This is a genomic window from Streptomyces sp. NPDC056452 (genome assembly GCF_042796085.1).
Classification (GTDB): Bacteria; Actinomycetota; Actinomycetes; order Streptomycetales; family Streptomycetaceae; genus Streptomyces.
On the sequence record NZ_JBHTRI010000006.1, the window covers coordinates 228,314 to 284,400 of the forward strand.

The window sequence follows — 56,087 nt, forward strand, 5'->3', positions numbered from 1 at the left end:
GCAGAGGGCGGCCTCGGCGAGCATCTTCGCGGTCTCGTCGTAGCCCGGGTCACCGCCCGACACCTCGGTGAAGACCTGGCGGCCGCCGCCCTCCCCGACGAAGCGCACCGTGAACCAGCTGCGGTCCCTGCGCTCCTTGCCGGGGCCGGTGCCGGGTTCGTAACGGTCCATGAGCCAGCTCCGCACGGCGGGGATCTGGGCAGCCGCCGTCAGCACGCCCAGGGCAGCGGTGCCTCCGAGCGCCACCGGCAGGTGCTTCACCGAGGCGAAGTGCCGGTAGCGGAAGTCGGGGCCGTAACGTCCCAGCGCCCGCGCCGACCGCTCCACGACACGAGGGTCCAGGGTCGGAAGCGGCAGTGCCCACGTCCCGGTCGCCGGGCTGAAGTGGGGTGAGCCCTGCGGGGCGCGGGCCCGGCGGCCGACCAGGCGCGGCTCGTGCAGACGGCGTTCCTTCGCGGCCCGGATCATCTGCGGGCCGCGGCCGATCGCGGTGAGCGCCGAGGCGAACGTGCCGCCCGAGAAGACGGCGTTGCTGCGGACGTAGCCGTCGACGGTCAGCGGCACGTCCTCGGGGAGCTGCTGGACGGTGAAGTAGACGCCGAGGTCGTGCGGTATGGAGTCGAAGCCGCAGGCGTGCACGATCCGGGCCCCCGTCTCGCGGGCCCGTGTGTCGTGCTCCAGGAACATCCGGTCGACGAACTCCGCCTCGCCGGTGAGGTCGGCGTAGTCGGTCCCGGCCTCGGCGCAGGCCGCCACCAGCCCCTCGCCGTACCAGACGTACGGGCCCACCGTCGATGCCACCACATGGGCGGACCCGGCGAGTTCGCGCAGCGTGCCGGGATCGCCGGCATCGGCTGTCAGCAGGGGCAGCTCCGCGCAGCGCGGGTTGATCGCCGCGAGGTTCTCGCGCAGCTTTTCGAGCTTGGCCCGGCTGCGGCCCGCCGCCGCCCAGCGGAAGCCGTCCGGCGCGTGCTCCGCCAGATACGCGGCGGTGAGTGTCCCCACAAAGCCGGTGGCGCCGAAAAGGATGACGTCATAGGGGCGTTCTGCCCCGTTCTGCCTGTTCATGAGTGCCTCCGCACGGGCCGGCGCCGATGTAGCAGGCAGAGGGTAGCGGAGGGGTTCGTGGCGCTGTGCAGCCGGGAGGGCCTCGGTGCGAGAGGATCCGGGAGAAGGAACTAAGCGCTTGCTCGGCCAAAAGGGTTGTGCGGAGCGTCGAGCATTCTTAACATCATCGATGTTACATCAGTTGTGTCACACCGCTGGGGGCTTGATGGCAACGACAGGGCAGGGTCCACTGGCCGGAGTGCGTGTCGTCGAACTGGCGGGCATCGGCCCGGGACCGTTCGCCGCGATGCTCCTGGCCGACCTCGGCGCCGATGTGGTGCGCGTCGACCGGCCCGGCGGCGCGGCGCTCGGGATCGATCCCGCGTACGACCTCACCAACCGCAACAAACGCTCGGTCCTCGTCGACCTCAAGGCCGAGGGCGGTGCAGGGCAGGTGCTCGACCTCGTGGAGCGCGCCGACATCCTGATCGAGGGCTACCGCCCCGGCGTCGCCGAACGCCTCGGCGTGGGCCCGGCCGCATGTCTGGACCGCAATCCGCAGCTCGTCTACGGGCGCATGACCGGCTGGGGCCAGGACGGGCCGCTGGCCGAACGGGCCGGCCACGACATCGCCTACATCGCCCTCAGCGGCACCCTCTCCATGATCGGCAGACCCGGGGAGCCGCCCACGGTGCCCGCCAATCTGGTCGGCGACTACGCGGGCGGCTCGCTCTACCTCGTCGTCGGCGTGCTCGCCGCCCTCCAGCACGCCCGCACACCCGGCGGCACCGGCCAGGTGGTGGACGCCGCCATCGTCGACGGTGCCGCCCACCTCGCCACGATGATCCACGGGATGCTGGCGGCCGGCAGCTGGCAGGACCGGCGCGGCTCCAACCTCCTCGACGGCGGCTGCCCCTTCTACGGCTGCTACGAGACGTCCGACGGCGAGTACATGGCGGTCGGACCGCTGGAGCCGCAGTTCTACGAACAGTTCGGCAAGCTGCTCGGGATCGCCGACGAAGCCCCCGACCGCAACGACTTCAGCCGCTGGGCGGACCTGCGCACCCTCGTCGCCGACCGCTTCAGGGCCCGCACCCGCGCCGAGTGGACCGAGATCTTCGAAGGCACCGACGCCTGCGTCGCCCCCGTCCTCTCGCTCCGCGAGGCGCCTCACCACCCGCACCTCGCCGCCCGCTCCACCTACGTCGAGCACGGCGGCCTCACCCAGCCCGCGCCCGCCCCCCGGTTCTCCGCCACCCCCTCCCGCGTCCGCAGCGGGCCCGCCCGGCCCGGCGCGGACACCGAGGACGTGGCCCGCGACTGGGACGTACCGAGCATGCGGACCCTCCCGAAGAAGGACGGCACCGACTGATGGAACTCTCCCTCCCGCTGAACTACGCGGGCGACCCGCGCGCCGCCTGCGACCAGGTCGCGGCACTGGAATCCGCCGGACTCGACGCCGTCTGGGTCGCCGAGGCGTACGGCTTCGACTCGCCCACGATCATGGGATATCTGGCCGCCCGCACCGAGCGCATGAAGATCGGCGCGGCGATCCTCAACGTCTACTCCCGCACCCCCGCCCTCATCGCCCAGACCGGAGCCGGACTCGATGCGGTCTCCGGCGGCCGGGCCCTGCTCGGGCTCGGCGCGTCCGGCCCGCAGGTCGTGGAGGGCTGGCACGGCAAGCCGTACGACAAGCCGCTCGGCCGGACCCGCGAGACCGTCGAGCTCTGCCGGCGGATCTGGCGCCGTGAGGTCATCGACCACCACGGCATCACCGACATGCCGCTGCCGAAGGAGAAGGGCGGCAGGCTCGGCAAGCCGCTGAAGATCCTCACCCGGCCGCTCCGCGAGAACATTCCGCTCTACATCGCCTCCCTCGGCCCCTCCAACGTGGCGCTGACCGCCGAGATCGCCGACGGCTGGCTGCCCACCCTCTACATCCCGGAGAAGGCCCGGCAGGTCTGGGGCGGCGCCCTGGCCGAAGGCACGGCGAAGCGTGATCCGGCGCTCGGTCCGCTGCAGACCGTCGCGGGCGGGCTGCTCGCCATCGGCGACGACGCCGCGGCCCTCAGGGACCTCGCCCGCCCGCAGATCGCGCTGTACGTCGGAGGCATGGGCGCACCCGGCAAGAACTTCTACAACGACCTCGCCGTCGCCTACGGGTACGAGAAGGAAGCCGCCACGATCCAGGAGCTCTACCTCTCGGGGAAGAAGAAGGAGGCCGAGGCCGCGGTCCCGGACGAATTCTGCGAGCTCATGTCGCTCTGCGGGCCCGAGGGGTACGTACGCGACCGCATCGAGGCCTTCCGCGAGGCCGGCGTCACCATGCTCAACGTCACGCCCGTCGGCCCCGAGCCGGCCCGCCTGATCTCCACCGTCAAGAACTGGCTCCAGGGGGCTTGAAGTGCAGCGGCAGATCTTCACCGAAGAGCACGACGCGTTCCGCGAAACCGTCCGCACCTTCCTGGCCAAGGAGGCGCTCCCGCACTACGAGCAGTGGGAGAAGGACGGCATCGTCTCGCGCGAGGCATGGCTCGCGGCCGGCCGGCAGGGGCTGCTCGGCCTCGCCGTACCCGAGGAGTACGGGGGCGGCGGCAACGCCGACTTCCGCTACAGCGCCGTCCTCGCCGAGGAGTTCACCCGGGCCGGCGTCGCGGGGCTGGCGCTCGGCCTGCACAACGACATCATCGGCCCCTACCTCACCGGACTCGGCACCGAGGAGCAGAAGCGTCGCTGGCTGCCCGGCTTCTGCTCCGGCGAGATCATCACCGCCATCGCGATGACCGAACCCGGTGCGGGCTCCGACCTCCAGGGCATCCGCACCACCGCCGAGGACAAGGGCGACCACTGGCTGCTCAACGGCTCGAAGACCTTCATCTCCAACGGCATCCTCGCCGACCTGGTGATCGTCGTCGCCAAGACCTCGCCGGAGGGCGGCGCGAAGGGCCTCTCGCTGCTCGTCGTCGAACGCGGCGCGGAAGGCTTCGAGCGCGGCCGCAACCTCGACAAGATCGGCCAGAAGTCCCAGGACACCGCCGAGCTGTTCTTCAACGACGTGCACGTCCCCAAGGAGAACCTCCTCGGCGAGCTCGACGGCGCCTTCATCCACCTCATGACCAACCTGGCCCAGGAACGGATGGGCATAGCGGTCGCCGGAATCGCCGCGGCCGAATACCTCCTGGAGATCACCACCCAGTACGTCAAGGAGCGCGAAGCCTTCGGGCGGCCGCTCTCCAAGCTCCAGCACATCAGGTTCGAGATCGCCGAGATGGCCACCGAGTGCGCCGTCACCAGGGCCTTCCTCGACCGGTGCATCGTCGACCACTCGGCCGGGACGCTCGACGCCGTACACGCCTCGATGGCCAAGTGGTGGGCCACCGAACTGCAGAAGCGTGTCGCCGACCGCTGTCTCCAACTCCACGGCGGATACGGGTACATGACCGAGTACCGGGTCGCGAAGGCGTTCACCGACGGTCGCATCCAGACCATCTACGGCGGAACGACGGAGATCATGAAGGAGATCATCGGCCGCTCGCTGCTCGGCTGACCCGGCTCCCGCCACCCTGTTGCGCAACCACCCTCGAAAGGCTGCTGTCTTGAGTACCGAAGCGTTCGTCTACGACGCGATCCGCACCCCGCGCGGTCGCGGCAAGGCCAATGGCGCCCTGCACGGAACCAAGCCGATCGACCTCGTCGTCGGCCTCATCCACGAGATCCGGGCCCGCTTCCCGGACCTCGACCCCGCGGCCATCGACGACATCGTCCTCGGCGTGGTCAGCCCGCTCGGCGACCAGGGCTCCGACATCGCCCGTATCGCCGCGATCGCGGCCGGACTCCCGGACTCCGTCGCGGGCGTCCAGGAGAACCGCTTCTGCGCCTCGGGCCTCGAAGCGGTCAACCTCGCTGCCGCGAAGGTCCGTTCGGGCTGGGAGGACCTCGTCCTGGCCGGCGGAGTCGAGTCGATGTCCCGGGTGCCGATGGGCTCCGACGGCGGAGCCTGGGCCATGGACCCGATGACCAGCTTCGAGACCGGCTTCGCCCCGCAGGGCATCGGCGCCGACCTCATCGCCACCATCGAGGGCTTCTCCCGCCGGGACGTCGACGAGTACGCCGCACTCTCCCAGGAGCGCGCCGCCGCGGCCTGGAAGGACGAGCGCTTCGGCCGCTCCGTCGTACCCGTCAGGGACCGCAACGGTCTCCTCGTCCTCGACCACGACGAGCACATGCGGCCCGGCACCACCGCCGACTCGCTCGCCTCCCTCAAGCCGTCCTTCGCCGCGATCGGCGAGATGGGCGGCTTCGACGCCGTCGCCCTGCAGAAGTACCACTGGGTCGAGAAGATCGACCACGTCCACCACGCGGGCAACTCCTCCGGCATTGTGGACGGCGCCGCCCTCGTCGCCATCGGGTCGAAGGAGGTCGGCGAGCGCTACGGCCTCACCCCGCGCGCCCGGATCGTCTCCGCGGCCGTCTCCGGATCCGAGCCCACCATCATGCTGACCGGTCCCGCACCTGCCACCCGCAAGGCGCTGGCCAAGGCCGGGCTCACCATCGACGACATCGACCTCGTCGAGATCAACGAGGCCTTCGCCGGCGTCGTCCTGCGCTTCGTGCGGGACATGGGCCTCTCCCTCGACAAGGTCAACGTCAACGGCGGCGCCATCGCGCTGGGCCACCCGCTCGGCGCGACCGGCGCGATGATCCTCGGCACGCTCATCGACGAACTGGAGCGGCAGGACAAGCGCTACGGCCTCGTCACCCTCTGCGTCGGCGGCGGCATGGGTGTCGCCACCGTCATCGAGCGTCTCTGACCGTCCCCCGGCCACCCCTGCTTACGGAGAAGAACAGACATGACCGAGAGCACGACCATCCGCTGGGAACAGGACGAGACCGGCGTCGTCACCCTCGTACTCGACGACCCCAACCAGTCGGCCAACACGATGAACCGGGCCTTCAGGGACTCCATCGAGGCCGTCGCCGACCGGGCCGAGGCCGAGAAGGACTCCATCCGCGGCATCATCTACGCCTCCGCCAAGAAGACTTTCTTCGCGGGCGGCGACCTCAAGGACATGATCAGGATCGGTCCCGAGAACGCGCAGGACGCGTTCGACGCCGGCACCGCGATCAAGAGGTCCCTGCGCCGCATCGAGACCCTCGGCAAGCCGGTCGTCGCCGCGATCAACGGCGCCGCGCTCGGCGGCGGTTACGAGATCGCCCTCTCCGCCCACCACCGCATCGCCCTGGACGCCCCCGGCTCCCGGATCGGCCTGCCCGAGGTCACCCTCGGCCTGCTGCCCGCGGGCGGCGGCGTCACCCGTACCGTACGGCTGATGGGCATCGCCGACGCGCTGCTCAAGGTCCTCCTCCAGGGCACCCAGTACACCCCGCAGCGGGCCCTGGAGAACGGCCTGGTCCACGAGGTCGCCGCCACCCCCGAGGAGATGCTCGACAAGGCCCGCGCCTTCATCGACGCCCACCCCGAGTCGCAGCAGCCCTGGGACGTCAAGGGCTACCGGATCCCCGGCGGCACCCCGTCCAACCCGAAGTTCGCGGCCAACCTGCCCGCCTTCCCGGCCAACCTGAAGAAGCAGCTCGCGGGCGCCCCCATGCCCGCGCCCCGCAACATCCTGGCCGCGGCGGTCGAGGGTTCGCAGGTCGACTTCGAGACCGCGCTGACCATCGAGGCCCGCTACTTCACCGAGCTGGTCACCGGCCAGGTCTCGAAGAACATGATCCAGGCGTTCTTCTTCGACCTCCAGGCCGTCAACTCCGGTGCCAGCCGCCCCAAGGGCATCGAGGAGCGCCCGATCCGCAAGGTCGCCGTCCTCGGCGCCGGGATGATGGGCGCGGGCATCGCGTACTCCTGCGCCCGCGCGGGCATCGACGTCGTCCTCAAGGACGTCTCCACCGAGGCCGCCGCCAAGGGCAAGGCGTACAGCGAGAAGCTGCTCGCCAAGGCGCTCTCCCGGGGCCGCACGACCGAGGCGAAGCGCGACGAGCTGCTGGCCCGCATCACCCCGACCGGGGACCCGGCCGACCTCGCGGGCTGCGACGCCGTGATCGAGGCCGTCTTCGAGGACACCGCGCTCAAGCACAAGGTGTTCCAGGAGATCCAGGACATCGTCGACCCCGACGCGCTCCTCTGCTCCAACACCTCGACCCTGCCCATCACCGTGCTCGCCGAGGGCGTCAGCAGGCCGGTCGACTTCATCGGACTGCACTTCTTCTCGCCCGTCGACAAGATGCCGCTCGTCGAGATCATCAAGGGCGAGAAGACGGGCGACGAGGCACTGGCCCGTGCCTTCGACCTGGTGCGCCGGATCAAGAAGACGCCGATCGTCGTCAACGACTCGCGCGGCTTCTTCACCTCGCGCGTCATCGGGCACTTCATCAACGAGGGCGTCGCGATGGTCGGCGAGGGCGTCGAGCCCGCGTCCGTCGAGCAGGCGGCGGCCCAGGCCGGCTACCCGGCCAAGGTCCTCTCACTGATGGACGAGCTGACGCTCACCCTGCCCCGCAAGATCCGCAACGAGACCCGGCGCGCCGTCGAGGAGGCGGGCGGCACATGGGCCCCGCACCCCTCGGACGCGGTCATCGACCGGATGGTCGACGAGTTCGAGCGCCCCGGACGCAGCGGCGGCGCGGGCTTCTACGAGTACGACGAGGACGGCAGGCGCGCGCGCCTCTGGCCCGGTCTGCGCGAGCACTTCACCAAGCCGGACACGGACGTCCCGTTCGCCGACATGCAGGAGCGGATGCTCTTCTCCGAGGCTCTGGACAGCGTCCGTTGCCTGGAGGAGAACGTCCTGATCACCGTCGCCGACGCCAACATCGGCTCCATCATGGGCATCGGCTTCCCTGCCTGGACCGGTGGCGTGCTCCAGTACATCAACGGGTACGAGGGCGGCCTGCCCGGCTTCGTGGCGCGTGCCCGGCAGCTCGCCGAGCGCTACGGCGACCGCTTCCTGCCGCCCGCGCTGCTCGTGGAGAAGGCCGAGAAGGGCGAGACCTTCCACGACTGACACCCGGCACGGGCCGCGTTCACTCCGTGGTGAACGCGGCCCGCAGCTCCTCCTTCAACGACCGCTGGAACGCCGTCACCAGGGCCTGCAGGACCATCGGCTGCATATGGGCGGACAGCGACCTCATCGCCTTCAGGTGCTCCGGGTCCTGCTCCCGCTCCCGGTACGGATTCCACACCTCGTCCCGGAACAGCCGTGACAGCTCGTGGGCGGCCGACCGGGTGTGCTCCAGCAGGACCGTGCGCGCGGCCAGGATCGTCTCGTGCGCGATCGGTACGTCCAGCAGCTCCACCCCGAGCCGCAGCAGCCCGACATCCACCCGGCAGGTGTCGTCGTCGGGACCGCCGGGGCGCTCCAGCACACCCATCGCCGCCAGCCGGTCCACGTCCGAGGCACTCAGCGCCCGGCCGGCGCGCCGCTCCAGCTCCGCCCGCGGCATGTCCTCCGCGGAGTCGGGCGCCCAGGAGGCGACCAGGGCCCGGTGGATGGCCAGGTCGTGCGCGCTCAGATCCGGCGGCAGCTGCTCCAGGTACCGCTCGATCGCGGCGAGTGTCATGCCCTGGTGCTGGAGTTCCTCGATCAGGGCGAGCCGTGAGAGATGGCCGGGTCCGTAGTGCCCGACCCTGCGCGGCCCGATCTCCGGGGGCGGCAGCAGCCCCCTGGTGCTGTAGAAACGCACGGTGCGCACGGTGACTCCCGCGCGCGCAGCCAGTTCGTCGACGGTGAGCGTCGGCTCGTCGGTCCCGGTCGCCATGTCTGCTCCTTGTCGCCGGCCGCTGGGCTGCGGTGCCTGCGCACCAATCAGGTGCAACAGTATTGCTGTCTCACCACTGTTGTGAAAGTGTCCGGCACCATCGAAGCACAGTCTCACCCTCCGGTACGGACCGTGCGGTCCGGCCGATGGCGACAGGAGGCGGCCGTGACCACGATCCTGCGACTTCCCACCGAACCCGACCAACTCACCCTCCCGGCCCTGCTGCTGCGCAACGCCGAGGACCACGGCGGGCTTCCCGCCCTGTCCTGGCGCGCCGCGGACGACGAAGCCGGATGGACGACCCTCAGCTGGCAGGAGGTGCGCCGGGAGACCGCGGTGCTCGCCGCCGGTTACGCCGCCCTCGGGGTGGAGCGCGGCGAGCAGGTCCTCATGATGATGGGCAACCGGCCCGAACACTGGCTGAGCGACCTGGCCCTCACCCACCTCGGGGCTGTCCCCGTGACGGTGTACGGCACCGCCGCCCCCGAACAGATCGCCCACATCGCCCGGCACAGCCGTGCCCGGTTCGCGGTCATCGAGGGCGCACGGGAGCGGGAGCGCTGGGAGCCCCTGCTGGCGGACCCCGCGGTACCGCTGGAGAAGCTCGTCGTGGTGGAGCCGGACGGGGCCGGGACGCACCTGGCCTACACGTCCCTGCACGCGACCGGAGCGCGGCTGCACACGACCGACGCCTTCGAGAAGGCCTGGCGGGAGTCGCGCGCCGACGATCCCCTGACGGTCGTCTACACCTCGGGCACCACCGGTGACCCGAAGGCCGTCCCGATCACACACCGCAGTGTCGTGGTCAACGCGCTGGCCCTGGACCGGGTGGTGGAGCTGCCCGACCATGTCGAGCACATCTGCTACCTCCCGTTCGCCCATATCGCGGAGCGGATGCTCGGCATCTACCTGCCGGTCTTCCGGGCCTCGCACGTCCATCTGTGCGCGGACACGGCCGCGGTGGCGGCGACCGCGGGCGCCCTGCGTCCGGCTCAGTTCTTCGGGGTGCCGAGGGTGTGGGAGAAGCTCGCCGCGAGCGTACGGGCCGCCCTGGCCGGACTGCCGGAGGAACGGCGGGCGGTGATCGAGGCCGCGGGCGGGACGGCGCGTGAACACGTCGCGTACCGGGAACGGGGCGAGGAGCCGCCCGCCGGGCTGGAGGCCGCGTACCGACGGGCCAAGGAGGAGGTCCTGGACCCGATCCTCGCCCTCGCGGGCTTCGACCGGCTGGTCTGGACGGCCAGCGCCTCCGCGCCGATGCCGCTGGACGTGGTCCGCTTCTGGGCGGGCTTCGGCATCGTCGTCATGGACGCCTGGGGGCTCACCGAGACCGTCGGGGTGTTCACCACCAACAGCCCTTCGGCCTTCCGGCTCGGATCGGTGGGCCGGCCGCTGGAGGGGCTGGAGCTCCGCATCGCGGACGACGGCGAGATCCTGGTCCGGGGCGGGACCGTGTTCGCGGGCTATCTGCGCGAGGACGGCACGGTGGACGGGGCGCTGGACGCCGACGGATGGTTCCCCACCGGGGACATCGGCCGCATCGACGACGACGGCTACCTGTGGCTCACCGACCGCAAGAAGGAAATGATCATCACCTCGACGGGCAAGAACGTCTCCCCGGCACTCGTCGAGAACACGCTCAAGGAACACCCGCTGATCGGGCAGGCCCTCGTCCACGGCGACGGACGCTCCTACCTGGTGGCCCTGCTCGTCCTCGACCCGGAGATGGCCCCGGCCTGGGCGGCGGCCCGCGGCATCGACGGGAGTCCGGCGGCGTACGCCGACCACCCCGCCGTGCGCGAGGAGATCGCCCGGGCCGTCGAGGCGGCCAACGCCCGGCTGAACCGCACCGAGCAGATCAAGCGCTACCGGCTGCTGTCGCAGGAGTGGAGCCCGGAGACCGGCGAGCTGACCCCCTCGCTCAAACTGCGCCGCCGGGTGATCCGCGAGCAGTACGGCGACGAGCTCGACGCACTGTACGAGGAGGGCAGGAACTGAGCGCTCCGGACGGATTGTCAGTGGTGGCCCGTACGGTGAGGCCATGTCGGGGATCACTTACGTACAGGGCGACGCCACCACGCCTGCGGGCAAGGGCGTCAAGCTGATCGTGCACTGCTGCAACGACCTGGGCGGCTGGGGAAAGGGCTTCGTGCTGGCCCTCTCCCGCCGCTGGCCCGAGCCGGAAGCCGCGTACCGCCGCTGGCACCGTGAGCGCGCGGGCAACGACTTCGGCCTGGGCGCCGTCCAGTTCGTCCAGGTCGGCCCGTACACCTGGGTGGCGAACCTGGTGGGGCAGCGGGGGACACGCACCGGCAGCAAGGGTGTGCCGGTGCGTTACGAGGCGATCGACGCGGGACTGGAGAAGGTCGCCGTCCGGGCCGGCGAGCTGGGGGCCTCGGTCCATATGCCGCGCATCGGCTGCGGGCTGGCGGGCGGCAGATGGACCAGGGTCGAACCCCTCATAGCCGGGCGGCTCGCGGACCGAGGCATCGCCGTGACGGTCTACGACCACGCGTAGCCGGATCTACAGCCCGTAGCTCCTGCCGATGATGTCGCGCTGGATCTCGCTCGTCCCGCCGTACACCGTCGACACGACCGCCGCCCGGAGATGGCGCTGCATGTCGTACTCCGTCGCGTAACCGTAGCCACCCATCATCTGCATGCCCTCCAGCGCCGCGAGCTTCGCGGTCTCGGTCGCCTTGAGCTTCGCCATGGACGCCTCGCGCGGGAACAGCCGCTCCGGCTCGGCGTCGCAGGCCGCCGCCACGTCGAAGACCAGCAACCGCGCGCACTCGATCTCGGTCGCCAGGTCCGCAAGCCGGTGCCGCAGCGCCTGGAAGGAGCCGACCGGGCGGCCGAACTGCTCGCGCCCCCGTACATAGGCGACCGTGTCGTCGAGCACCCGCTCCGCCAGTCCCAGCATGTTCGCCGCGAGGAAGAGCCGTTCCGCGTTGAGGCCCGCCATCAACTGGGACCAGGCCCGGTCGGCCGTGCCGACCACCGCGTCGGCCGGCAGCCGGACATCGGTGAAGTAGACGTCGTTGACCTCACGTCCGCCCATCGTCTCGATGGGCCGGATACCGATCCCCGGGGTGCGGGCCGGCACATGGAACATGGTCAGCCCCGCGTGCTTCGCCCCGGCGCTGTCCGTGCGGGCCACCAGCAGGATGTGCTCGGCCAGATGGGCGTTGGAGATCCAGGTCTTGTGGCCGTTGATCAGCCAGCCGCCCTCCGGGGTCCGTTCGGCCCGGCACCGCAGCGCGGCGACATCGGAGCCGGCATCCGGTTCCGACATCGCGATGGACAGGACCTGCCCGGCCACCGCGCCCCCGAGCGCAGCCTTGCGCTGCTCCTCGCTGCCGAACCGCTCGTACGCCTTGGCCGTGATCACCGAGGTGATGAACCCGCCGGCCGGTACGAGGCCCCGCGCCGTTTCCCGCAGGAAGAGGCAGGCGTCGGTCATCCCGCCGCCCGAGCCCCCGTACGCCTCCGGCAGGCACACGCCGAGCCAGCCGAGCTCCGCCAGCCGGGCGTAGAGCGACGGGGCGTGCGGCCCGCCCGTCTCGGCGGTCAGGGCGTCGCGCTGCTCGCGCGTACCGCACTCGCGCCGGGCGAAGTCCCGCAACGCCGCGACGAAATCCCGCTGTTCGGCGGAGAGGGAGCGGGGGAGGGCATGGTCGATGGACACGGAGTACCTCCTGAAAGGGAGAAAGCTACAAAGAGACGTGCTGGGTATCTGTGTTCAGTCGTCGTTGTGGTTGAGTGGTCACGGTGGAACGGGGAGGGCCCATGTCGGCACGGAGCACGAACGAGGCACTGCTGGCCCGCGCGCTGATCGAGTCGCCGCCGTCGGATGCCCTGAGCGAGCAGATCCTCGACGCGGCACGCGAGCAGTTCATGACCTTCGGGCTGCGCCGCTCGACCGTCGACGACGTGGCCAAGCGGGCCAAGGTCTCGCGGGTGACGGTGTACCGGAGGATCGGCAACAAGGACAGCCTGGTCTCGGCCTGCCTGCTGCGCGAGTACCGCCGCTTCGTCATGGACGTCGACGACGCGGTGGCCGCCCTGCCCACCATGGAGGACCGGCTCGTCGCCGGCTTCGTCGCCGTCCTCCAGCACATTCGCGAACACCCGCTGGTCGGCGGGCTGTTGAAGCTGGAGCCGGAGATCATGCTCCCCTTCCTCACCCTGGAGAGCGGCCCGGCCTTCCTCGCGATGCGCGGATACCTCACCGACCGGCTGCGCCATGCCCAGCGCGCGGAAGGGCGGCCGGAGACGGATCCCACACCGGTGGCCGAGCTCATGGTGCGGATCACCGTCTCCTTCCTCCTCAATCCGGTCAGCTGCTTCGAGCTCGACGACGAGGAACAGGTGCGTGCCTTCGCCCGCCGCTATCTGGTGCCGCTGCTCAGCACCGGGTGACCGCGCTCAGAACCGGGCGTGCAGTCTCCTGCCGAGCTCGACCGCCCGGGCGGCTTTCGCCCGGGGCGTCGCGAACGAGGTCAGGTCCACCGCCGGTGCGAACCGCCGTACGGTGACCGAGTGCGGCGCCGCGAAGGCCCGCAGCCCCTCCTCGCCATGGATCCGTCCGTACCCCGACTCGCCCGCACCGCCGAACGGCAGCGCGGGGATCGCGGCGAAGCCGAGCACCGAATTGACCGACACCGCACCGGAGTCGAGACGCGCGGCCACCGCGAGCCCGGCCGCCCGGGAGCGGGTGAAGACGGCGGCGCCCAGCGAGTACGCCGACGCGTTGGCCCGCTCGACGGCCTCGTCCATGTCGCGCACCGGATTCACCACGACGACCGGGCCGAAGGTCTCCTCCGTCACGGCCGGGGAATCCTCCGGTACGCCGGTCAGCACCACCGGACCCACCGTCCGCGTCACCGGCGCGTCGGGGCCGCCGAGCACGGCCCGGCCCCCGTCCACCAGGGCCTGCTTCACGTGGCGTTCCACCACGCCGAGCTGGGAGGGCAGGGTGAGCGGACCGTACGCCTCGCCGGGAGCCAGCGCCCGCGCCCCGCGCACGATGCGCGCGCACAGTTCCTCGTGCACCGAGGCCACCGCGTACACCCGCTCCACGCCCGCGCAGGTCTGGCCGGCGTTGCCCATCGCGCCCCACACGATCGCATCGGCAGCCGCGTCCAGATCGGCGTCGGCCGCGACCAGTACCGCGTCCTTGCCCCCGCACTCGGCGAGCAGCGGCGTCAGCGTGGCCGCGCAGGCCGCCGCGACCTTGCGGGCGGTGCCGGGCGATCCCGTGAAGGCGATCTTGTCCACACCCGCGGGGCCGTCCGCACCGGCCAGGGCGGCACCGGTGGAAGCCGGGCCGGTGACCGTCCGCAGCAGGTCCGCGTGGTCCGGGACGGCCTCCCCGAAGCTCCGGGCCAGCAGAACCCCTACCCCGGGCGTGAGTTCGGACGGTTTGAAGACCACGGCGTTACCCGCGGCGAGGGCGTAGCCGATCGAGCCCATCGGCGTGTAGAGCGGGTAGTTCCACGGCCCGATCACCCCGATCACCCCCAGCGGGCGGTAGGCCAGCAGTGCCCGCTGATGGACCGACAGCACACCGGACGACACCCGGCGCCGGCCCAGCACCCGGTGGGCGTTGCGTGCCGCCCAGTTCAGGTGGACCAGCGTCAGCAGCACCTCGGCGCGGGCGTCGTGCAGCGGCTTGCCGGTCTCGGAGGCGATCAGTCCGGCGAACTCGTCGGTGCGCCGGGCGAGTGTCCGCTTCCAGCGCAGCAGCGCCGCGCGCCGCTCCCGGGGGCCGAGCGCCGCCCAGCTCCGGCCGGCGCTCCTGGCCCGTGCCACCGCTGCGCGGATGTCGTCGATGCCGTGGACGTGCTGGTCCGTCGGGGTCGTCATGTCTTCTCCATGGGCAGGGGTTCCAGCGGGCGGCTCTGTGCCCAGTGCGGGCCGAGGTCGTCGAGCTGGTATCCGAAGGGGTAACTGCGTGGCCTGGGACGGGAAGGAAGCCAGTGCGGCCGGGCGGGCAGCAGCCGTACCCCGTGAGACCGGGTACGCACCATCCGCGTGGCCGTCGCCCGTAACCAGCGGGGCTGCGCGGGGAAACCGAGCGCCCGCAGCAGCGGCTCGTCCAGCAGGGCGAGCGAGAGTCTGGCGACCAGGGGGCGCAGCGGGCCCGGGTACCAGGCGGCCATGACCCGGAAGGTGGCGTTGGCGACCCGGCGGTTCGCCGGGTCGTACGCGAACATCCGGTCCTCGTAGGAGTCGAGCAGCTTCTCGAAGCCTTCGTAGGTGTCGGGAGCGCCTTCGATGCCCATCATGGCGGCCATCCGCCGCCCTGCTTCCGCCAGCGCCCCCGCCTCCTGCGCGCACAGGGGACGCCACCCGAAGCGGTCGATCCAGCGTTTGGGACCGACGACGGTCGTGGCCAGCACGTAGAGGTAGTCCTCGTTCGGGATCCGGTACTTGCCGTGAATGCGGTTGAGATGCCGGGCGGCGGCGCGGGCGCGCTCGGAGTCGAAGCCTTCGGCCGCCATCTCGTACCCGAACAGGACGGTGTCGTCGTAGCGTTTCTGGCCGTTGCGCTCGAACTCCTGGGTGCGGTCGAGCAGTACGGAGATTCTCGGGACGCCGTAGTCGCGAAGGAAGGCGACGCTGATGCCCTGCCGGTAGTCCCACGGGAATTCGTACTGCGACATCAGCCGGAGTATCTCGGCGCAGTCGCGTGCGGGATCCATCCGGCGGATCTCGCGCAGTCGGCTGTAGCGGCCCATGGCGGGCGACCTCCTCTGTGGGTGGAGCCGGTTCAGGTTGCTGGGAGCCTCAAATCGCTTACCGGGTCGGTCATATGACGGTTCCTCTCGCCCGGAGAGTCAAAGTTACAAATACTATTGACTTGTTTCATGAGGTGCGTCAACACTGCTGACACAGATTCGAAGACCTCACGGCAGCGCACGGTGCCCGGCCGGTCACCCTCGGCGCCCCGCCCGCCGCCCACCGTCCCTCCGGCTCGCCGGGGCGCTCGTGATCGCATACTGGAAGACATACGGCCCGGGCACCGGTCCGAGCACCCGCCGACCCCTGGGAGCCTCCGCATGACCAGCGCAGGAGAGCCCGTCCCGCCCCCGCCGGGCGGTGTGCTGTGGAGCCTCGCCGGCGACATCCGCGGGCTCCTGATGCTGCCCGCCGCCCTCACCCTCCAGGTCGCCCACCCGGCGGTCGGCGCGGGCGTCGACGAGCACTCGGTCTTCCGTACGGACCCCTGGGGACGCGGCGAGCGGTCCCTGCGCTCGCTCCAGCTCTGGGTGTACGGGGGAGAGGCGGCCGCCGAGGAGGGGCGCAGGCTCAGGAAACTGCACCGCACCATCCAGGGCACCGACACCCGCGGCCGCCGCTACCACGCGCTCGCACCCGCGAACTACGCGTGGGTGCATGCCACCGGCTTCCCCGTCTACCAGCACGCGGCGCGCTATCTGGTCCGCCCGCTCACCGAGGCGCAGGAGCGGGCCCTGTACCGCGAGTGGCTCCAGGTCGGCCGGATCCTCGGCATCCATGACCGGGACATGCCGCAGTCGATCGAGGAGTTCTGGCCGTACTACCGCACGATGCTGGCCGAGGAGATCGAGGCGACCACCGTCGTGCGGGAGCTCGTCGCCGTCGACAGCCCCGTACCACCACCCGACCGCGGTCCGTGGGCGGTGCGGCTGGTGGTGGCAGCGGTGTGGCCGGTCCTGCTCCCGCCGCTCGCCCGGTTCCGCAGCTTCATCACCGTGGGGCTGATGCCACCGGACGCCCGTGAGGCCATAGGGCTCGACTGGACCCCGGCCCAGGAGCGGCACCTGCGGCGGCTCTGTGCCGTGGTCCGGCTGGTGGTGCCCTTGCTTCCCGAGCGGCTGCGCTACCTGCCGCGCGCCCGGACCGCGCGTGCCGCCTGGCACGCGGAGCGCAGGGGCAGGGGCCTCAGGCCGAGGCGCGACGGATCAGTTCGGTCGGGGTGATCACGGACGCGGGCCATTCGCCCGTACCGCTGTTCAGCCGCTCCATCAGCAGCCGCACCATCAACCGCCCCATGCCCTCTATGTCCTGACGGACCGTCGTCAGGGCAGGTTCGGTGGTCTCGGCCACCGACTCCATGTCGTCGAAGCCGACGAGGGCCACGTCCTGCGGCACCCGGATCCCCCGCGCGCGGAGCACCCGCAGGGCTCCCGAGGCCATCAGGTCGTTGGAGGCGAAGACGGCATCCAGATCCGGACAGGCCGCCAGCAGTTCCTCCATCGCCCGTGCGCCGCTCTCGGCGGTGAAGTCGCCGTCCGCCACCAGCGACGGATCGGCGTCGGGCAGTACGTCGTGATAGCCGTCGATCCGGTCGAGCGCGGAGGTCTGGTCGCGCGGTCCCGTGATGTGCGCGATCCGGCGCCGTCCGAGCGAGACCAGGTGGCGTACGGCCTCACGGGCGCCGCCCCGGTTGTCGCAGTCGACGTACGGCACGGTCGGCGCTGCGGCATCCGTTCCCGGCGAGGGGCGCTCGGGGCGGCCGCCGTACACCGTCGGCACGCCGAACCTCCGGATGATCGAAGGCAGTTCGTCGTCGGTGTGCAGTGAGAAGGCCAGCGCGCCGTCCACATGGCCACCGGCCAGATAGCGGGTCACGCGGTCGAAGTCACCGCTGCCCTCCACCAGGAGCAGCACCAGCTGGGCGTCGTGCGCGTTCAGTTCGCGGCTGATCCCGCGGATCTGGCGGGAGAAGAACGGGTCGGAGAAGATCCGGACCTCGGGCTCGTCGATGATCACGGCGACCGCACCGTTGCGCCGGGTGACCAGGGTGCGTGCGGCGTGGTTCGGGATGTAGCCGAGCTCGTCGACCGCCTTGCGCACCTGGTCCACCAAGGGCTGCCGCACCCCGGCACCGCCGTTGACGACACGGGACGCCGTCGCCCGGGACACACCGGCGCGGGCCGCCACGGCCTCCAGGGTGGGCCGGGCGTCACGCTGCGGATCGCGGGTCGGATCGGGCAAGGCAAGCTCCTCGTACACGCAGGCCCCGGGCGGGTGAGGGGCCAGAACCGGCGGGCTGGACACGAACGCGGCCACCTTAACCGCACGGCTGTTTCGGCCGGACAGGTGATCGCCCCCTGTTGCGCAGGAGTTGACCGGGGTACCTTCCGCACACGCCGCTACGCGGGCGGGCCCGCTGCGGCCCGGCCCAGCCGGACCCGGGAGGCAGTTGCTCGTGATCCCCCGACTCACCCGTGCACTCCGTCACCGTCGCCTCGCCCGCCGCGTGCTGCGGCGCGACCTGGGTGTGATCGTTGCGGCAGCCGCGCTGGCCGTGCCGTTCGCCACCGCGCCCGCGGAGGCCTCACACCTCGTGCCCCGCACCGGCTTCGAGACCAGCAGGGGTGAGCGGTGGACCGGGCCGGCCGAGGAGCAGTCCTTCCTCGCCGACGTCGACCGGGCGAGCGACCGCGCCTTCGTCGAACGGATCGGCACGACGAAGGAGGGCCGCCCCCTGCGGCTCGTCCACATCGGGGCGCGCACCCCGGCGGCAGGCACCGTACTGCTGATCTGCAGCCAGCACGGCGACGAACCGGCCGGCCGTGAGGCCTGTCTGTCGGCCGTCCGGGATCTCGCCCTGGCCGAGGACCGGGCGACCCGGGCACTCCTGTCCCGTACGCGCGTACTGGTGCTGCCCACCGCCAATCCCGACGGACGCGCGGCGGACACCCGCGGCAACTCCGACGGTGTCGACATCAACCGTGACCACATCGCCCTGCGGACGGCCGAGGGCCGTGCCGTCGCGCGGGTCATCCGTGACCAACGACCCGATGTCATCTACGACTTGCACGAGTACGGAGCCACCCCGCCGTACTACGACAAGGACCTCTTCGTCCTGTGGCCGCGCAATCTCAACACGGCCGGCGGGGTGCACGACGCCGCCCGGAGCCTGTCCGACGAGTACGTCAGGCCCGCCGCCGCGGCAGCGGGCTACAGCACCGGCCTCTACGGGATCTGGACCGACCCGGTCACGGGAGACCCGATCAAGCAGACCGCGGGTGACGGCCAGGAGCGGATCCTGCGCAACACCGCCGGAATCAAGCACGCGGTCGGCCTCCTCATCGAGTCGCGGACCGACGCGCTCACCGAGGCCGAGCGGTCCGACCAGGCACTCAACAAGCGGCGCAGGGTCGAGTCCCAGCAGGCGGCACTCGGTGGCCTGTTCTCGTTCGTCGGGGAGCGCCGGGGCCGTATCACCGCGGTCACCAGCGCGTCCCGCCTGGCCGGGCTCGCCGACCGCGGTCCCGTCCTCCTCGGCGGCGCCGACAACGATCCGGCGGAACCGGGGGAGATCCTCCAGGACCCGCCCTGCGGCTACCGGCTCGACGCGGCCCAGTACGCGGACGTCGGGGACGAACTGGCCCTGCACGGCGTGACGTCCCGCCGCGACGGTGACGGAGCGTACGTATCGCTGCGCCAGCCGGCCCGCAAACTGATCCCGCTCCTGCTGGACGAGCGGGCCACATATCACCTCGTAACGGGTCAAGCCGATACGGCTTGTTGACCCCAGGGATGCACGCTGCGTGTGGTACTGCCTACGGAGAGCGAAACTTCGCACTGCGTGAAAGGTGCCATTTGTGTCACACGACGAGCAGAGAACGGATGGGCGGGGGGAGTACCTGCCGGTCACGGCCGATCTTCCCGCTGAGCAGCACGACGGCCGGCGCCCCACGACCGACAGGGTGGTCTTCGGCGTCACGGCGGTGCTCACCGTAGCCTTCGTGGTCTGGGGCTCGACGGCCACCGACTCGCTGGAGGACGTCTCCAGCAGACTGCTCAACGGACTCATCCACAACGGTGGTTGGGCCTTCATGCTGGCTGCCTCGGGGTTCGTGGTCTTTGCCCTCTGGCTCGCGATCAGCCGCTACGGGAAGATCTCGCTCGGCCAGGAGGGCGAGAAGCCCGAGTTCCGTACGGTCTCCTGGGTCGCGATGATGTTCAGCGCCGGTATGGGAATCGGCCTGATGTTCTACGGGGTGAGTGAGCCATTGGCCCACTTCGTCAATCCGCCACCCGGTACGCGTCCCGCCGACGCCGCCGAGGCGATGCAGACGGCGATGGCCACGACCCTCTTCCACTGGACACTGCACCCCTGGGCGATCTACGCGGTCGTCGGTCTCGCCATCGCCTACAGCACGTACCGGCGGCGCAGGCGGCAGACGATCAGCGCGGTGTTCGAGCCGCTCATCGGGGCCCGGCACGCCCATGGCGGCGGTGGCCGGTTCATCGACATCCTCGCCATCTTCGCGACGCTCTTCGGGTCGGCTGCCTCGCTCGGGCTCGGAACCCTCCAGATCGGCAGCGGTTTCCAGGAGCTCAACTGGATGGAGAAGACCGGCACCGGCCTTCTCGTGGCGATCATCGCCGTCCTGACGGCGGCCTTCGTCGCCTCCGCCGTGTCCGGCGTCGAGAAGGGCATCCAGTGGCTGTCCAACATCAACATGGTGCTGGCCCTGATCCTGGTGGTGTTCGTCTTCATCGCCGGTCCCACCATCATCGTGCTGGACCTCCTGCCCACGTCCCTCGCCGCGTACTTCGGTGACCTCGCCCAGCTCGCCGGGCGCACCGAGGCGACCGGTGAGGGCGAAGTGGCCGACTGGCTCTCGAGCTGGACCGTCTTCTACTGGGCGTGGTGGATCTCGTGGACGCCCTTCGTCGGCATGTTCATCGCGAGGATCAGCCGGGGCCGGACGATCCGTCAGTTCGTCGGCGGCGTCATCCTGGTGCCGAGCACGGTCAGCCTGGTCTGGTTCGCCGTCTTCGGCGGTTCCGCGATCAGGCTGGAGGAGGCCGGGCGGCTCAAGGGCGTCGGGGACACCCCGGAGGCGCAGCTCTTCGGCGTCCTCCAGGAATTCCCGATCCCCACGGTGATGAGCATCCTGGTGATGGTCCTGGTCGGAATCTTCTTCGTCTCCGGTGCGGACGCGGCCTCGATCGTGATGGGCACCCTCTCCCAGAAGGGCGTGCGCGAACCGGCCAAGTGGGTCGTGATCTTCTGGGGCATCGTCACCGGCGCCGTGGCCGCGGTCATGCTGCTCATCGGCAACGGCAAGGGAGACGCCCTGGCGGGCCTGCAGAATCTGACCATCCTGGTGGCCGCGCCCTTCACCATCGTGATGATCGGCATGTGCGTGTCCCTGATGCGGGACCTGCGGGAGGACCCGCAGATCGTCCGCCAGGAGTTCGGCGTGGAGGCCGTCGAGTCCGCGGTGATCGAGGGCCACGCCAAGTACGACGGGGACTTCGAGATCCGGATCGGCCCCGGCTCCGAGGTCATCAGCGACGAACGGCACAAGGACGATCCGTCCGCCTGACCGGCGCTGCGGCTCAGCCCACCAGCTGGGCCGCAGCCCGCGCACAGCCCCAGGCCACCGTCACCCCGGCGCCGCCGTGCCCGTAGTTGTGCACCAGCAGACCGCCTCCGGGCCGCTGTTCGGCCTCGATCCGCACCCCGCCGTCGCGGGCCGGCCGCAGCCCGACCCGGTGCCCCGTGATCCGGGCCCCGGCGATCTCCGGCCGTATCCGCGCGCAGCGTGCCACGATCTCCTCGGCCGTACGGAGGTCGGGCTCCGTGCGCCAGTCGTCCGTCTCGGCGGTCCCGCCCAGCAGCAGTCCGCCCGGCTGGGGGAAGAAGTACGTCGTCGCGCTCGAAGCCGGGTCCGCCCGGGTGAACCACTCGTCGATGCCCGGGTTCTCCACCACCACCAACTGGCCCCGCACCGGCCGCATCCCCGGATCCGGCACCAGGCCGTGGGCGCCCAGGCCGGTGCAGTTGACCACCACGGGGGCCTCGGCGGCGGCCTCGTCGAAGCCACGCACCGTGCGCCGCTCGGTCACCCCTCCGGCCGCGGCCAGCCGCCCCTGCAGCCAGCCCAGGTGGACCGGCATGTCGATCAGGGGCAGTGTCACCCGCAGCCCCTGGCCGACCTCGGACACGTTGCTCAGGCTGCGTGCCCACGGTCCCAGCGCCGCGAGCCGCTCACCTCCGTGCACCCCGGGGACCAGCCTTACGCCGGTCTCGTCCGGTGCGGCGGCCAGTTCCTCGTACACCCGCAGCGACTGCAGCGACCAGTCGCCGACCAGTGCCTCCGGCTCGATCCGGTACGGCCACCACAGGGCGCCGGCCACCGCCGACGTCGTGGCCGAGGACGCGTCCCGTGACCAGAGCCGCACCCGGTGACCGCGTTCCGCAAGCACCACTGCCGTGGTCAGCCCGCTGACTCCGCCGCCCACCACGATCACGTCCGTCACACCGCTCACCCCTGCCACTCCCGCGGCGCCGGGCGGCCGCGCTCCCTGGGCGGACGCTAACGGAATCCCCCGAGCCGTGCTCACATCGGCCTCATGGTGGGAATACTCCCGTCATGTCAGCCCAGTACTCGACGTTCGGCCTTGCGCCGGCGATACGGGCCGGGGGAGTCCTGGCCGACGGTGGCTACCAGGCGCACCGGGATTTCATGGACTTCATCGTCGACGGCCGACCGCTGCTGTTCCAGCTGTCCGACCTCGACGCGGTCTCGCCGCTCGCCTCCGACGTGCCGCCGGCGATATTCGCCACGCATGTACGGCGCCTGCTGCTCGAAGCGGACGCTCCGCTGGCCGACGGCCGCTATGTGATCTACGGCTGCCCCGAGTGCGAGAGCCTCGAGTGCGGGGCGGTCACCGCCGTCATCGAACGGGACGGCACCGATGTCGTGTGGCGGGACTTCGCCTGGCAGACGTACGGGACCGTCGACCTGGAACGCGGCGGATACCACGGGATCGGCCCGTTCCGCTTCGACGGCGAGCAGTACCGCGCCGAGCTCGAACAGCTCCTCCCCGCGGACGACACGACAAACGCGCGGCGGCACGGGCCTGCCGCCCGCCGTCGCGTCCTGCTCATCGGGGCCCGCGTCGCGGTCCTCGCCAAGCTCGCGGCCGCCCTGCGCACCATCGGCATCGGCGCCGACATCGCAAGGGACGCCGCAGGGGTGCCGGCCGCCGAACTGCGCGGGTACGGTGCCGTGGCCTTCGGCCTGGCCGTCACCGACGCGGAGCGCGCCGCGGTGCGCGAGGCCTTCGGCCGGGCGGGCGCGGACGTCGCGTACGTGGACGGGACCGCCCCCGTGATACCGCTCCTCGTCGCCCGGATCGAGAACGCGCTGGACCGTACGCCGCCCGCCGGGAGGCGGCTTCTCGGGCTCACCGTCACGGACGGCACGGCCTGCCTGGAGGTCAGCTCGACCTGCCGGGTGAGCCTGGTCGCGTACCGCCTCGACCTGCTGCACCGCACGCGGACCGACGAGGTCTTCGACGGTGTCCTCGCCGCCGGCGAGCACCGGATCCCCCTGGAGACACGGGTGGTGAAGGGGCACTCCTCCCTCGTGGCACGCAGCGCGGGGAGCGTGCTGATCGCGACCGTCGCCCCCTGAGGCCGTCGCGCCCGCCGCACGGGGGACCGCGCCCGTTGTCCGCCGGGACCGCGCCCGTTGTCCGCCGGGACCGCACCCGGCGGGGTTCGTTAGGATCGGCACCCTGATGACTGCCACTCTCGTCGCCAAGGAACTCGCCGCCGGGCACGGCGACCGCACGCTCTTCGCCGGACTCGACCTCGTCGTCGCGCCCGGCGACGTGATCGGTCTCGTCGGAGCCAACGGCGCCGGAAAATCGTCGCTGCTCCGGCTGCTCGCCGGGCTCGACCGCCCGGAGGAGGGCGAACTGCGCCTCTCCCCGCCCACCGCCACCGTCGGACACCTCCCGCAGGAGCCCGAGCGCCGCGCGGGCGAGTCGGTGCGGGAGTTCCTGGCCCGCCGCACCGGGGTCGCCGAAGCGCAGACGGCGATGGACGCCGCGACCCAGGCCCTCGTGGACGGCGCGCCGGGCGCGGACGACGCGTACTCCGAAACCCTGGAGCGCTGGCTCGCGCTCGGCGGCGCCGACCTCGACGAACGGGCGGAGGAGGTGGCGGCCGACCTCGGACTGAGGATCGGTCTCGACCTTCCGATGACGGCGCTCTCCGGCGGCCAGGCGGCCCGCGCAGGTCTGGCCTCGCTGCTCCTGTCGCGCTACGACGTCTTCCTGCTCGACGAGCCCACCAACGACCTGGACCTCGACGGCCTGGAGAGGCTCGAGCGCTTCGTGTCCGGGCTGCGCGCGGGCACCGTCGTGGTCAGTCACGACCGCGAGTTCCTGATGCGTACGGTGACCAAGGTCCTCGAGCTCGACCTGGCCCAGCAGGAGATCAACCTCTACGGCGGCGGCTACGCCTCCTACCTGGAGGAGCGTGAGCGGGCTCGTTCCCACGCCCGCGAGGAGTTCGAGGAGTACGCGGACAAGCGCTCCGCGCTCGAGGGCCGCGCGCAGATGCAGCGCGGCTGGATGGACAAGGGCGTCAAGAACGCCCGCCGCAAGGCCACCGACAACGACAAGATCGGCCGCAAGTTCCGCAGCGAGGCCAGCGAGAAGCAGGCCGCGAAGGCCCGCCAGACGCAGCGCATGATCGAGCGCCTCGACGTCGTCGACGAGCCGCGCAAGGAGTGGGAGCTGCGGATGGAGATCGCCTCCGCCCCGCGCTCCGGCTCCGTCGTCGCCACCCTCCGCGACGCGACGGTCGTCCTCGGCGACTTCTCCTTCGGTCCGGCCACCCTGCAGATCGACTGGGCGGACCGGGTCGCCATCACCGGGGCCAACGGGGCGGGCAAGTCGACGCTGCTCGCCGCACTGCTCGGCCGGCTCCCGCTCGACTCCGGCCACGCCTCCCTCGGCTCGGGCGTCGTGGTGGGCGAGGTCGACCAGGCGCGCAAGCTGTTCCACGGTACGGAGAGCCTGCTGGACGCCTTCTGCGCGGCCGTCCCCGAGACGGAGCCGGCCGAGGTCCGTACGCTGCTCGCCAAGTTCGGCCTGCGCGCCGACCATGTGCTGCGGCCGGCCACGACGCTCTCCCCGGGCGAACGCACCCGGGCCGCTCTCGCCCTCCTCCAGGGCAGGGGTGTCAACCTGCTGGTCCTGGACGAGCCGACGAACCACCTCGACCTGCCCGCGATCGAGCAGCTGGAGTCGGCGCTCGACGCGTACACCGGGACGCTGCTCCTCGTCACGCACGACCGGCGGATGCTCGAAGCCGTCCACACGACCCGGCGGGTCGAGGTCGCCGACGGCAAGGTCGTCGAGATCAGCTGACAGCGAGGGACCCGCCCCTCCCGGTCGCTGCCGGGAAGAGCGGGTCCGTCATGCCCTCCGTGGAGGGGCCGCCTCAGTCGACGTAAGTGATCTCGGACGAGGAGTAGATGCAGTTCGTGCCATCCGCTCCCGAGCCGATCTCGCTCGGCTCGCCGCTGGTCGTTCCCTTGTACTTGGTGCAGATCTTCATGTCACGGTCGCCGTCGTCGTAGATCGTGACGCCCGAGATCCGTGCCGTGTCACCGTAGTTGGTGTTGATGCCGACCAGGCTGGTGCCCGGAGCCGTCGCCCAGATGTTCTGGAGCTGGATGTGCCGGGCGTTCTGCGTGGAGCAGTTGCCGCAGGAGCGGACCAGCTTGCCGAAGTCGTCGACCTGGAAGTTCTTGACGACCAGCGTGCCGACGCCGTTGTGCTGGAAGACCTTGTCCTCGGCCAGCTTCGCGCCGCCGCCGTCGATCGTGCGGACCGTCGAGGAGGAGCCGCCGCGGAAGGTCGCGGCGTCCTCGCCCACGTCCTCCCACCAGACGTTCTTGATGGTGCAGGTGCCCGCGCAGTGCACACCGTCAGCGGCCGGGGCGCCGAGGATGACGTTCTGCAGGGTGGCACCGTCCGCCAGTGTGATCAGCGGGGGCTGGTCCTCCTCCTGGCCGCCGCTGCCCAGGTCACCACTGCCGTACAGGCGCTTCATCCCACCGTCGTACGTGCCCGTGACCGCGATGGTCGCCGAGACGGCCTGGCTGCCGTTGGCCGTCGGCCACGACGGCGGCGAGTCCGGGTCGGTCGGCGGGTCGGTGGGCGGGTCGGTCGGGTCGGTGGGCGGGTCCGTGGGAACCGTGCCCGAGGCGGTGAAGGTCCAGTTCTTGCTGGTCACCGAGTCGCAGGAGTTCTGCTGGACCAGTGCGCCGGACGCGGTGGAACTGTCCTTCACGTTCAGGCACTTGCCGCCGTTGCTGTTGACCACCCGGTAGGTGCTGCCGCTGACTGCCGTCAGCGTCCAGACCTGGGTCGCCGCACCGCTGCAGCTCTGCTGTTCCACCGCCTTGCCGGCGCTGGTGGAGGCATCCTTCACCCCGGCGCACTGGGAACTGTGCGCGGCGGCCAGCGTGTAGCCGCTGCCGGAAGCGGTCAGCTTCCAGGTCTGGCTGGCGGCCGAGCCGCAGGCAGTCTGGGCGAGCTGCACGCCGGCGGATGTGCTCGACCCGGGCACGCCCAGACACAGTCCGCTGGCAGCGTTCTTCAGTGTGTACGAGCCGGTTGCCGGGGCGGCTGTCGCCGAACCCGTCGCGAACAGCGCGGTGAGGCCTGCGGCGATCACGGAGACGGTGGCGACGAGTGAGGCGGCCGCGCGGCCGCCACGTCTCCTGACGTGCTGATTCTTTGTGCGCACTAGGTATTCCTTTCACCGCCTGCGGCATCGTCCGCAGGCACCTGTCGGTGGTGTGGTGCGGTGGTGAAGGCCGTTCCCGATTCGGAGGTGAATTCAGTACGTGAATCAGGTTCGTGTATGTGAACAGCGGTGACGGTACGTCACCCAATCCGAGCGGTCAAGAAGTCGGTACGAAGGATCAGTCGGCAGGGTGCGCCGGGGCGGCTGTGGAGTCCCGGACGACCAGGGAGGTCGCCAGAGTGGTCTGTGCCGTGGACGGACCGCCGCCCGATGTCTCCACGGTCTGGATGAGCAGATCGACCGCCGTGCGACCCGCCGCGGCCGTGGGCATGGCGACGGTGGTCAGCCGGGGGCGGTTCAGCCGGCCGGCCACGGTGTCGTCCACGCCGATCACGCTGATGTCCCCGGGTACCCGTATGTTCCGGTCGTCGAACCCTTCGATGAGTCCGATGGCGACCAGATCGTTGTAGGCGATCACCCCGGTGGCTCCCGTCCTCAGGACGGCAGGCGTCGCCGCGATACCGCCGTGCTGCGTCGGCCGGTTGGGGCCGAGCACGTCCAGCCTGACCCCCTGGTCCGCGGCCGCCCTGCCCGCGGCCCTGCGCATCTGCGCACTGGTCCACGAGCCACGGGGGCCGCCGACCAGGGCGAGATGCTCGTGGCCCAGCACGGCCAGGTGCTCCACCGCGAGCGTCGCACCGTGCGCCACGTCCATCAGTACGGCGGACAGCCCCGTCACGGACCGGTTGACCAGGACGAACGGCAGTTCCCCGCTCAGTCGGCCGATGACGTCGTTGGCCAGCCTGGGGCTGACCAGGACCACTCCGTCCACCTGGCGGGCCAGGGTCTGGATCAGTTCCTCCTCGGCGGCCACGTCCTCGTCGGTGTCGGCCACGAAGACCTGGTAGCCGCGGACCCTGGCGTACGCCTGGGCGGCCTTGATGAGCGGAGGGTAGAAGGGGTTGGCGATATCGGAGACGATCAGCCCCAGATTCCGGGTGCGCCCCGTGGTCAGGGCGCGTGCGGTCTCGTTGGGCTGGTAGCCCAGTTCCGCGGCGATGGCGAGCACACGGTCCCGGGTCTCCCGCTTGACCAGGTGGGAGGCCGAGAAGGCCCGGGAGACGGTCGAGACATGAACCCCGGCTGCCTGGGCGACGTCACGGATGGTCATGGCCACGGTTGTCTTCCCCTTGCCCGCCCTGCGCCGCCGCCCGCTCTGTTCCTCGCCGCGTGCCGGTCGACACTTCTCCCCAGGATCCTCAGCCTAGTCCGCACGGTCCGGCCCGTGCGGATCAGGGGGCGACCCCGGGAGTTGTGCAACCGGTTGCACAACTGGGCAGCCGTCAGGTGACCGACTCGACCTCGGCGGTGAAGGTCGGACCGGAGCGGGTGGGCGAGCGTGGCGTGCCGGACATGAGCAGTCCTCTCTACGGATGAAGTCGGTGGGGGGCGCGAGGTGGTGGGGCCGGGTGCCTCGCTCCTGCGGTGTGCGGCTCGTGCTGTTCGGAATGCAACCGGTTGCATTCCTGGTTGGCAATCAGCGTGGCGGCGGGTTCTGGACATGTCAATGCTTCGGGCAACACCCGTTCCATGTAACGGTCTTGTTCCCGGCAGGTGGCGGGCCCTTCGGGCGAGGGCAAAGGAAACGGGCGGACAGGAAGAGCTCCTGTCCGCCCGCTCCGTCGCCTCAGCGCTTACGGCCGCCCCGGTCGGGACCCGTCAGCCCTGCACGCCGCAACGCGTCGGCCATCGCGCTGTTGGCCGGCGCGGCTGCCGGGCGAGAGGGAGCGCCCTGGCCGTCGCCCCGCCGGTCACGGCTCTGGCCGCCACTACCCTGACGGCCTCCCTGTGCCTGCCCCTGACCGCTCTGCCCCTGGCCCTGCCGCTGCCCCTGACCGCCCTGCCGCTGGCGCGGGGGCCGCTCGCCGTCGCCCTGCCCGTTCCTCTCGCGCCGCGGGCCCTGCCCACCGCCCTGGGCGTCCGAGGCCTCGTCGTCCAGCCGCAGCGTCAGCGAGATCCGCTTGCGCGGGATGTCGACCTCCATGACCTTCACCTTCACGATGTCGCCCGGCTTGACGACATCCCGCGGGTCCTTGACGAACGTCCGCGACATCGCCGACACATGCACCAGGCCGTCCTGGTGGACGCCGATGTCCACGAACGCACCGAAGGCCGCGACGTTCGTGACGACACCCTCGAGCACCATCCCGGAGGCCAGGTCGCCGATCTTCTCGACGCCCTCCTTGAACGTGGCCGTCTTGAAGGCCGGGCGCGGGTCGCGGCCCGGCTTCTCCAGCTCCTTGAGGATGTCCGTGACCGTCGGCAGGCCGAACTTCTCGTCCACGAAGTCATCGGCCCGCAGCGAGCGCAGGACGCCCGTGTTTCCGATGAGCGAGGCGACGTCCCCGCCCGTCGTCCTCGCCATCGTCCGCACCACGGGGTAGGCCTCCGGGTGCACACTCGACGCGTCCAGGGGGTCGTCGCCCCGGATCCGGAGGAAGCCCGCGCACTGCTCGTACGCCTTCGGGCCCAGCCGTGCCACATCCTTCAGCGCCCGGCGCGACCGGAACGGGCCGTTGGTGTCCCGGTGCGCCACGATGTTCTCGGCGAGCCCGGAGCCGATGCCCGACACCCGCGAGAGCAGCGGCGCCGAGGCGGTGTTGACGTCGACACCGACACCGTTCACACAGTCCTCGACCACCGCGTCCAGCGAGCGCGACAGCTTCACCTCGGACAGGTCGTGCTGGTACTGGCCGACGCCGATCGACTTCGGATCGATCTTCACGAGCTCGGCCAGTGGGTCCTGAAGGCGTCGCGCGATCGAGACCGCGCCGCGCAACGAGACGTCCATGTCCGGGAGTTCCTGCGAAGCGAAGGCCGAGGCCGAGTACACGGACGCGCCCGCCTCGGACACCATGACCTTGGTGAGCTTCAGCTCCGGGTGCTTGTCGCACAGTTCACCGGCGAGCTTGTCGGTCTCGCGGGACGCCGTGCCGTTGCCGATCGCGATCAGATCGACGTCGTGCTCCTTCGCCAGCCGCTCGAGCGTGGCCAGCGACTGGTCCCACTTGTTCGCCGGAACGTGCGGGTAGATGACGTCCGTCGCGACGACCTTGCCGGTGGCGTCCACCACGGCGACCTTCACGCCCGTGCGGAAGCCGGGGTCGAGCCCCAGCGTCGACCGGGTGCCGGCCGGTGCGGCGAGCAGCAGATCGCGCAGGTTCGACGCGAAGACGCGTACCGCCTCGTCCTCCGCCCCCGTACGCAGCCGCAGACGCAGATCGATCCCGAGATGGACGAGGATCCGCGTCCGCCAGGCCCAGCGCACCGTGTCGCCCAGCCACTTGTCACCCGGCCTGCCGCGGTCGGCGACACCGAAACGACGGGCGATCATGTTCTCGTACGTCGACGGGCCCGGCTGCTCGGTGCCCGTGGGCTCCTCGGGCTCGAGGACCAGGTCGAGCACGTCCTCCTTCTCGCCCCGGAGCATCGCGAGGACCCGGTGCGAGGGCAGCGCGGTGAACGGCTCCGCGAAGTCGAAGTAGTCGGCGAACTTCGCACCGGCCTCCTCCTTGCCGTCGCGGACCTTCGCGGCCAGCCGCCCGCGCGACCACATGCGCTCACGCAGCTCACCGGTCAGATCGGCGTCCTCCGAGAACCGCTCGGTCAGGATGGAGCGGGCACCGTCCAGGGCCGCCGCCGGGTCCGCCACGCCCTTGTCCGCGTCGACGAACGCGGCTGCCGCGGCGAGCGGGTCCTTCGACGGGTCACCGAGCAGTCCGTCCGCCAGCGGCTCCAGACCCGCCTCGCGTGCGATCTGGGCCTTCGTCCGGCGTTTCGGCTTGAAGGGCAGATAGATGTCCTCCAGCCGCGCCTTGGTGTCGGCCGCGCGGATCTGCGCCTCCAGGGCGGCGTCGAGCTTGCCCTGCTCGCGTACGGAATCGAGGACCGCCGCACGGCGGTCCTCCAATTCCCGCAGGTACCGCAGTCGTTCCTCGAGCGTGCGCAGCTGCGCATCGTCGAGCATCTCGGTCGCTTCCTTGCGGTAGCGCGCGATGAACGGCACGGTCGACCCGCCGTCGAGCAGCTCGACGGCCGCTTTCACCTGACGCTCACGTACGCCGAGTTCCTCGGCGATCCTGCCTTCGATGGACGTCGTCACGGTTTTCCCGACTCGCCTTCTCGTACTGGCTGTGCTGGCTGTGTGCCACGGAGTGGTCCACATCCGGTGTGGTCACCTTCGCCTGCATTGTGCCGGGTGGCCGGGTGCCGTGTCGCGTGACCTCGTCGGGTGGTGCCGCGGACCGCCCGCTCAGGCGCGCCGGGCCCGGCCGCCGCGCGACGCACCGCCGAAGACCTTGGCCACCAGCCGGAAGGGGAGCGTCACCACGGTGCCCACGGCGGAGCCGATGGTGCGGAAGACGTCTGCGATCGTGCGCATGGTGTTCTCCTTCGTCGGGGTGTCTGTGTGTGCTGTGCGCCTGACCCCGACGACGGCCCGTAAACGTTCCGGGGCTCAGCCCTTTCCGACGAGGTCGTCGGGGAACGCTCCGGCGGCTGCCGCGGCGAACAGGTATCCGCGGCCCAGCTCGGTGAGCCGCTCCACGCCCTCCGCGCCCAGGTGCTCGTACGGTGCGGCGTCCATCCGGTCCGTCGCCTCCTCCAGGCCGGCCCTGAGGGCGGTGCCCGCGTCCGTCAGCTCGCCCGCGTCGTCCAGCAGGCCGCGCCCGCGCAGCCGCTCCACCGCCGCGTCCCAGTCGGCGCGCCGCCAGCCGCGGGTGCCCAGGATCCAGCGGGGCGCCATGCCCTTGCCGGTCGCGGTGTGGCTGACCAGGGCCTCGACCGGGTCGAGACCGGCCGAGAGCAGGGCGGCGAGGTGGGCGTCGCCCCGGTGCTCGCGCAGCAGCGTCGCCGCGTGCCAGAACGCCAGGTGCGGCTCGTCCGGCACCGGCAGGTCGGCGTGCGCGGCGTACAGCGGCCGGGCGTGGCGGGTGCAGGCCTCCGCGGCGCGCAGGGCCAGCCCGGCGGCCTCCGCCATCTCGGGGGAGGCGACGGCCTCCTCGCCGAGCAGCCGGCGCAGCGTCGAGTCGGCGGCGCGCAGCCGCGCGTCGAGCGCCGCCTGGGGCGAGACCACGGACCACACGGCGGGCAGATGGCGGGAGACCAGCTCGTGGTTGAAGTTGTAGAAGGTGGACGTCACCGCTCCGGCCCCGACGGCGCCCAGCGCGGCGCCGCGGGCGGCGAAGTAGGTCGCGCTCGGGTCGTCGATGCCGAGCTTGCCGAACTCCTCGCCCAGGTCGGGGGAGAAGTAGACGCAGGAGTGCAGGGGGTTGACCGAGTTGTGGCAGCGACGCCCGGCGCGGGGCGGAAGAGTACTCATGCCTGCACGTTACCGACTGGTCAGTACGTCGCGAAACCCTGGCGCGGAGGTGATATGGCCCGCGTCCCCGGTATGGCAGGAAAGGTGGGGAACACGTCATTGCGGCCATCGGCCGGGCCGCCCAGGATGGCAGACATGAAGCAGCGATCCGTACTCGTCGTCCTCTTCGAGGACGTGCTGAGCCTCGATGTGAGCGGCCCGATGGAGGTCTTCGCCGGGGCCTCCCGCGCCCCCGGTGTCTCCTACGGGCTGCGCACCGCCTCCCTGACCGGTGCGCCGGTCCGCTGCTCCAACGGCCTCACCCTGGTCCCCGACGGTTCTCTCGCCGAGGCGGACGTGCCCGACGTGCTCCTCGTCCCCGGCGGGTCCGGTACCCGCGCCCCCGACCCGGCGCTGATCGACTGGCTGCGTGAGAACGCCCCGCGCGCCGGGCAGTTGGTCTCCGTCTGTTCCGGGGCCCTGCTGCTCGCGGAGGCGGGGCAGCTCGACGGCCACCGGGTGACCACCCACTGGTCCGTCTGCGAGACCCTCGCCCGTGACCATCCGGCGGTCGAGGTGGACCCGGACCCGATCTTCGTACGCGACGGAAGGCTGGCCACCTCGGCCGGTGTCACCGCCGGCATCGATCTCGCCCTGGCCCTCGTCGAGGAGGACCACGGCCGCGACGTGGCGCTCACGGTGGCCCGCCATCTCGTCGTGTTCCTGCGGCGCCCGGGGAACCAGGCCCAGTTCAGCGCCCAGCTCACCGCCCAGACGGCCGTCCGCGAACCCCTGCGGGCCGTTCAGCACTGGATCACCGAGCACCCGGACGCCGACCTCTGCGTGGAGGCACTGGCGGCCCGGGCCAGGCTCTCGCCCCGCCACTTCGCCCGGGCCTTCCAGGCCGAGACCGGCCTGACACCGGGCCGGTACGTCGAGCGCGTCCGCCTCGAACAGGCCCGCCGGCTCCTGGAGGACACCACCGACGGCGTCGCGGGAATCTCCCGCGCCAGCGGCTACGGCACCCCGGAGGCCATGCGCCGCGCCTTCGTCAAGGCGCTCGGCACGGCGCCCGCCGAATACCGCCGCCGCTTCCACTCCCCGCCCGTGTGCATCAACCCGCCCGCAACGTAAGGAACACCATGCAGATCGCCATCGTGCTCTTCGACCGCTTCACCGCCCTCGACGCCGTGGGCCCCTACGAGATCCTCAGCCGCACTCCCGGCGCCGAGACCGTCCTCGTCGCCGAGCGGGCCGGGGCCGTGCGCAACGACAGCGGGAGCCTCGCGCTCCACGCAGACCGTACGCTCGCCGAAGTCACCGCCCCCGACCTCGTGATCGTGCCCGGCGGTCCCGGGCAGAGCGTCCAGATGGAGAACGAGACCCTGCTCGACTGGCTGCGCGCCGCCGATGCGACCAGCACCTGGACGACCTCGGTGTGTACGGGGTCGCTGCTGCTCGCCGCGGCCGGACTGCTCGACGGCCGTCGCGCCACCTCGCACTGGCTCGCCCTCGACATCCTCAAGGAGTACGGGGCCGAGCCGACCGGCGAGCGCGTCGTATTCGACGGCAAGTACGTCACGGCCGCCGGGGTGTCGTCCGGCATCGACATGGGCCTCACCCTGCTCGGCCGGATCGCCGGGGACGAGCACGCCCAGGCCGTCCAGCTGCTCACCGAGTACGACCCCCAGCCGCCCTACGACGCCGGCTCCCCCGAGAAGGCCCCGGCCGCCCTGGTCGAGGAGTTCCGTAGCAGCAGCCGGTTCAGCCTGCGGTAGAAGAGGCCCGGGCAGGTCCCGTCACCCAGGTGAAGCGGGGCGTACGGCGCTCCATGAAGGCGGCGACACCCTCCGCGGTGTCGCCGCTTCCGCGCGCCTGCTCCGACCAGTACGCGTCCCGGTCCTCGCGGCCGTCGGCGAACTCCTTCGCGGCGGCCTGGGTCAGCTGCGAACGCGACGCCAGGACCTGTGCGAACGACCGCACCCGGGCCTCCAGTCCGCCAGCCGGCAGGACCTCGTCCACCAGCCCCGTGCGCAGGGCCCGTTCCGCGGCGATCAGCTCGCCGGAGAAGAGCAGGAACTTCGCGGCGGCCGGGCCGACCAGCCCGACGAGCCGCCGGGTCGACGACGCGGGGTAGACGATCCCGAGCTTGGCCGGAGTCACGCCGAACGACGCCCCCTCCTCGGCGAACCGCAGGTCACAGGCTGCCGCGAGCTGGCTGCCGCCGCCCACGCAGTATCCGCGCACGGCGGCCAGCGTGGGCCGGGGAAAGGCGGCCAGCGCCTCCTCCGCCCGCACGGCGAGTTCCTGAGCACGGCTGCCCGGCTCCCGGAGCGAGGCGATGTCCGCGCCGGCGCAGAAGGTGTCCCCGGCGCCGGTGAGCACCAGTACCCGCACCGCCGGGTCGGCGGCCAGCCGCTCCAGCAGTCCGGGCAGCGACCGCCACATGTCCGCGGTCATCGCGTTCCGCTTGGCGGAGTTGCTGATGACGACGGTGGCGACGCCGTCCGCGACCGTGTGCTCCAGCCGCGCCTGCTCCCTGGGATCCATGCGCCGGATGCTATCCGTACGGTCCGTACCTATGATCAAGAAGGGGTCGCGAAGCGGGCACGCACCGTGAGGAGCTGTCGATGGCCGGACCCACGACCGAGGGCAAGAAGCTCAACCGGAGTTTCGGCGGGCTCGCCCTGCTGGGGATCCTGCTGGTGGTCGCGGGGCTCGTCGGCCTCGTCTACACCGGCGTGGCCACACTCACCTCGATGATCCTCTTCGGATGGCTGCTGCTGATCGGCGGCCTGGTCGGTCTCCTCCACGCGATCCAGGCCCGCGGCACCCCGTACTTCTGGCTGGGCGTGGTCGTCGCCGCGCTGAACATCGCGGCCGGGGTCGTCGTCATCCGCCACCCGCACGGCACGGCGGAGGCGCTCACCATGTTCGCCGCGCTGCTCTTCCTCACGGGGGGAGTGTTCCGGCTGGTCGGCAGTGTCGTCGTCCGGGGCCCCCAGTTCGGCTGGACACTGCTGCAGGGTGCCTTCGGACTGCTGCTGGGCCTGCTGGTGCTCTTCGACTGGCCGCACAGCAGCCTCTACGTGCTCGGCTGCTTCTTCTCGCTTGCCCTGCTGTTCGACGGGCTGGGGCTCATCTCGATCGGGATCGGCGGCCGACGGATCGTCAGCCTGGTGACGGACCAGATGACGCCCGAAGAAGACGAGAAGTAGTCCAATCACCTGACTCTGTCATACCCACTCGGTCACATTGCTTCTATAAGTGACTACTTGTGGTCAGAAGCTCGGTCCGGACCAAGCTGTTCCCGACACTCATTACTCGATAGTCAGTGACGTGCGAGTCGAGAGCGGGTGCCGGTCTATGGAGAGCCGCGGGAGTGTACCGGCCCATCCGGTGCCGTACGAGGGAGTGTGGCGATTCACCGCCCCCGCCGTCGACGTCTCGGTGCCGCAGGCCCGGCACGCGGTACGGGACCTGCTGAACCGGCAGGGCGTGCCCGTGGAGGACGACGTCCTCCAGGGCCTGCTGCTGATCGTCTCGGAACTGGTCACCAACGCCGTGAAGCACGCCGCACTGCTCTCGCCCGAACTCGCGGTCGAGGTCGCCATCGGGGCGGAATGGATCAGGGTGTCCGTCGAGGACAACCACCCCTACCGCCCTACCGCCCTGGTGACCGACTACGCGCAGACGGGCGGACGTGGACTGCTGCTGGTCCGTGAGGTCACGGCGGAGGCGGGCGGCACCTGCGACGTGGAGCACACGGCGGGTGGCGGGAAGATCATCTGGGCGGCGCTGCCGCTGAGGGCCCAGTTCTGACCGCCCCCGCACCCGCCGGGCGGCGTCTCACCAGCCCGCGGACGGCCCCGTCAGCTCCCTGATCGCGGGCCGCGCGGCGTCCAGCACCGTCATGAACCAGGCCGAGAACGGCGCGGCGGCGTGCCGCTCCGCGAGCTCACCCGCGGTCACGAAGGCCGTCTCGCCGACCTCCTCCGGATCCGGCCGCAGCTGCTCCTGCGCCATCCCGACGAACAGATGGTTGAACTCCTGCTCCACCAGGCCCGAGACGGGGTCCGGATGGTTGTAGCGGACCGTGCCCGCGGCCGCGAGCAGCGAGGGCGAGATCCCGAGCTCCTCGTACGTACGCCGGGCGGCGGCCGCGAAGGGCGCCTCGCCGGGGTACGGATGACCGCAGCAGGTGTTGGACCACACGCCGGGGGAGTGGTACTTGCCGAGCGCACGGCGCTGTAGCAGCAGACGTCCCTGTTCGTCGAAGAGGAACACGGAGAACGCCCGGTGCAGCTGGCCCGGTGCCTGGTGGGCGGCGAGTTTCTCCGCGATGCCGATGGTGGTGCCGTCCTCGTCGACCAGTTCGAGCATGATCGCTTCTGCTGTGCCGTTCGACGAGCTGTGCGCCGCGGTGGCTGGTGTGGTCGGCATACCCATCCTTCGCTTTGGTTCCCGGCCTCGTGCGCCGGACCCCTCGAGTCCGGTCAAGTCTGCCGCACAAAAGCCGCTTGTCCGTACTTCGGGTGCTGGCATGTCCGGCCCGCCGCACCCTGACGGCGCGGCGGACCGGACACCGCGTCAGACCCCGAAGGCGTCCGGATACTGGATGCTGCCCATGGGCACCGGCGCGGAATCGTCGAGCCGCAGAGCCATCAGGGCCTCGTCGGGAACATCGAAAGCGACCCCGATCCCGAACCGCGACGCCGGCACGAAGCCGAACGCCGGGTAGTACCGCGGATGGCCGAGAACCAGCACGAGCGGCTCACCCCGCAGCCGGGCCGCGTCCAGCACGGCACGCACCACCGCACGGCCCGCGCCCCCGCGCTGATGCGAGGGCGAGGTCGCCACCGGCGCCAGCGCCAGCGCCGGCGCGCCCCCGACCCGGCACCGGGTCAGCAGCGCGTACGCGGCGACGGAACCGTCCGGTGCCTCGGCCACGTACGACAGACCGGGCAGCCACGCGCCGGGATCCAGGCGCAGGGCATCGACCAGATCGGCCTCGGCCCGCGTCGGGAACGCCGCCGTGTTGACGGCGTGCACGGCATCGCGGTCCGCGGTGGTCTCCGGACGGGTCCGCCACCGAGGGTCGGCCGGCCGCAGGACATAGCCGGCGTAGCCGTACTCCGTGCCGTGGTCGCGGCGCATCGCCAGCTCCTCGGCGGTGGCCGCGAGAGCCTGCGCCATACCGGGGGCCGAGGGATCGGCGGCCGCCGCCCGTTCCGCCAGGGGGACGTAGTACTCGTCCCAGTCGCTCCCGGGCTGCAGCAGCACCCCGAGCACATGGCAGCCCGCCGCCACGGCGGCAGCCGTGTTGGCGGCGACCGGGCGCAGGGAGCCGTGCCGCTCCCAGAACGCACGGGCTTCGCCGGTCGGTGCGTCCGTGGTCCAGACGCACTCGGTGATCACCATCGAGCCACCGGGAGCGAGCAGGCGCTGCCAGTCACGCAGCGCCGTGTCGAACCCGATGATGTACGCGGAACCCTCGGCCCAGACCAGATCGAAGGCGCCGTCGGCGAACCCGCCGAGGTCCGCCATGTCGGCCCTGACGATGTGGATCCGGTCGCCGAGGCCACGCGCCTCGGCCGCCTCGCGCAGTTCGTCGAGGAACGGCTGGTGCAGATCGACCGCGGTCACCTCGGCACCCGCCTCGGCGGCGAGCAGGAGGGCGGCCCTGCCGGGACCGCAGCCCAGGTCCAGGACGCGCGGGCGGTCCGGCTGCGGGCCCGCGAGGGCGAGCAGCCGCCGGGTGGTCGCGTCGGAGCCCGGACTCTGCCGGGGAAGGCGGTGGTGCAGTGCGAAGAAAGCGTTGATTGTGTGGTCGGTCAACGTGGGAAACCCTTGGGTGAGAGGGCTCCGGCCGACGCGGCGACGTGGAGACAGCCGAGGCGCTAGCCGAGAACCCGGGAGATGAGGAAGGACCGATTGCTGCGCGGGGCAGCCGTCGTCGCGACAGTCATCAACCTCAGCTCCTTCTCTCCCACAGGCTTCGCACTCGAGGGACTCGAAGCACTCGAACGTACGCCGGAGACCCTAACACCCGGTCCCGCTCAGTGGCAGAGCTTCGCCTCGTGCTCCGCATGCCCGCTCGGCTCCAGCTGGAAGGTGCAGTGCTCCACGTCGAAGTGGTGGCCGAGGCAGCCCTGCAGGTCGTGCAGGAGCTTCTCGTGGCCGATCGAGTCCAGCATCTCCTGGTGCACGACCACGTGCGCGGAGAGCACCGGCATCCCCGAGGTGATCGTCCAGGCGTGCAGGTCGTGGACGTCCAGCACCCCGGGAAGGGCGGTGATGTGGGCGCGCACCTCCGCCATGTCGACACCCTTGGGCGCCGATTCCAGGAGCACGTCGAGCGTCTCGCGCAGCAGCTTCACCGTACGGGGGACGATCATGAGACCGATCAGCAACGAGGCGATCGGGTCGGCGGCCTGCCAGCCCGTGGCCATGATGATGCCCGCCGACACCAGGACCGTGACCGAGCCGAGGGTGTCCGCGACGACCTCGAGATAGGCGCCCCGCACATTGAGGCTGTCCTTCTGCCCGCGCATCAGCAGGGACAGCGAGACGACGTTGGCGACCAGACCGACGGAGGCGAACACGATGGCCAGACCGCCCCTGGTCTCGGCCGGGGTGACGAAACGGTCGACCGCTTCGAAGACCAGGTAGCCGCCGACCCCCAGGAGCAGCAGGCAGTTGGCCAGCGCCGCGAGGATCTCGGCGCGGGCGAAGCCGAAGGTGCGGTTGGGCCCCGAGGGCCTGTTGGCGAAGTGGATCGCGAGCAGGGCCATGCCGAGGCCGAGCGCGTCCGTGGCCATATGGGCCGCGTCGGCGATCAGCGCGAGCGAGTCGGAGAGCAGTCCGCCGACGATCTCCATGACCATGACGCCGAGCGTGATGCCCAGGGCGACCTTGAGCCGGCCCTTGTACGCGGCGGCGGCCGTGCCCGTCGGGGGCGGCCCTCCGTGCGTATGCCCGTGATCGTGGCCAGCCCCCATGGGAACGCCTCCGGAACGCGTCGTACCACTCGGGCGCCGATCGCCCGATGTGGCCAGTGAACTACGGGCGGGGGGTACCGGGCAACACGGCACTGAACACCGTTGTCATGTGCCCTGACCTGCGAAAACGTTCGCAGGTCAGGGCGTCGGCGGAATGCCGTGGACTACTTCGCGCGCGCCTCGGGGTGGCGCAGGCACCAGCCCTCCCAGGCCGACTCGACCATCTCGCGCACTCCGCGCCCGGCCGTCCAGCCCAGTTCCTCGGTCATCCGCGCGGCAGAGGCGACGGCCCTGGCCGCGTCACCGGGCCTGCGCGGTTCGATCACGGGCTTCGCGGGCAGGCCGCTGACCTCGCCCACCAGATCGGCGAGCTCGCGCACCGAGACGCCTTCACCGCGGCCGATGTTCACGGTCAGATCCCCGGCGAAGCCGGGCTCCGCCAGCTTCCGGGCCACCGCGAGGTGCGCGTCGGCGAGGTCGGCGACGTGGATGTAGTCGCGGACGCAGGTGCCGTCGGGCGTGGGGTAGTCGTCACCGAAGATCCGCGGGGCCTCGCCGCGGGTCAACCGGTCGAAGATCATGGGCACGACGTTGTAGACGCCCGTGTCGGACAGCTCGGGCGTCGCGGCCCCGGCCACGTTGAAGTAGCGCAGACAGGCGGTCGAGACCGAGTGCGCCCGGCCCGTCGCCCGCACCAGCCACTCGCCGGCCAGCTTGGTCTCGCCGTAGGGGTTGATCGGGACGCACGGAGTCTCCTCGGTGATGAGCTCCGTGTCCGGAACGCCGTACACGGCGGCCGACGAGGAGAAGAGGAAACGCCGCACACCGGCCGCGACCACCGCCTCCAGCAGCACGGCGAGCCCGGTCACGTTCTCCCGGTAGTAGACGAGGGGCTTCTCGACGGACTCGCCGACCTGCTTCTTCGCCGCGAGATGCACCACACCGGTCACCTCGTGCTCGGCCAGCACCCGGTCGAGCAGCGCACGGTCGGAGGCCGAACCGCGCACCAGGGGAACATCCGCGGGCAGGCGCCCCTCGATACCCGTGGAGATGTCGTCGAGCACCACGACTCTCTCGCCGGCCCCCGTCATGGCCTTCGCCACATGTGCTCCGATGTAACCGGCCCCGCCTGTGATCAACCACGTCATACGTGTCAGCTTATGCGCTGACCCTGCGCGGTTTGTGGGGCGAGGTGTTGATCGACGATGATGATCGCGAACAGCGCCGCATGATGGCCGGTTCGCCCGAACGGAGCACAAACGGGCGGTGAACTCGGCCTTCCGTTCATCCGATAGCCTCAGCCGACGCGCCGCCGGCCCACCCGAGGGCCGCACTGTCGCGCGCCTTTCCCGTCAGCACCAAGGAGTGAGTTCGTCTGTCGACCGCCATCCTCACCGGTGCGCCGGTACCCGGATCGTCGCTCGAGGACGATCTGCGGTCACTCGGCTTTGACGTACGCGCAGCTGCCGACGCCACCGAGGCAGCCGAGCTGCTCGCCGCGGTCCCCGCGAGCCGGCGCGTCGCGCTCGTGGACCCGCGCTTCGTCGGCCACGTCCATGCCCTCAGGCTCGGACTGACCGACCCCCGCTTCGCCGCCGCCACCGTCCCCGGAGCGCTCACCGCGCAGCCCGAGGCACGGGACGCGCTGCTCCGTGCTTTGCGCAGGGCCGTGGCAGCCGTGGGTGCGGGAAGCCCCGTCGCGCCGGCCGGCGCCGAACCCGTCGCCGAGGACCGCACGGTCCCCGGTCGGCTCGCCGTCGCCCTCGACGCCGAGGGCACCGCCGTGCAGCGCCCCGAGCTCGGTTCGCTCACCGCCGAGGTGCCCACCGGTCCCGAGGACCGCAGTGCCGCACAGGCCGCCGTCGACGCCGTCGACGACGAGGCCGTACGGCTGCGCAGCGCGGTGAAGGCCCACGACGGCTTCTTCACGACGTTCTTCATCAGCCCGTACTCGCGCTACATCGCCCGCTGGTGCGCCCGCCGGGGCTTCACCCCGAACCAGGTCACCACCGCCTCGCTGATCACGGCCCTCATCGCGGCCGGCAGCGCGGCGACCGGCACCCGCGGGGGCTATGTCGCGGCCGGGGTGCTGCTGCTCCTCTCCTTCGTCCTGGACTGCACCGACGGGCAGCTCGCCCGCTACTCGCTGCAGTACTCGACGATGGGTGCCTGGCTGGACGCCACCTTCGACCGGGCCAAGGAGTACGCGTACTACGCGGGCCTCGCCCTCGGCGCCGCTCGCGGCGGCGACGACGTATGGGTCCTCGCGCTCGGCGCGATGGTGCTCCAGGCCTGCCGGCATGTCGTCGACTTCTCGTTCAACGAGGCCAATCACGACGCGGTCTCCAACACGAGCCCCACCGCCGCGCTCTCGGACCGGCTCGACAGCGTCGGCTGGACCGTCTGGCTGCGCCGGATGATAGTCCTGCCCATCGGCGAACGCTGGGCCATGATCGCCGTGCTCACCGCGGTGACCACCCCCCGGATCGTCTTCTACGCCCTGCTCGTCGGATGCGCGCTGGCCGCCAGTTACACCACGGCCGGGCGGCTGCTGCGCTCGCTGACCCGCAAGGCGCAGCGCACCGACCGGGCCGCCGTCGCACTGGCCGACCTCGCCGACTCGGGACCCCTCGCGCAGGCCGTGGCCGGTGCGGTCCGCCGCCCCGGCGGCGGCTTCACAGCTCCGCTGCTGGCGCTCGCCGGCGCAGTGGTGATCGTCGCCACCGCCCTGTTCGCTCCCTACGGCAGCTGGCTGACCGTCGGAGCGGCAGTGGTGTACGCGGTCGTCTCCGGCCTCGCGGTCTCGCGGCCGCTCAAGGGCGCGCTCGACTGGCTCGTGCCCCCGGTCTTCCGTGCCGCGGAGTACTGCACGATTCTGGTGCTGGCGGCCCGCAGTGATGTGCCGCACGCCGTTCCCGCGGCATTCGGCCTCGTTTCGGCCGTCGCCTACCATCACTACGACACGGTGTACCGCATCCGAGGCGGTACCGGCGCACCGCCCCGGTGGCTGGTGCGCGCCATCGGCGGGCACGAGGGCCGGACCCTGGTCGTGGCCGTACTCGCCGCCGTACTGACCCGGAGTTCAGGATTTACCACGGCTCTCACCGCGCTCGCGGCAGCCGTGGCTCTGGTGGTGCTCGTGGAGTCCATCCGCTTCTGGGTGTCCTCCTCGGCCCCCGCTGTACACGACGAAGGAGAACTCGCATGATCGGCCTCGTACTGGCTGCCGGTGCAGGACGACGTCTGCGTCCGTACACGGACACGCTGCCCAAGGCACTCGTGCCCGTCGACGGCGAGAAGACGGTCCTGGACCTGACGCTGGCCAACTTCGCCGAGGTCGGACTCACCGAGGTCGCGATCGTCGTCGGCTACCGCAAGGAAGCCGTCTACGCCCGCAAGGCCGAGTTCGAGGCGACGTACGGCGTGACCCTGACGCTCATCGACAACGACAAGGCCGAGGAGTGGAACAACGCCTACTCCCTCTGGTGCGCCCGTGACGTCCTGAAGAAGGGCGTCATCCTCGCCAACGGCGACACCGTGCACCCGGTCTCCGTCGAGAAGACCCTCCTGGACGCCCGCGGCAAGGGCCAGAAGATCATCCTCGCCCTCGACACGGTGAAGAACCTCGCCGACGAGGAGATGAAGGTCATCACGGACGGCGAGAAGGGTGTGCAGCGGATCACCAAGCTGATGGACCCGGCCACCGCGACCGGCGAGTACATCGGCGTGACGCTGATCGAGCCCGAGGCCGCCGAGGAGCTCGCCGACGCGCTGAAGGTCACCTTCGAGCGCGACCCCGACCTCTACTACGAGGACGGCTACCAGGAGCTCGTGAACCGCGGCTTCACCGTCGACGTGGCCCCCATCGGCGAGGTCACCTGGGTCGAGATCGACAACCACGACGACCTCGCCCGCGGCAGGGAGATCGCGTGCCGGTACTGACCCGCCTCATCCCGTCCCCGGTCGTCGTCGACATCCGGCGCGGCGCCATGGACGATCTGGCCGGTCTCCTCGCCGACCAGCGGATCTCCGCGTCGGGCAAGCTCGCCATCGCGATCAGCGACGGTTCCGGGCGCGCCCTGCGCGAGCGGCTCGCTCCGGTGCTGCCGGGGGCCGACTGGTACCCGGTCACCGACGGCACGATCGACTCCGCGGTGCGGCTCGCCGACGGCATCAAGGGCAACCGCTACGACGCCGTCGTCGGCCTCGGCGGCGGCAAGATCATCGACGTGGCGAAGTACGCCGCGGCGCGGGTCGGCATGCCCATGGTCGCCGTCGCGACGAACCTGTCCCACGACGGGCTCTGCTCGCCGGTCGCGACCCTGGACAACGACAACGGGCGCGGCTCCTACGGGGTCCCCACCCCGATCGCGGTGGTCATCGACCTCGACGTGATCCGCCAGGCCCCCGCACGCTACGTGCGCTCGGGCATCGGCGACGCCGTCTCCAACATCTCCTGCGTCGCCGACTGGGAGCTCGCCCACGAGATCCAGGGCGAGGAGATCGACGGACTCGCGGCAGCCATGGCACGACAGGCCGGCGAAGCCGTACTGCGCCACCCCGGCACCGTCCGCGACGACGCCTTCCTCAAGGTGCTGGCCGAGGGACTCGTCCTGACCGGCATCTCGATGTCGGTCGCCGGGGACTCCCGGCCCGCCTCGGGCGGCTGCCACGAGATCAACCACGCCTTCGACCTGCTGTACCCGAAGCGTGCGGCCAGCCACGGCGAGCAGGTCGGCCTCGGCGCCTGCTTCGCCATGCACCTGCGGGGCGCACGCGCGGAGTCGCTGCACATGGCGTCCGTACTGCGGCGCCACGGGCTGCCCGTGCTGCCCGACGAGATCGGCTTCACCGCCGAAGAGTTCGTCCGGGCCGTCGAGTACGCCCCGCAGACGCGCCCGGGACGCTTCACGATCCTGGAACACCTCAACCTGTCCACCGACCAGATCAGGGACGCGTACGCCGACTATGCAAAAGCCATCCATAGCTGAACTCCGTCCGGTCGTGCACCCTCCGGGTGTGAAGGACCGGCGCAGCGGCGAGCACTGGGCTGGTCGGCTGTACATGCGCGAGGTCTCGCTGCGCATCACCCGGCGCCTGGTGACCACCAAGGTCACGCCCAACCAGCTGACCTACGTGATGACCGTCGCCGGCGTGCTCGCGGCGCCCGCCCTGCTGGTCCCGGGCATCCCCGGGGCCCTGCTCGGCGTGCTCGCGGTCCAGCTCTACCTGCTGTTCGACTGTGTCGACGGCGAGGTGGCCCGCTGGAAGAAGCAGTTCTCGCTGGGCGGGGTCTACCTCGACCGGGTGGCCGCCTATCTGTGCGACGCGGCGGTGCTGGTCGGCTTCGGCCTGCGTGCCGCCGACCTGTGGGGCCCGGGACGCATCGACTGGCTGTGGGCCTTCCTGGGCACGCTCGCCGCGCTGGGCGCCATCCTGATCAAGGCCGAGACCGACCTCGTCGGCGTCGCACGGCACCAGGGCGGGCTGCCGCCCGTCAAGGAGTCCGCGTCCGAGCCGCGCTCCTCCGGCATGGCGCTCGCCCGCCGGGCCGCCGGTGCGCTCAAGTTCCACCGGCTGATCCTCGGCATCGAGGCGTCGCTGGTCATCCTGGTGGTGGCCGTCCTCGACACGGTCAGGGACGACCTCTTCTTCAGCCGTCTCGCCGTCGCGGTCATGGCCGGCATCGCCCTTCTCCAGACCGTCCTGCACCTGGTGTCGATCCTCGCGTCCAGCAGGCTGAAGTGAGCTCCCCCATGAAACTCGGCGCCGTCATCATCACCATGGGCAACCGTCCGGACGAGCTGCGCGCCCTCCTCGACTCGGTCGCCAAGCAGGACGGCGACCGGATCGAGGTGGTCGTGGTCGGCAACGGCGCCGCGGTCCCCGACGTCCCCGCGGGCGTGCGGACCGTGGAGCTGCCCGAGAACCTGGGCATTCCAGGGGGCCGCAACGTCGGCATCGAGGCGTTCGGCCCTTCCGGTGCCGACGTGGACGCCCTGCTCTTCCTCGACGACGACGGGCTGCTGCCGAACACCGACACCGCCGAGCTCTGCCGGCAGGCGTTCGGGACGGACCCCAAGCTCGGCATCGTCACCTTCCGTATCGCCGACCCGGACACCGGGGCCACCCAGCGCCGGCACGTGCCGCGGCTGCGTGCCTCCGACCCGATGCGCTCGTCCCGGGTGACGACGTTCCTGGGCGGTGCGAACGCCGTGCGCACCCAGGTGATCGCCGAGGTCGGCGGACTGCCGGACGAGTTCTTCTACGCGCACGAGGAGACCGACCTGGCCTGGCGTGCCCTGGACGCCGGCTGGATGATCGACTACCGCGCGGACATGGTGCTCAACCACCCCACCACCGCTCCCTCCCGGCATGCGGTATATCACCGCATGGTGGCCCGGAACCGGGTCTGGCTCGCCCGCCGGAACCTGCCCGCGCCGCTCGTGCCCGTGTACGTCGGTGTCTGGCTGCTGCTCACCCTGGTCCGCAGGCCGTCCATGCCCGCGCTCAAGGCGTGGTTCGGCGGATTCCGGGAAGGCTGGGCGAAGCCCTGCGGTCCCCGGCGCCCCATGAAATGGCGTACGGTCTGGCGGCTGACCAGACTGGGCCGACCACCCGTGATCTGAGAAGCTCTTCTCTGAGACCATGAGGCGTATTTTTCGTACGGGACCCTGTCCGCCTTGGCCGCGCCCGCGACCGGCTGCGCATTGTGAAGACGAGAGTTTCAACTTGTGAGTGAGACAACCCACGACGGTGGGGTCGCGTTGAGCACCCCACCGTCCGCCGACGAGGGGCTCAGCGCGTCCCAGATGGCCGCCAAGTACGGCCTGACGGTGAGCGGCGCCAGGCCCGGGCTGTTCGAATACATCCGTCAGCTCTGGGGCCGCCGTCACTTCATCCTGGCCTTCTCCAGGGCGAAACTGACCGCGCAGTACAGCCAGGCCAAGCTCGGTCAGCTGTGGCAGGTGGCCACGCCCCTGCTGAACGCGATGGTCTACTTCCTGATCTTCGGACTCATCCTGGGCACCGCGAGGGGGATGAGCCAGGAGGTCTTCATCCCGTTCCTGGTGACGGGGGTCTTCGTCTTCACCTTCACCCAGAGCTCGGTCATGGCGGGGGTGCGGTCCATCGCCGGCAACCTCGGCCTCGTCCGCGCCCTGCACTTCCCCCGCGCCTCACTGCCCATCTCCTTCTCGCTGCAGCAGCTCCAGCAGCTGATGTACTCGATGATCGTGCTGCTGGCCGTGGCGGTGGGATTCGGCAGTTATCCCTCGCTCTCGTGGCTGCTGGTGATCCCGGCGCTGGCCATGCAGTTCCTGTTCAACACGGGCCTGGCCCTGGTCATGGCCCGGATGGGCAGCAAGACTCCCGACCTGGCGCAGCTGATGCCGTTCGTCATGCGGACCTGGATGTACGCCTCGGGCGTCATGTTCTCCATCCCGGTCATGCTGGCGGACAAGCCGCAGTGGATCGCCGACGTGCTGCAGTACAACCCGGCGGCCATCTACATGGACCTGGTCCGCTTCGCGCTCATCGACGGCTACGGCTCGGAGAACCTGCCGCCGCACGTCTGGGCCGTCGGGCTCGCCTGGTCGCTCCTGGTGGGCGTCGTGGGCTTCGTGTACTTCTGGAAGGCAGAGGAACGGTACGGCCGTGGCTGAGGAAACGTCCCAGGGGCACATCCCCACCGTCATCGCCGACGACGTGCACATCGTGTACCGGGTCAACGGCACGGGCGGCGGCAAGGGCAGCGCCACCGCGGCGCTGAGCCGGATCATGCGCCGGGGCAAGGGCGAGCCGCGCGGCGTCCGCAAGGTGCACGCGGTGCGGGGTGTCTCCTTCACCGCGTACCGGGGCCAGGCGATCGGCCTCATCGGCACCAACGGCTCGGGCAAGTCCACCCTGCTGCGGGCCATCGCCGGACTCCTGCCCACGGAGCACGGCAAGGTGTACACGGACGGCCAGCCGTCCCTGCTCGGGGTCAACGCCGCGCTCATGAGCGATCTCACCGGTGAGCGCAACGTCGTGCTCGGCGGTCTCGCGATGGGCATGAGCCGTGAGGAGATCCAGGAGCGGTACAACGACATCGTGGAGTTCTCCGGGATCAACGAGAAGGGCGACTTCATCACCCTGCCGATGCGGACGTACTCCTCGGGCATGGCGGCGCGGCTCCGCTTCTCGATCGCCGCGGCCAAGAACCACGACGTCCTCATGATCGACGAGGCTCTCGCCACCGGTGACCGCAAGTTCCGGGTCCGCTCGGAGGAGCGGATCCGTGAGCTGCGCAAGGAAGCGGGCACCGTCTTCCTGGTCAGCCACAACAACACCACCATCCGGGAGACCTGTGACCGGGTGCTGTGGCTGGAGAAGGGCGAGCTCCTGATGGACGGCTCCACCGACGAGGTCCTCAAGGCCTACGAGCGGGAGACCGGCAAGTAGTCCCGTACGACCGAGTGGCCCCCGCCGGAGCGCAGCGGCGGGGGCCACTGCGGCGTCCGGCTCCCGGGCAGCGGGGACGTACGACGGCTCCCGGGGGCATCTCCTCCCGCCGGATGACGTCAATTGCCCTGAATCCGGGGAAGGTTGGCGGAGATCGAAGTGTTGTACCGGGGTGCGTCGCACCCCTGCGCGGGCTTGTGCGTTGTACAACGTAAGCTGTACCGGTGCTGATTCGCGGCCATGTGGGGGGATACGCCCCCCGCGCATCGCCCCTGGTGAGCCCGTCGCACTCGGGAGAATGAGCGGCGTGTCCGAAAAGGGATGTTTTGGGTCGGCAGTGTAGAACGGGAGATATGACGGCAATGATGGAAAATCTCCAGCTCCGACGTGGTTTCGCCGTCCCCGCGTCGGGCGGTACGCAGTGATCCGTACCCAGCAGGCGCGTACCGACGCCGCCGCAACCGGCACGCTCGACAAGGCCGCGGACGAGAACTTCCCCGTGGCCCCCTTCTTCCTGCCCCGCGCCTGGCGCGACGACCTGATGGCGGTCTACGGTTTCGCCCGCCTCGTCGACGACATCGGTGACGGCGACCTCGCACCCGGCGGCGCCGACGCGCGTCACCTGGGCCTCGAGCCCGGACAGACCGAGGACCGCCTCGCCATGCTCGACGCCCTCGAGGCCGATCTGCACCGGGTCTTCGCCGGCTCGGCCGAGGTGCCGCGCCACCCCCTGCTGCGCGCCCTGCGCCCCACCGTGCGCGCCTGCGCGCTCACCCCCGAACCCTTCCTCGGACTCATCGAGGCCAACCGGCAGGACCAGAAGATCCGCCGCTACGGGACGTACGCGGAGCTCCGGGCCTACTGCGAGCTCTCCGCCAACCCCGTCGGCCGGCTGGTCCTGCAGATCACCGGCACCGCGAGCCCGGAACGGATCCGGCGCTCCGACGCGGTCTGCACCGCGCTGCAGATCGCCGAGCACCTCCAGGACGTCGCCGAGGACTTCGGCCGCGACCGGATCTATCTCCCCGCCGACGACATGGCCCGTTTCCATGTCCGTGAATCAGACCTGGCCGTACCGTCCGGGGGCGCATCGCTGCGCGCCCTGGTCGCGTTCGAAGCGGAACGCGCTCATGACCTGCTGGACGAAGGCATTCCCCTGGTGGGTAGTGTCAACGGCAGGCTCAAGCTGCTGCTCGCCGGATTCGTCGCCGGAGGGCGAGCCGCCCTCACCGCGATCTCGGCCGCCGGGTTCGACGTACTGCCCGGACCGCCCAGGCCCACCGCGCCCAGACTGCTGCGCGAAGTGGGAGTTGTCCTGCGAAGAGCGCACAGAGAGGGGTGAGCCGGACCGTGGAGGGACAGACGACGTACATGTCGGCACCGGTACAGGCCGCATACAGCTACTGCGAGGCCGTCACCGGACAGCAGGCCCGTAACTTCGCGTACGGCATCAGGCTGCTGCCGTACGACAAGCGGCAGGCCATGTCGGCGCTGTACGCCTTCTCCCGTCGGGTCGACGACATCGGCGACGGAGAACTGGCCCCGGAGACCAAGCGGTCCCGGCTGGAGAGCACCCGCGAGCTGCTCGACCGGGTCAGGAGCGGCGCGGTCGACGAGGACGACACCGACCCGGTGGCCGTCGCGCTCGCCGACGCGGCGCGCCGGTTCCCGCTGCCCCTCGGCGGGCTCGACGAGCTCATCGACGGCGTGCTGATGGACGTGCGCGGCGCGAGTTACGAGACCTGGGACGACCTCAGGACCTACTGCCGGTGTGTCGCGGGTGCCATCGGACGCCTCAGTCTGGGCGTTTTCGGGACGGAACCGGGCGCACCGGGTGCCGACCGTGCCGCGGAGTACGCGGACACGCTCGGCCTGGCGCTCCAGCTCACCAACATCCTGCGCGACGTCCGCGAGGACGCGGGCAACGGGCGCACGTACCTGCCCGCGGACGATCTCGCCAAGTTCGGCTGCTCCGCCGGATTCCACCGGGCGACCCCGCCGGCCGGCTCCGACTTCGCCGGCCTGGTGCACTTCGAGGTCCGGCGCGCACGGGCCCTGTTCGCCGAGGGCTACCGGCTGCTGCCGATGCTGGACCGGCGCAGCGGCGCCTGTGTCGCCGCCATGGCGGGCATCTACCGCCGGCTCCTCGACCGGATCGAACGCGACCCCGAGGCCGTACTGCGCGGCAGGGTCTCACTGCCCGGGCACGAGAAGGCCTATGTGGCGGTGCGCGGCCTGTCGGGCCTCGACGCGCGGTACATCTCCCGCCGGACGGCCAGGGGGCGGGTCTGATGTGCCCCACGAGCGGTACCGGGCGGCGGGCAACCCTCCGCCTTTCTGCTGCGTCCCTGACTGCGATGTTTCCGATCTCCGTTATCCGGGCCCGTACGGCCCGGACTCCCGCGGCCCGGCGAAAGGGGGACGCATGAGTGGCCGGAACCTGAGCCGCTCACGTGCGGTCGTCGTCGGCGGCGGCCTGGCCGGAGTCACCTCGGCCCTCCGCCTCGCCGACGCCGGGCTTGACGTGACCCTGCTCGAAGGCCGTCCCAGGCTCGGCGGGCTGGCCTTCTCCTTCCGCCGCGGCGAGCTGTCCGTCGACAACGGCCAGCACGTCTACCTGCGCTGCTGCACCGCCTACCGCTGGTTCCTGGACCGGATCGAAGGCACCCACCTCGCACCGCTCCAGGACCGCCTCGACGTGCCCGTACTCGACGTCGGACGGCAGGCAGGTCCGCGGCTCGGACGGCTGCGCCGCACCGGACTTCCCGTACCCCTGCACCTCGCCGCCGGCCTCGCCGCGTACCCGCACCTCTCGCTCGCGGAGAAGGCGGGCGTCGCGCGGGCCGCACTGGCACTCGGCCGCCTCGACCCGGCCGACCCCGCACTCGACGGCATCGACTTCGCGACCTGGCTGCGACGGCACGGCCAGTCCGGGCGCACCATCGAGGCGCTCTGGGACCTCGTCGGTGTCGCCACGCTCAACGCGACCGCGCCGAACGCCTCCATGGCACTGGCGGCCATGGTCTTCAAGACGGGGCTGCTCTCCGAGCCGGGCGCCGCGGACATCGGCTGGGCCGCGGTCCCGCTCGGCGAGCTGCACGACACCCTCGCCCGCAAGGCGCTCGACTCGGCCGGCGTCCGGACCCAGCTGCGCGCCCGGGTCGGCTCACTCACACGTACCGACGACGGCCGCTGGGCCGTCGGGACGGACAGCGAGCTGATCGAGGCGGGGACCGTCGTTCTCGCCGTGCCGCAGGGCGAGGCACACGGGCTGCTGCCCGACGGGGCGATCGACTCTCCGGGACGTCTCCTGGACATCGCCGACGCGCCGATCCTCAACGTTCACGTCGTCTACGACCGCAAGGTGCTGCGGAGGCCGTTCTTCGCAGCCATCGGATCGCCCGTGCAATGGGTCTTCGACCGTACCGAGCAGTCGGGACTCCAGGGCGAGGGGCAGTACCTCGCGCTCTCCCAGTCCGCGGCCCAGGACGAGATCGACCTGCCCGTCGCCGAACTGCGCAAGCGCTACCTGCCCGAGCTCGAGCGGCTCCTCCCGGCCGCACGCGGTGCCGGGATCCGCGACTTCTTCGTCACCCGTGAGCGCACGGCGACCTTCGCGCCCGCCCCGGGAGTGGGACGCCTGAGGCCGGGCGCGGACACCCGCGCCCCCGGCCTCCACCTGGCGGGGGCATGGACCGCGACCGGCTGGCCCGCCACGATGGAGGGCGCTGTCCGCAGTGGCTTCAGCGCCGCGGAGGGCGCACTCCAGGCTCTCGGGCGGCCCCACGAACATCCGCTGCAGGAGGCGGCATGAGCAGTACCACCGGAACAAGAGGAGAGTCTGTGACCCCGGCGAATCCGGCTTACGACACCGTGGCGGAAACCACGGACGTCACCGCGCTTCTGGAGCGCGGAAGGGCCCTGTCAGCGCCGGTGCTGCGAGCTGCCGTGGACCGGCTGGCGCCGCCCATGGACACCGTCGCGGCCTATCACTTCGGCTGGATCGACGCCCAGGGCCTGCCCGCCGACGGCGACGGCGGCAAGGCCGTGCGCCCCGCGCTCGCCCTGCTGTCCGCCGAAGCGGCGGGCGCCCCGGCCGAAGCCGGGATCCCCGGCGCGGTGGCCGTCGAATTCGTGCACAACTTCTCGCTGCTGCACGACGACCTGATGGACGGCGACGAACAGCGCCGCCACCGGGACACCGTATGGAAGGTGTACGGCCCTGCCCAGGCGATCCTCGTCGGCGACGCGCTCTTCGCGCTGGCCAACGAGGTCCTGCTGGAGCTCGGTACCGTCGAGGCGGGCCGAGCGGCCCGCCGCCTGACCACCGCCTCCCGCAAGCTCATCGACGGTCAGGCCCAGGACATCTCCTACGAGCACCGCGAACGGGTCACCGTCGAGGAGTGCCTGGAGATGGAGGGCAACAAGACGGGCGCCCTGCTCGCCTGCGCCGTCTCCATCGGCGCCGTGCTCGGCGGCGCGGACGACCGTACCGCCGACATCCTGGAGGCGTACGGCTACCACCTCGGCCTGGCCTTCCAGGCCGTCGACGACCTGCTCGGGATCTGGGGCGACCCGGAGGCCACCGGAAAGCAGACGTGGAGCGATCTGCGTCAGCGCAAGAAGTCCCTGCCCGTCGTCGCCGCGCTCGCCGCGGGCGGACCCGCGTCCGCCCGGCTGGGCGACCTCCTCGCCGCCGACGCCAAGAGCAGCGACTTCGACAGCTTCTCCGAAGAGGAGTTCGCCGCGCGAGCGGCACTCATCGAGGAGGCGGGCGGTCGCGAATGGACCGCTCAGGAAGCCCGTCGTCAGCATGCGGTAGCCATCGAGGCGCTGCACGGTGTCGACATGCCGGAACGTGTGCGGGCGCAGCTCACCGCGCTCGCCGACTTCGTTGTCGTCCGAAAGAGATGATCACCATCCGCATATGAATCGCAGTCGCCGGCGGGCGCCCTCACAGGACGCCCGCCGACGGAGACCCCAGCACAGCAGAGGACCAACTGCACGAAGGGGAAGCCATGACAGCGACGACCGACGGAAGCACCGGGGCCGCGAACCTCCGCGCAGCCTCGGCCAGCGATCCGACCGACACAACCACTGCCGCGGACGACGGTCTGGCCGCCGCGCGGCGGGCCGCGGAACGCTCGGTGGAGCACCTCCTCGGCAGACAGGACGAGCAGGGCTGGTGGAAGGGGGACCTCGCCACCAACGTCACGATGGACGCCGAGGACCTGCTGCTCCGTCAGTTCCTGGGGATCCAGGACCCGGCCACGGTGCAGGCGGCAGCCCGCTTCATCCGCGGCGAACAGCTCGGCGACGGCACCTGGGCCACCTTCCACGGCGGCCCCGGCGACCTCTCGGCCACCATCGAGGGGTACGTCGCCCTCAGGCTGGCCGGAGACCGCACCGACGACCCGCACATGATCCGGGCGGCGCGCTTCGTCCGGGAACAGGGCGGCATCGCGGCGGCCCGGGTCTTCACCCGGATCTGGCTGGCCCTCTTCGGCTGGTGGAAGTGGGACGACCTGCCGGAGCTCCCGCCCGAGCTGATGTTCTTCCCGAAGTGGGTACCGCTCAACATCTACGACTTCGGCTGCTGGGCCCGCCAGACCATCGTCCCGCTCACCATCGTCTCCGCGAAACGGCCGGTACGTCCCGCCCCGTTCGCCCTCGACGAGCTGCACACCGACCCGGAGCAGCCGAACCCGCCGGGGCGCATGGCGCCGGTGGCCAGCTGGGACGGTGTCTTCCAACGGCTCGACAAGGCGCTGCACGCCTATCACCGGGTCGCTCCGCGCAGGCTGCGCCGCATCGCAATGAACGCCGCGGCCCGCTGGATCATCGAGCGCCAGGAGAACGACGGCTGTTGGGGCGGCATCCAGCCGCCCGCCGTGTACTCCGTCATCGCCCTGCACCTGTTGGGCTACGACCTCGACCACCCGGTGATGAAGGCCGGGCTCGCCTCGCTCGACCGGTTCACCGTATGGCGCGAGGACGGCGCCCGCATGATCGAGGCCTGCCAGTCGCCGGTCTGGGACACCTGCCTCGCCACCATCGCGCTCGCCGACGCCGGCGTGCCCGCCGACCATCCGGCGCTCGTGAGGGCGGCCGACTGGATGCTCGGCGAGGAGATCGTACGGCCCGGCGACTGGTCCGTGCGCAAGCCCGAACTCGCCCCCGGTGGCTGGGCGTTCGAGTTCCACAACGACAACTACCCCGACATCGACGACACCGCCGAGGTCGTGCTGGCACTGCGCCGGGTCCGGCACCCGGACCCCGCAAGGCTCGAGGCCGCCATCGAACGCGGGGTACGCTGGAACCTCGGCATGCAGTCCCGCAACGGGGCCTGGGGCGCCTTCGACGCGGACAACACCAGCCCCTTCCCCAATCGGCTGCCGTTCTGCGACTTCGGTGAGGTCATCGACCCGCCGTCCGCCGACGTCACCGGGCACGTCGTGGAGATGCTCGCCATCGAGGGCCGCTCCGGCCACCCCCGTACCCGGCGCGGCATCGAGTGGCTGCTCGCCGAACAGGAGGCGTGCGGCGCGTGGTTCGGCCGGTGGGGCGTCAACTACATCTACGGCACAGGGTCCGTGGTACCCGCCCTCGTGGCGGCGGGGCTGCCGACCGCCCATCCGTCGGTCCGCCGGGCAGTCGGGTGGCTGGAGTCGGTCCAGAACGACGACGGCGGCTGGGGCGAGGACCTGCGTTCCTACCAGGAGGAGAAGTGGATCGGCCACGGCACCTCGACCGCCTCCCAGACGGCCTGGGCGCTCCTCGCGCTGCTTGCCGCGGGGGAGCGTGACAGCAGGTCCGTGGAGCGGGGCATCGCCTGGCTGGCCGAGACCCAGCAGGCGGACGGCTCGTGGGACGAGCCGTACTTCACCGGGACCGGCTTCCCCTGGGACTTCTCCATCAACTACCACCTCTACCGGCAGGTCTTCCCCCTCACCGCGCTCGGGCGGTACGTGTACGGAGACCCGTTCGCGAACGGCACCACCGCCGGCGCCGCCACGGGCAAGGGGGCCTGATGGGCGATACCCAGGGGCCGCCCGGCCCCGTCACGCCGCTGCTGATCGCCTGCGCGCTGGGCATCGAGCACCTCGCCCTGCGCAGCGGCAGGGCCGGCGGCGGCGCCGGCCCTGTGACCGTCATCAGGACGGGCATGGGCCCCAAGGCCGCCGAGAGCGCCGTCCTGCGCGCACTGGGCCGGAAGGGAGCCGGAGGCGCCGCGGTCATCGCCTCCGGCTTCTGTGCCGGCCTGGCCCCCGGAATGCACCCCGGGGACCTCGTGGTGGCCGAGGAGACCCGGGACCCCGGCGGCACCACTGCCTGCACGGGCGCCGGTCTGCTGGTCGACGCCCTGGCCAGGGCGGTGCCGGGACGCACGGTCCACACCGGCCCGCTGACCGGCTCCGGCCATGTCGTCCGGGGGCCGGAGCGCGCCGCGCTGCGGGCCACCGGCGCCATCGCGGTGGACATGGAGTCCGCCGCCACACTCCGCACCGCTGTACGGAGCGGGCCACGCCCGGTTGCCGCCGTACGGGTGGTCGTGGACGCTCCGGAGCATGAGCTCGTCCGCATCGGCACAGTGCGCGGTGGAATATCGGCTTTCCGCGTTCTTCGTGCTGTCCTTCCGGCTTTCCACGAATGGCACCGATCTTTGCTGCTCCCCAGGAGGTGAGCCCAGATGGCCATGCCGCTCCGTCAGTCCATCAAGGTTGCGACGTATCTCATCGAACAGAAGATCCGCAAGCGGGACAAGTTCCCGCTGATTGTCGAGCTGGAACCCTTGTTCGCCTGCAATCTGGCGTGCGAGGGATGTGGCAAGATCCAGCACCCGGCCGGGGTGCTCAAGCAGCGCATGCCCGTCGCCCAGGCGGTCGGGGCCGTGCTCGAATCAGGTGCCCCGATGGTGTCCATCGCCGGCGGCGAGCCACTGATGCACCCTCAGATCGACGAGATCGTGCGCCAGTTGGTGGCAAAGAAGAAGTACGTGTTCCTCTGCACCAACGCCATGCTGATGCGCAAGAAGCTCGAGAAGTTCACGCCGTCGCCGTACTTCGCCTTCGCCGTCCACATCGACGGACTGCGCGAGCGGCACGACGAGTCGGTCGCCAAGGAAGGTGTGTTCGACGAGGCGGTGGAGGCGATGAAGGAGGCCAAGCGACTTGGCTTCCGGGTCACCACCAACTCCACCTTCTTCAACACCGACACCCCGCAGACCGTCATCGAGGTCCTCAACTACCTCAATGACGAGCTGAAGGTCGACGAGATGATGATCTCGCCCGCCTACGCCTACGAGAAGGCGCCCGACCAGGAGCACTTCCTGGGCGTCGAACAGACCCGCCAGCTCTTCAAGAAGGCCTTCGCCGGCGGCAACCGGAACCGCTGGAGGCTGAACCACTCGCCGCTCTTCCTCGACTTCCTGGAGGGCAAGGCGGACTTCCCGTGCACGGCCTGGGCCATTCCCAACTACTCGCTCTTCGGGTGGCAGCGGCCCTGCTATCTGATGAGCGACGGGTACGTGCCGACGTACCGCGAGCTCATCGAGGACACCGACTGGGACAAGTACGGCCGGGGCAAGGACCCGCGCTGCGCCAACTGCATGGCGCACTGCGGCTACGAGCCCACCGCCGTCCTCGCCACGATGGGGTCCCTGAAGGAGTCCCTGCGAGCGATGCGGGAGACTGTCGGCGGGAACCGGTGACGTCATGACCACTGGAGAGCCAGTCGCACTGGGTCTCCCCGAGCTGCCGGCCCGGCCGCTCGCGGTGCGCCGCATCTCGCGGCGCATCCAGGTCGGGTCGGTGGCGGTCGGTGGGGACGCACCGGTGTCGGTGCAGTCGATGACGACGACGCGTACGTCGGACATCGGTGCGACGTTGCA

The 56,087-nt window shown here is 70.9% G+C and carries 49 protein-coding genes (1 of these 49 cut by a window edge); 32 read left to right on the forward strand and 17 right to left on the reverse strand.

The genetic code is table 11. The features are described 5' to 3' along the window. On the reverse strand, positions 1-1,068 hold the 5' portion of the coding sequence (locus tag ACFQ6X_RS08765) for a saccharopine dehydrogenase family protein (protein WP_383178013.1). Its footprint begins 123 nt before the window's first position; the window shows 1,068 of its 1,191 coding nt (coding positions 1-1,068); its start codon is at positions 1,066-1,068; its stop codon lies off the left edge, out of view. Between the two features lie 205 nt (positions 1,069-1,273). Here ACFQ6X_RS08765 and ACFQ6X_RS08770 point away from each other — a divergent pair, with 205 nt between their 5' ends. The 5 genes from ACFQ6X_RS08770 to ACFQ6X_RS08790 are packed head-to-tail and all read left to right on the forward strand — an operon-like array spanning position 1,274 to position 8,072. Next, positions 1,274-2,419, forward strand: a complete 1,146-nt coding sequence (locus ACFQ6X_RS08770; protein ID WP_383178016.1) for a CaiB/BaiF CoA transferase family protein — start codon at positions 1,274-1,276, stop codon at positions 2,417-2,419. Continuing rightward, on the forward strand, positions 2,419-3,453 hold the full coding sequence (locus tag ACFQ6X_RS08775; RefSeq protein ID WP_383178019.1) for an LLM class F420-dependent oxidoreductase: 1,035 nt from the start codon (positions 2,419-2,421) through the stop codon (positions 3,451-3,453). Before ACFQ6X_RS08770 ends, ACFQ6X_RS08775 begins: the two co-directional genes overlap by 1 nt. A gap of 1 nt (position 3,454) precedes the next feature. Further along, the gene (locus tag ACFQ6X_RS08780) at positions 3,455-4,597 is read left to right on the forward strand and encodes an acyl-CoA dehydrogenase family protein (RefSeq protein WP_383178022.1); all 1,143 of its coding nucleotides are present in this window, start codon (positions 3,455-3,457) and stop codon (positions 4,595-4,597) included. Between the two features lie 49 nt (positions 4,598-4,646). Then, positions 4,647-5,861 (forward strand): acetyl-CoA C-acetyltransferase, encoded by a 1,215-nt coding sequence (locus ACFQ6X_RS08785; protein ID WP_383178025.1) that lies wholly within the window; start codon positions 4,647-4,649, stop codon positions 5,859-5,861. 39 nt (positions 5,862-5,900) lie between these two features. Continuing rightward, positions 5,901-8,072, forward strand: a complete 2,172-nt coding sequence (locus ACFQ6X_RS08790) for a 3-hydroxyacyl-CoA dehydrogenase NAD-binding domain-containing protein (protein ID WP_383178028.1) — start codon at positions 5,901-5,903, stop codon at positions 8,070-8,072. A gap of 19 nt (positions 8,073-8,091) precedes the next feature. Here ACFQ6X_RS08790 and ACFQ6X_RS08795 read toward each other — a convergent pair whose 3' ends face one another. Beyond that, complete coding sequence (locus tag ACFQ6X_RS08795) at positions 8,092-8,826, reverse strand: MerR family transcriptional regulator (protein WP_383178031.1); 735 nt, start codon at positions 8,824-8,826, stop codon at positions 8,092-8,094. Between the two features lie 165 nt (positions 8,827-8,991). Between ACFQ6X_RS08795 and ACFQ6X_RS08800 the strand changes: the two genes are divergently transcribed. Both ACFQ6X_RS08800 and ACFQ6X_RS08805 read left to right on the forward strand, forming a co-directional pair. After that, the gene (locus ACFQ6X_RS08800) at positions 8,992-10,824 is read left to right on the forward strand and encodes an AMP-dependent synthetase/ligase (RefSeq protein WP_383178034.1); all 1,833 of its coding nucleotides are present in this window, start codon (positions 8,992-8,994) and stop codon (positions 10,822-10,824) included. A gap of 43 nt (positions 10,825-10,867) precedes the next feature. After that, the gene (locus tag ACFQ6X_RS08805; RefSeq protein ID WP_383178037.1) at positions 10,868-11,344 is read left to right on the forward strand and encodes a macro domain-containing protein; all 477 of its coding nucleotides are present in this window, start codon (positions 10,868-10,870) and stop codon (positions 11,342-11,344) included. Positions 11,345-11,350: 6 nt separating this feature from the next. On the opposite strand, the gene ACFQ6X_RS08810 is transcribed toward ACFQ6X_RS08805, so the two are convergent. Continuing rightward, the gene (locus ACFQ6X_RS08810) at positions 11,351-12,514 is read right to left on the reverse strand and encodes an acyl-CoA dehydrogenase family protein (RefSeq protein ID WP_383178040.1); all 1,164 of its coding nucleotides are present in this window, start codon (positions 12,512-12,514) and stop codon (positions 11,351-11,353) included. Between the two features lie 101 nt (positions 12,515-12,615). On the opposite strand from ACFQ6X_RS08810, the gene ACFQ6X_RS08815 reads away from it, so the two are divergent. Further along, positions 12,616-13,248, forward strand: coding sequence for a TetR/AcrR family transcriptional regulator (locus ACFQ6X_RS08815; RefSeq protein WP_383178043.1), 633 nt, complete (start codon positions 12,616-12,618; stop codon positions 13,246-13,248). 6 nt (positions 13,249-13,254) lie between these two features. On the opposite strand, the gene ACFQ6X_RS08820 is transcribed toward ACFQ6X_RS08815, so the two are convergent. Continuing rightward, entirely contained in the window at positions 13,255-14,694 is a 1,440-nt protein-coding gene (locus tag ACFQ6X_RS08820; protein ID WP_383178046.1) for an aldehyde dehydrogenase family protein, read from the reverse strand. Further along, positions 14,691-15,569 carry an oxygenase MpaB family protein gene (locus ACFQ6X_RS08825; protein ID WP_383178049.1) on the reverse strand — a complete coding sequence of 293 codons (879 nt, stop codon included), beginning with the start codon at positions 15,567-15,569 and terminating at the stop codon, positions 14,691-14,693. Before ACFQ6X_RS08825 ends, ACFQ6X_RS08820 begins: the two co-directional genes overlap by 4 nt. Positions 15,570-15,890: 321 nt before the next feature. Between ACFQ6X_RS08825 and ACFQ6X_RS08830 the strand changes: the two genes are divergently transcribed. Next, positions 15,891-16,793, forward strand: coding sequence for an oxygenase MpaB family protein (locus ACFQ6X_RS08830; RefSeq protein ID WP_383178052.1), 903 nt, complete (start codon positions 15,891-15,893; stop codon positions 16,791-16,793). Here ACFQ6X_RS08830 and ACFQ6X_RS08835 read toward each other — a convergent pair. Beyond that, entirely contained in the window at positions 16,756-17,811 is a 1,056-nt protein-coding gene (locus ACFQ6X_RS08835) for a LacI family DNA-binding transcriptional regulator (RefSeq protein WP_383178055.1), read from the reverse strand. The genes ACFQ6X_RS08830 and ACFQ6X_RS08835 overlap by 38 nt on opposite strands. 214 nt (positions 17,812-18,025) lie before the next feature. Here ACFQ6X_RS08835 and ACFQ6X_RS08840 point away from each other — a divergent pair, with 214 nt between their 5' ends. Next, on the forward strand, positions 18,026-19,354 hold the full coding sequence (locus ACFQ6X_RS08840) for a M14 family metallocarboxypeptidase (protein WP_383178058.1): 1,329 nt from the start codon (positions 18,026-18,028) through the stop codon (positions 19,352-19,354). A gap of 73 nt (positions 19,355-19,427) precedes the next feature. Next, positions 19,428-21,164, forward strand: coding sequence for a BCCT family transporter (locus tag ACFQ6X_RS08845; RefSeq protein ID WP_383178061.1), 1,737 nt, complete (start codon positions 19,428-19,430; stop codon positions 21,162-21,164). A gap of 13 nt (positions 21,165-21,177) precedes the next feature. Here the strand turns inward: ACFQ6X_RS08845 and ACFQ6X_RS08850 are convergent, their stop codons facing one another. Further along, positions 21,178-22,101, reverse strand: coding sequence for an FAD-dependent oxidoreductase (locus tag ACFQ6X_RS08850; protein WP_383178180.1), 924 nt, complete (start codon positions 22,099-22,101; stop codon positions 21,178-21,180). 113 nt (positions 22,102-22,214) lie between these two features. Between ACFQ6X_RS08850 and ACFQ6X_RS08855 the strand changes: the two genes are divergently transcribed. Both ACFQ6X_RS08855 and ACFQ6X_RS08860 read left to right on the forward strand, forming a co-directional pair. Next, positions 22,215-23,261, forward strand: a complete 1,047-nt coding sequence (locus ACFQ6X_RS08855; RefSeq protein WP_383178064.1) for an oxidoreductase — start codon at positions 22,215-22,217, stop codon at positions 23,259-23,261. A 106-nt stretch (positions 23,262-23,367) separates the two neighbouring features. Next, positions 23,368-25,008, forward strand: coding sequence for an ABC-F family ATP-binding cassette domain-containing protein (locus ACFQ6X_RS08860; protein WP_383178067.1), 1,641 nt, complete (start codon positions 23,368-23,370; stop codon positions 25,006-25,008). A 73-nt stretch (positions 25,009-25,081) separates the two neighbouring features. On the opposite strand, the gene ACFQ6X_RS08865 is transcribed toward ACFQ6X_RS08860, so the two are convergent. The 5 genes from ACFQ6X_RS08865 to ACFQ6X_RS08885 all read right to left on the reverse strand — a co-directional run bounded on the left by ACFQ6X_RS08865 (position 25,082) and on the right by ACFQ6X_RS08885 (position 31,775). Continuing rightward, on the reverse strand, positions 25,082-26,395 hold the full coding sequence (locus ACFQ6X_RS08865; protein WP_383178070.1) for a pectate lyase: 1,314 nt from the start codon (positions 26,393-26,395) through the stop codon (positions 25,082-25,084). 178 nt (positions 26,396-26,573) lie between these two features. Next, entirely contained in the window at positions 26,574-27,566 is a 993-nt protein-coding gene (locus ACFQ6X_RS08870) for a LacI family DNA-binding transcriptional regulator (protein WP_383178073.1), read from the reverse strand. Between the two features lie 516 nt (positions 27,567-28,082). Next, positions 28,083-30,557, reverse strand: a complete 2,475-nt coding sequence (locus tag ACFQ6X_RS08875) for a Tex family protein (RefSeq protein ID WP_383178076.1) — start codon at positions 30,555-30,557, stop codon at positions 28,083-28,085. Between the two features lie 150 nt (positions 30,558-30,707). Next, a complete protein-coding gene (locus ACFQ6X_RS08880; RefSeq protein ID WP_329205350.1) occupies positions 30,708-30,836 on the reverse strand; it encodes an LPFR motif small protein in 129 nt (42 codons plus the stop codon). Between the two features lie 75 nt (positions 30,837-30,911). Further along, positions 30,912-31,775 (reverse strand): hypothetical protein, encoded by an 864-nt coding sequence (locus ACFQ6X_RS08885; protein ID WP_383178079.1) that lies wholly within the window; start codon positions 31,773-31,775, stop codon positions 30,912-30,914. A 135-nt stretch (positions 31,776-31,910) separates the two neighbouring features. Between ACFQ6X_RS08885 and ACFQ6X_RS08890 the strand changes: the two genes are divergently transcribed. Next, positions 31,911-32,888: a GlxA family transcriptional regulator gene (locus tag ACFQ6X_RS08890; protein ID WP_383178083.1), complete on the forward strand. Its 978-nt coding sequence runs from the start codon at positions 31,911-31,913 to the stop codon at positions 32,886-32,888. A gap of 8 nt (positions 32,889-32,896) precedes the next feature. Then, positions 32,897-33,532: a DJ-1/PfpI family protein gene (locus tag ACFQ6X_RS08895; RefSeq protein ID WP_383178087.1), complete on the forward strand. Its 636-nt coding sequence runs from the start codon at positions 32,897-32,899 to the stop codon at positions 33,530-33,532. On the opposite strand, the gene ACFQ6X_RS08900 is transcribed toward ACFQ6X_RS08895, so the two are convergent. Continuing rightward, positions 33,519-34,304 carry an enoyl-CoA hydratase/isomerase family protein gene (locus tag ACFQ6X_RS08900; RefSeq protein WP_383178091.1) on the reverse strand — a complete coding sequence of 262 codons (786 nt, stop codon included), beginning with the start codon at positions 34,302-34,304 and terminating at the stop codon, positions 33,519-33,521. The two genes, ACFQ6X_RS08895 and ACFQ6X_RS08900, sit on opposite strands and share 14 nt — an antisense overlap. Positions 34,305-34,384: 80 nt before the next feature. On the opposite strand from ACFQ6X_RS08900, the gene ACFQ6X_RS08905 reads away from it, so the two are divergent. Continuing rightward, positions 34,385-34,972, forward strand: coding sequence for an HdeD family acid-resistance protein (locus ACFQ6X_RS08905; RefSeq protein ID WP_383178094.1), 588 nt, complete (start codon positions 34,385-34,387; stop codon positions 34,970-34,972). Positions 34,973-35,120: 148 nt separating this feature from the next. Continuing rightward, a complete protein-coding gene (locus tag ACFQ6X_RS08910) occupies positions 35,121-35,576 on the forward strand; it encodes an ATP-binding protein (RefSeq protein WP_329214925.1) in 456 nt (151 codons plus the stop codon). 27 nt (positions 35,577-35,603) lie between these two features. Here the strand turns inward: ACFQ6X_RS08910 and idi are convergent, their stop codons facing one another. The 4 genes from idi to galE form a co-directional block, all read right to left on the reverse strand. Next, complete coding sequence (idi, locus tag ACFQ6X_RS08915; protein WP_329205341.1) at positions 35,604-36,197, reverse strand: isopentenyl-diphosphate Delta-isomerase; 594 nt, start codon at positions 36,195-36,197, stop codon at positions 35,604-35,606. A 147-nt stretch (positions 36,198-36,344) separates the two neighbouring features. Further along, entirely contained in the window at positions 36,345-37,592 is a 1,248-nt protein-coding gene (locus ACFQ6X_RS08920) for a GNAT family N-acetyltransferase (protein ID WP_383178098.1), read from the reverse strand. A gap of 221 nt (positions 37,593-37,813) precedes the next feature. Further along, a complete protein-coding gene (locus ACFQ6X_RS08925) occupies positions 37,814-38,755 on the reverse strand; it encodes a cation diffusion facilitator family transporter (protein ID WP_383178101.1) in 942 nt (313 codons plus the stop codon). Between the two features lie 164 nt (positions 38,756-38,919). Beyond that, the gene (gene galE, locus ACFQ6X_RS08930) at positions 38,920-39,903 is read right to left on the reverse strand and encodes a UDP-glucose 4-epimerase GalE (RefSeq protein WP_383178104.1); all 984 of its coding nucleotides are present in this window, start codon (positions 39,901-39,903) and stop codon (positions 38,920-38,922) included. 284 nt (positions 39,904-40,187) lie between these two features. Between galE and ACFQ6X_RS08935 the strand changes: the two genes are divergently transcribed. From ACFQ6X_RS08935 to ACFQ6X_RS09005, 15 genes are all read left to right on the forward strand, one after another. After that, complete coding sequence (locus ACFQ6X_RS08935) at positions 40,188-41,963, forward strand: DUF5941 domain-containing protein (protein WP_383178183.1); 1,776 nt, start codon at positions 40,188-40,190, stop codon at positions 41,961-41,963. Beyond that, positions 41,960-42,697: a phosphocholine cytidylyltransferase family protein gene (locus ACFQ6X_RS08940; RefSeq protein ID WP_329205334.1), complete on the forward strand. Its 738-nt coding sequence runs from the start codon at positions 41,960-41,962 to the stop codon at positions 42,695-42,697. The genes ACFQ6X_RS08935 and ACFQ6X_RS08940 overlap by 4 nt, the downstream gene beginning before the upstream one ends. Beyond that, entirely contained in the window at positions 42,685-43,746 is a 1,062-nt protein-coding gene (locus ACFQ6X_RS08945; protein ID WP_383178107.1) for an iron-containing alcohol dehydrogenase family protein, read from the forward strand. The genes ACFQ6X_RS08940 and ACFQ6X_RS08945 overlap by 13 nt, the downstream gene beginning before the upstream one ends. Further along, on the forward strand, positions 43,724-44,503 hold the full coding sequence (locus tag ACFQ6X_RS08950; protein ID WP_383178110.1) for a CDP-alcohol phosphatidyltransferase family protein: 780 nt from the start codon (positions 43,724-43,726) through the stop codon (positions 44,501-44,503). The genes ACFQ6X_RS08945 and ACFQ6X_RS08950 overlap by 23 nt, the downstream gene beginning before the upstream one ends. 8 nt (positions 44,504-44,511) lie before the next feature. Next, entirely contained in the window at positions 44,512-45,384 is an 873-nt protein-coding gene (locus ACFQ6X_RS08955) for a glycosyltransferase family 2 protein (protein WP_383178113.1), read from the forward strand. A gap of 105 nt (positions 45,385-45,489) precedes the next feature. Then, on the forward strand, positions 45,490-46,419 hold the full coding sequence (locus ACFQ6X_RS08960) for an ABC transporter permease (RefSeq protein ID WP_383178116.1): 930 nt from the start codon (positions 45,490-45,492) through the stop codon (positions 46,417-46,419). After that, on the forward strand, positions 46,412-47,197 hold the full coding sequence (locus ACFQ6X_RS08965; protein ID WP_383178119.1) for an ABC transporter ATP-binding protein: 786 nt from the start codon (positions 46,412-46,414) through the stop codon (positions 47,195-47,197). The genes ACFQ6X_RS08960 and ACFQ6X_RS08965 overlap by 8 nt, the downstream gene beginning before the upstream one ends. A 421-nt stretch (positions 47,198-47,618) precedes the next feature. Next, positions 47,619-48,539 (forward strand): squalene synthase HpnC, encoded by a 921-nt coding sequence (gene hpnC, locus ACFQ6X_RS08970; RefSeq protein WP_383178122.1) that lies wholly within the window; start codon positions 47,619-47,621, stop codon positions 48,537-48,539. Between the two features lie 29 nt (positions 48,540-48,568). Next, positions 48,569-49,489 (forward strand): presqualene diphosphate synthase HpnD, encoded by a 921-nt coding sequence (gene hpnD / locus ACFQ6X_RS08975; RefSeq protein WP_329205321.1) that lies wholly within the window; start codon positions 48,569-48,571, stop codon positions 49,487-49,489. A gap of 133 nt (positions 49,490-49,622) precedes the next feature. Then, positions 49,623-51,011: a hydroxysqualene dehydroxylase HpnE gene (hpnE, locus tag ACFQ6X_RS08980; protein ID WP_383178126.1), complete on the forward strand. Its 1,389-nt coding sequence runs from the start codon at positions 49,623-49,625 to the stop codon at positions 51,009-51,011. After that, positions 51,008-52,111 (forward strand): polyprenyl synthetase family protein, encoded by a 1,104-nt coding sequence (locus ACFQ6X_RS08985; RefSeq protein WP_383178129.1) that lies wholly within the window; start codon positions 51,008-51,010, stop codon positions 52,109-52,111. Before hpnE ends, ACFQ6X_RS08985 begins: the two co-directional genes overlap by 4 nt. A gap of 104 nt (positions 52,112-52,215) precedes the next feature. Next, positions 52,216-54,228, forward strand: coding sequence for a squalene--hopene cyclase (gene shc, locus ACFQ6X_RS08990; protein WP_383178132.1), 2,013 nt, complete (start codon positions 52,216-52,218; stop codon positions 54,226-54,228). Further along, entirely contained in the window at positions 54,228-54,881 is a 654-nt protein-coding gene (locus tag ACFQ6X_RS08995; protein ID WP_383178135.1) for a 1-hydroxy-2-methyl-2-butenyl 4-diphosphate reductase, read from the forward strand. Before shc ends, ACFQ6X_RS08995 begins: the two co-directional genes overlap by 1 nt. Before the next feature lie 6 nt (positions 54,882-54,887). Continuing rightward, a complete protein-coding gene (hpnH, locus tag ACFQ6X_RS09000; RefSeq protein ID WP_383178138.1) occupies positions 54,888-55,907 on the forward strand; it encodes an adenosyl-hopene transferase HpnH in 1,020 nt (339 codons plus the stop codon). A gap of 4 nt (positions 55,908-55,911) precedes the next feature. Further along, positions 55,912-56,087, forward strand: a 176-nt coding sequence (locus ACFQ6X_RS09005; protein WP_383178186.1) for a flavodoxin-dependent (E)-4-hydroxy-3-methylbut-2-enyl-diphosphate synthase, incomplete at its 3' end; no start/stop codon positions are given.

What these genes read in the sequence shown, in the direction of transcription:
- ACFQ6X_RS08770 (WP_383178016.1), top strand. Translation starts at nt 1,274, where the DNA reads ATGGCAACGACAGGGCAGGGTCCACTGGCCGGAGTGCGTGTCGTCGAA.
- ACFQ6X_RS08775 (WP_383178019.1), top strand. Translation starts at nt 2,419, where the DNA reads ATGGAACTCTCCCTCCCGCTGAACTACGCGGGCGACCCGCGCGCCGCC.
- ACFQ6X_RS08790 (WP_383178028.1), top strand. Translation starts at nt 5,901, where the DNA reads ATGACCGAGAGCACGACCATCCGCTGGGAACAGGACGAGACCGGCGTC.
- ACFQ6X_RS08795 (WP_383178031.1), bottom strand. Translation starts at nt 8,826, where the DNA reads ATGGCGACCGGGACCGACGAGCCGACGCTCACCGTCGACGAACTGGCT.
- ACFQ6X_RS08805 (WP_383178037.1), top strand. Translation starts at nt 10,868, where the DNA reads ATGTCGGGGATCACTTACGTACAGGGCGACGCCACCACGCCTGCGGGC.
- ACFQ6X_RS08815 (WP_383178043.1), top strand. Translation starts at nt 12,616, where the DNA reads ATGTCGGCACGGAGCACGAACGAGGCACTGCTGGCCCGCGCGCTGATC.
- ACFQ6X_RS08820 (WP_383178046.1), bottom strand. Translation starts at nt 14,694, where the DNA reads ATGACGACCCCGACGGACCAGCACGTCCACGGCATCGACGACATCCGC.
- ACFQ6X_RS08825 (WP_383178049.1), bottom strand. Translation starts at nt 15,569, where the DNA reads ATGGGCCGCTACAGCCGACTGCGCGAGATCCGCCGGATGGATCCCGCA.
- ACFQ6X_RS08830 (WP_383178052.1), top strand. Translation starts at nt 15,891, where the DNA reads ATGACCAGCGCAGGAGAGCCCGTCCCGCCCCCGCCGGGCGGTGTGCTG.
- ACFQ6X_RS08855 (WP_383178064.1), top strand. Translation starts at nt 22,215, where the DNA reads ATGTCAGCCCAGTACTCGACGTTCGGCCTTGCGCCGGCGATACGGGCC.
- ACFQ6X_RS08860 (WP_383178067.1), top strand. Translation starts at nt 23,368, where the DNA reads ATGACTGCCACTCTCGTCGCCAAGGAACTCGCCGCCGGGCACGGCGAC.
- ACFQ6X_RS08870 (WP_383178073.1), bottom strand. Translation starts at nt 27,566, where the DNA reads ATGACCATCCGTGACGTCGCCCAGGCAGCCGGGGTTCATGTCTCGACC.
- ACFQ6X_RS08880 (WP_329205350.1), bottom strand. Translation starts at nt 30,836, where the DNA reads ATGCGCACGATCGCAGACGTCTTCCGCACCATCGGCTCCGCCGTGGGC.
- ACFQ6X_RS08885 (WP_383178079.1), bottom strand. Translation starts at nt 31,775, where the DNA reads ATGAGTACTCTTCCGCCCCGCGCCGGGCGTCGCTGCCACAACTCGGTC.
- ACFQ6X_RS08890 (WP_383178083.1), top strand. Translation starts at nt 31,911, where the DNA reads ATGAAGCAGCGATCCGTACTCGTCGTCCTCTTCGAGGACGTGCTGAGC.
- ACFQ6X_RS08895 (WP_383178087.1), top strand. Translation starts at nt 32,897, where the DNA reads ATGCAGATCGCCATCGTGCTCTTCGACCGCTTCACCGCCCTCGACGCC.
- ACFQ6X_RS08900 (WP_383178091.1), bottom strand. Translation starts at nt 34,304, where the DNA reads ATGGATCCCAGGGAGCAGGCGCGGCTGGAGCACACGGTCGCGGACGGC.
- ACFQ6X_RS08905 (WP_383178094.1), top strand. Translation starts at nt 34,385, where the DNA reads ATGGCCGGACCCACGACCGAGGGCAAGAAGCTCAACCGGAGTTTCGGC.
- ACFQ6X_RS08910 (WP_329214925.1), top strand. Translation starts at nt 35,121, where the DNA reads ATGGAGAGCCGCGGGAGTGTACCGGCCCATCCGGTGCCGTACGAGGGA.
- idi (WP_329205341.1), bottom strand. Translation starts at nt 36,197, where the DNA reads ATGCCGACCACACCAGCCACCGCGGCGCACAGCTCGTCGAACGGCACA.
- ACFQ6X_RS08925 (WP_383178101.1), bottom strand. Translation starts at nt 38,755, where the DNA reads ATGGGGGCTGGCCACGATCACGGGCATACGCACGGAGGGCCGCCCCCG.
- galE (WP_383178104.1), bottom strand. Translation starts at nt 39,903, where the DNA reads ATGACGTGGTTGATCACAGGCGGGGCCGGTTACATCGGAGCACATGTG.
- ACFQ6X_RS08940 (WP_329205334.1), top strand. Translation starts at nt 41,960, where the DNA reads ATGATCGGCCTCGTACTGGCTGCCGGTGCAGGACGACGTCTGCGTCCG.
- ACFQ6X_RS08950 (WP_383178110.1), top strand. Translation starts at nt 43,724, where the DNA reads ATGCAAAAGCCATCCATAGCTGAACTCCGTCCGGTCGTGCACCCTCCG.
- ACFQ6X_RS08955 (WP_383178113.1), top strand. Translation starts at nt 44,512, where the DNA reads ATGAAACTCGGCGCCGTCATCATCACCATGGGCAACCGTCCGGACGAG.
- hpnD (WP_329205321.1), top strand. Translation starts at nt 48,569, where the DNA reads ATGTCGGCACCGGTACAGGCCGCATACAGCTACTGCGAGGCCGTCACC.
- hpnE (WP_383178126.1), top strand. Translation starts at nt 49,623, where the DNA reads ATGAGTGGCCGGAACCTGAGCCGCTCACGTGCGGTCGTCGTCGGCGGC.
- ACFQ6X_RS08985 (WP_383178129.1), top strand. Translation starts at nt 51,008, where the DNA reads ATGAGCAGTACCACCGGAACAAGAGGAGAGTCTGTGACCCCGGCGAAT.
- shc (WP_383178132.1), top strand. Translation starts at nt 52,216, where the DNA reads ATGACAGCGACGACCGACGGAAGCACCGGGGCCGCGAACCTCCGCGCA.
- ACFQ6X_RS08995 (WP_383178135.1), top strand. Translation starts at nt 54,228, where the DNA reads ATGGGCGATACCCAGGGGCCGCCCGGCCCCGTCACGCCGCTGCTGATC.
- hpnH (WP_383178138.1), top strand. Translation starts at nt 54,888, where the DNA reads ATGGCCATGCCGCTCCGTCAGTCCATCAAGGTTGCGACGTATCTCATC.